Source organism: Streptomyces sp. NPDC050211, from assembly GCF_040656035.1.
Taxonomy (GTDB): Bacteria; Actinomycetota; Actinomycetes; order Streptomycetales; family Streptomycetaceae; genus Streptomyces.
The window spans coordinates 112,231-167,583 of the sequence record NZ_JBFALC010000009.1; the positions used below are offsets into that span (position 1 = coordinate 112,231).

Sequence of the window (55,353 nt, forward strand, 5' to 3'; positions counted from 1 at the left end):
GATGCGGGAAGCCGCGGCCGCGCACCGGGCTTCTCTCGCCGGGGCGGAGTCGTCCGGTTGAACCAGCTCGAGCACTATGTCCTCGACAGCCCTACCCTGCTGGCGATGGGAGGCAACAAGCAGGTCTCCGGCCTCATCCATGCCGCGGCGTCCAGCGATGACGTGCGCCTCTGGCTGCCTGTCCTGTGCCTCGTGGAGGCTGAGCGCGAGCGTGCGGGGATCGTGGCCCACGCGGGTGTACTGCTGGACGTCTTCCGCGTCATCGACGACGACTACGCGATGGCCATGACCGTCGCCGACCTGCTGCGCGACGGTGTCGCTGCCGGTGTCGCCGCAGCCGTACACGTGGCGCGGCCGAACCCGATGCTTCCCGACGGAGCACTGGTTGCCACGGTCGCACCGGAGGTCTACGCCGGGCTGGGAGTCGCGGTCATGGACCTGAACCGCTGACAGGCCCTACTCCGGTCGCGGGGGAGGAGCACTTCTGTTCCTCCTTGGATTGCGCACGCGTGAATCCGGTGAGCGTGACGGCGCATACCGCGAGCACCGCTGTCGCCGGATTGACGTACGAGGGGACGACCGCCGCTTCGACAACATGGCCGTCGCTGGTGCGGCATCCGAACTGCAGTGGAACGAACGACGTGTCGTATGCGGTGAGTTGTCGTGTGCCGACGGCCCTGATGCACGCACGGGACTGGTCGGTGTCGTCGAGGAAGAACAGGTGCAGAACGCCCCAGGAGTACATACCGATCAAGACGGCCCACGCCAGGGTGGCGAGCGCCTTGACTGTCGCTCTCGTCGCTCCGGCTCGCCGGGCACGGATCAGCAGCCTGGTCCCGCGGAAGGTGAGCCATGGCGTGGTGATGACGCCGATGAGAATCAGCAGGAGGACAACAACGGGATTGTGTCCTTCGTAGGGTGCGTCGCCTGACACCTGTGCTCCTGTCACATGTTCCGGGATACGGAGAGTTGTACTTCTCCATCACGTAGTACAGGCCGAGTCGCTTCTTCGCCTCCCAGAACCGAGTTCCGGCAACGCCGAGGAACTGGCGAACTTACGACCGTGCGGGTTGGTTTGCGATCAGAAGAGTGGTGTCGGCAGGGCGGAAGCCCAGGCGGGCATAGATGCGGGCGACGGCGTCCTCGGCGTAGGCGAGAAAGACGGTACGCACCCCGTGAGCGCGGGCGTGGGTGGCCAGGGCGGCCGTAACGGCGGCGGCCAGGCCCTGGCGCCGAGCGGTGGGGAGGGTGCCGACGCCGCCGATCTCGGTGGTGCCGCTCGCCGGGTGGTAGTGGCCGACAGCAATCGGAGTGCTGTCAGGGGCGAGGGCAGCGATGAGTACCTTGTGCCCGGCGCGGATGGCGGGCCGGGTCATCTCGACTGTCCCGTCTTCGGTCAGCTCCTCAGCCACCGCCGACAGTTCCGCGCGGCCCGCCGGGCCCACTGCGGTGCCCGCCTCGGCGAAGGCCAGGCGGGGAAGGGCAAGGGCTCCAGGCAGAGCCCGGTCGTCAGCTGTCAGCCTGCGGATCGTGACGCCATCCGGCAGGGGCGGCGGAGGCACCGGGTGGTGGGGGTCGAGGACCATCAGCGGGCGTTCTTCCATCGGCAGGCCGGCGGCCTCAATGCGGGAACGCAGCGTCGGCGCCGCCTCGGCCAGCCACTCGAAGGCCTCCGGCACGCCGAGTTCGCGCTGCCTGGCGCGCACCCGGGCGATGTCAGCGGCGGTGACTGCCGCAGCACCTTCGGCGGTGGGCTGAGCATGGCTCGGACCACCGTAGTACGGGGCTCCTGGCTCTCTCCGTACGAACAGCCGCAATGGGCCGAACTCTTCTGCGTCCGCGAACAGTCGGGGCACGACGGCGTAGTACTGCTCAATCCGGGCACGCAGCAAGTCATTCATGCGGCGCATCCCACCACGCAGCAGCGGCAGGCCGCACCGGAAATTACGGCTCGGAACGGCGAACCACGATGCCCTACAGCAGGTGGTCGGCCTTCCCGGCCTTGATCTCGAGGATGAGGTTACGGAGTGCTTCGCGGCTGTCGGTGAGGTGGTGGTCCTCCTGTCCGGCAACGGCGATGTAGGCGTTGCCGTCGGAGTCGGTGCCTATGCGGAAGCAGTTGTTGCCCTCGCCGCAGTACGGGTCTTCCCAGTTGATATCGGTCACGGTGGCGTCCTTACAGATCGCGGGCGACGTTGCGGATGAGGTCGCGCGAGGCCGTCGGCGGCAGTGCCGCGCTGTCCATCCAGTCCAAGTGGGCACGGTACTTGGTGAGCTGGGCATCAGCGCCGGTGAATTCCGGCCCGTGTGCGGAGTCCAACTGCACCGTGTCAAGTTGTGGCACAGCACCGTCCGCGTACAGCAGTGCGTGACCGGCTCCCGGAAAGTCACGTACGCCCATGGGGATCACCCGTACGTCGATCGACTCGCGCTCGGACTGCTCGGCCAGGTGCGCGAGTTGCCGCCGGGGCACGTCGCCATCGCCGTACGTCATGCGTAGCGCGGCCTCGTGGACGTAGGCGACGTACGGAAGCGGGGCGGGTCGTTCGAAGACCTGCTGCCGCTCCATGCGATGGGCCACGCGCAGCTCGACCTCCAGTCGGCTCAGCGCGGGCAGTACGGCGGCGAACACCGCACGGGCGTACGCCTCTGTCTGGAGCAGCCCGGGTACGTGCATGACCTGCGTGGTCCGCACGCGTGCGGCGTGCCACTCCAATTCGGCGATATCCAGCAGCCCGGCGGGCAGTGTGCCCCGGTGCCGCTCCCACCATCCTCGTTCCTTGGCCTCGGTCATGGCGACCAGGGCGTCGACGTAACTTCCTTCGGCGCAGGCGTAGTTGCAGGCGAGTGTGCGGACGCGTTCGGCGGAGAAGGGGCGGATGCCCGACTCCATGTTGGACAGGCGCGTCCGGTCGATACCGAGCAGTCCGGCGGCGTACTCCGTCGTGGCCCCGGCGGCGAGCCGCATCTTCCGCAACTCGGCACCCAGCCGTTTCTGCCGCTCCGTCGGCGTAGTTCTCGTGGCCATGCCGTCCCTTCTCGCACTGTGGTCGGCATCAGTTTGCCGGTACACCCTGCCCCGGTCCATCACTGGTAGGGGTAATTATCTCTGAACTGATGGACACAGTGACCCTGTCGCCCATACATTCAGTGACGGGTCGACTACAGAACGAGCCGACCTCTCCGTCGAACCGGAAGCGCATCGCGCGAGCCCGCCCGTAACCTCCTGCCCTGGGAGGGGTGGGCCCGCGCCAGGGAGACAGGCCACCGGCAGGAGTCGAACTCACCCCCTACCGAAGCGAGTTGCCATGCCCGATCACATGACGACGACGTGCTCGAGCCCCACTGACCTGCCCTCCACTCCACCGATCCCCGAAACCCTCACCTACAGCCTCACTCTCCCCGCCGCCCTCCAGAGCCCGGCGACCGCCCGCGCAGCAACCCGCACGATCCTGCAGGCCCACGGCCTGGACGACGTAGCCGAAGCAGCCGTACAGGCGGTGAGCGAACTCGCGGCCTGTGCCTGCCGTTTCACCTCGGCCACGGAGGTGTACATCTCCCTCCGCTACCGCGAGGGTGCCCTCCGCGTGATCCTCTACGACGCCCACCCCCGCCACGCCAACCCCCACCTCTCTGCAGCCTGCGACGCCCGCCGCCGCGCAGCCCTCCGCCTGCTGGCCTGCGTAGTCCGCACCTGCGACGGCGACTGGGGTTTCGGTGAGGCCTATGAACCGACCGGCGGCACGCGGATGTGGGCGGTCCTGCCGCGGCAGGGAGCCCGCACGTATCTGGGCGACGGTCGCACGAATGGGTGACGCGGCTCGCGAAACGGGAGGCATGCCTCGCGACAGCGCCTACGTTCGCGGAGTGACTGAGCCGTACGTGATCGAACTGGAGCCGGAAGTGAGGTGCTGGCTGGAGGGCCTGCCCCCTTCTGGGCGGGAATGCCACGCGGGTGGCTTACGGGCTGGCGCCTGGGCGGCGGATCGTACTGCTCACCGTCTTCCGAACGACCAGAATGCGAGAGGAAGCCAAGGACCCGCTCATGACGAGTTCACCCGCGAGGTCCGGGAGGAGCTGTGAACCACACACGCTGGAAGCTGTCGCGTGAACGAAGGGCCGCCAAGGGTTACGTCGAACCGCCCGAGGTGATCGCCGAGCGTGAGCAGATTCGGCTGGCTCATGAACTGGGACAGCTGGTGCACGACCGGCGTGCGGCTCTGAGGCTGACGCAGTCCGCTCTGGGGGAGCGACTGGGCGTGACCGCCGATGAGGTGGAGGCCATCGAGCTGGGCGGAATGCTTCCCATCACCGCAGACCTGCTGGTCAGGCTTGCGGTAGCGCTGGAGGTCGCGGTGGACCTGCATGTCGTCGCCGACGGGCGTAACACCGTGGTGTTCGAAGAGCGCGCTGCGTAGCAGCACGGTCCACGCTGGACGTGATCGATGGCCGCGGAGCCGACCCACCGGAAGGGCCGGTGAGGCGATTGCCCGCGCCGCAGACGGCCTCAAGCTCCCCGAGGGGGCCACGCTCGCCGAGCCCAAGGTGCTGGACATCAAGCAGGTCGTCGAGGACCAGAGCGGCGACGAACGCCGGGAGGACACCAACGCGGACGTGAAGTTCGCGCTCCAGGCGGAGGTCCTGTTCCCGAAGGACAGCGCGAGACTGACGGGCGAGGCGAGGTCACGCCTCTCGGCCATCGCGGACGAGATCAAGACCCAGAACGCGACACGGATCCGCGTCTTCGGCTTCACGGACAACCTCGGTTCCTCCGCCCACGGCGACGTCCTCTCCAAACAGCGCGCCAACGCCGTACAGGAAGTCCTGGACGACGAACTGAACGACCCGAACGTCACCTTCGAGGTCCGCGGCTACGGCGAGCAGTACCCGATCGCCTCGAACGCCACGGAGGAGAGCCGCGGGAAGAACCGAAGGGTGGAGGTGACCCTCCCGCGCTCGGAGGGCTGATTGCAGGGGCTGCCCTCCCTCTTTGGAGTGATGGCGCCAGGGCTGGTTTCGAAGTAGTTTCAAAGTCATGGGTACCGAGAATGCAGCCGTGAACTTCTCCGAGCTGGTGAACAAGAACAAGCAGACGCTTGCCCGGCTCCAGGAATCGCCGCGACTGCTCCTGCACCGCAGAGACGGCGAGGACCTGGTCCTCACCACCGCGGCGCGGGCCGAGCAGGACCAGACCGTGGTGTCGGCAGCCACCCGAATGCTCGCCGCGATCGCGCGCCGGGAACCAGGCAGCACGGAACTGCTCCTCGACATACTGCCGGACGCCTTCCCGTGGGTCCGTTTCCTGCCCGAGCCGGATCTCCACGCCTTCGCTGTCGAACTGGTCGACACCATGCGTGCCGCCGACTCGCTCGGCAACAGCGCGTCCGTCGCCCAACTGCTCATCGCCTGGCAGCACACCGCCGAGGTCCACTCCGACCCCGAACTGCTGGCCGCGTTGACCAGGGACCACGGCGAAGACTACGGCCCGGTTCCGGATCCGCGGGGTGCCGCATGACCGCGGGCCGCGGCGACCGCGCCGCACCACCGGCCCCAGACGGGCACTGGGAAGTCCGCTTCGCGGACGCGGCCTCGGCCAAGGGCTGGGAGAGCCTCGCCCAACAGGCCCGGGAGAACACCTACCGCGCCTGGGGCACCATGCGCACGAACCCCAGACCGACCACCGAGACGCCCCGGCATCACCGGCTCAAGGGCGGTCTGGCGCATGGCACCCACCGCGGGCAGACCTGCGAGCAGTGGCAGATCGAGGTGACCGGCGGCGGTCGCATCTGGTATCTCGTGGACACATCCCGCGAAACCTGCTGGATCACCTTCGCAGGCACCGGGCACCCGCGAGCCACAGACCGACGCTGAGCCAGTGCTGCCGGGCTGAGTGCCTTCCTGTTACCGCAGACCTGCTGGTCAGGCTGGCGGTAGCGCTGGAGGTCGCGGTGGACCTGCATGTCGTCGCCGATGGACGTAACACCGTGGTGTTCGAAGAGCGCGCTGCCTAGCAGCACGGTCACACCGGACTGCATCAGCATCATCCGTCACCGGATGTCGTGGCCAGGGTGGGTCTCGTCGTACTCGTGCCGTGCCTCGGCGATGACGGCGCGATGGTTGAGGGACCAGTCGGCGAGTGCCTTGACCAGGTGGGTCAGGCCGGTTCCGGTTTCGGTCAGGCGGTAGTCCACGTGGGCCGGGACGGTGGGGTAGACGGTGCGCAGGACGAGTCCGTCGCGTTCGAGCCTGCGCACGGTGAGGGTGAGCATGCGCTGGGAGATGCCGTCGATGGCGCGCTGCAGTTCTCGGAAGCGGCGCGGTCCGCCGGCGAGTTCGACGATCACGAGTACCGACCATTTGTCGCCGATCCGGTCCAGGACATCGCGGATCCCGCAGTCCGGGTGGTCTTCGCGCCCGCAGGGATCGAGGTCGGCGGGTGCGGTGGTTACCTCGGTGTGCGTGGGTGACATCAAACTGCCTTCTTGTGGCCGGTATGTGGGCGGTTCAGGATCAAGCGTAGTTACCGAAGAGAACCACCGACGGAAGACTACGGCTGACATGATTCTGGTGACCGGAGCGAACGGGAACCTCGGCTCTGCCACTCTCGCGGCGCTGCATGCCCGAGACGCGCCAGCGACAGGAGGCAGCCGCACTCCGAACGGCGAGTTGCGGCGGCTCGACTTCGACGATCCCTCCGGCATGAACCTCGCCGGTGTGTCCACCCTGGTGCTGATCTCCGCCGGGTACGCCGAAGACGACCAGGTCATCGGGCGGCACGCGGCCGTGCTGGACGCTGCCGTCCGCGACGGCGTCCGGCATGTCGTCTACACGAGCCTGACCGGTGCCGGTGAGCACCTCGGTTTCGCGCTGGCGCACCGCGCGACCGAACGGCTCGTGCGCGCTTGCGGCTTGCCATGGACGGTCCTTCGCAACGGCCTCTACGCCGAACTCTTCGGCGGCCTGCTGATGTGGGCCGACGGCGGGATGGAGTCCGCGTTCGGCGACGGCGCCCTGGCCGCGGTCGCCCGTGCCGACCTCGCCGAGGCCGCCGCGGTCATCGCGGCGGATCCGGCCCCGCACAGCGGACGCACCTACGACCTCGTCGGCACGCCCATCACGGCAGCGCACGTAGCCGACCGCCTCGGCGTCCCCCACCGCACCATCGGCCTGGCCGAGTACCGGCGCAGGCTCCTCAGCCAGGTGCCGGAACTCCTGCCGTTCCAGCCACCCATGCTCGCCTCGATCGCGACCGGCGTCCGGCACGGCTTTCTGGACAGCACCGGCCCCGACCTGGCCGACATCCTTGGCCGTCCAGCCTCCGACCCACTGGCCAGGGCTGTCTCGACCGCGGCGGCCACGAGACCGTCGGCAGGTGGATGACGCCGGTGTGTGGGTGTCGGTAGGTGCACCATCCGCCGGGTGGGCAGAGCCATGGTGGGGCGCAGAGCGCGTTCATAGCCTCTTAGCCATGGCTGACAAAGAGAGCAAAGAGAGCACTGAGAAGGCCGCGACCTCCCGGCGGCAGGCATTACGACGTCTCGCCGCAGGCGCCGGTGGGGCCGCGCTCGCCGTCGGTGTGGGTGCGGGAACCGCGCGGGCGAGCGACGCCGAACGGGCCACGGCACGGACCCGGCACGGCATCCGTACGTACGTCCTGGTCCATGGCACCCATAGCGCCGGCGTCTTCTGGACGGCGGTCGGCAGGGAGCTGGCGCTGCGCGGGCACCGCGTGGTCACGGTGGACCAACCGCTGCACGGGACCGAGAAGTTCATCCCGAAGGCGTATCAGACGCAGGACTTGAGCGCCCTCGCGACGGAGCCCTCGCCGGTCGCCGCGCTCACCCTGGACAACTTCGAGCGGCGGGTCACCGGTGTCGTACGACGCGCCGCGCGGCTCGGTGGGCCCGTGGTGCTGGTCGGGCACAGCATGGGCGGGCTCTCGGTGAGCAGGGTGGCGAACGCCGTGCCTGAGCTGCTGGCCCACATCTGCTACATGGCGGCGTTCTGCCCGAGCCGCAGCATGCCGTCACTGAACGACTGCGCGGGCTCGCCGGAAGGGCAGCTCGCCATCAGCCCGCTGGAGCAGATCGTCGGCGACCCGGGGAAGCTGGGTGTGCTGCGCCTCAACTGGCGTACCTCCAGCCGCCGTGACCTCGCCGTCTTCAAGGAGATGACCTGCGCGGAGTACACGGACGCCGAGTTCCTGCGGGTGCTGGAGGGATTGCAGGCGGACGAGTCGATGACGGCGTACGCGGGCCGGGCCGTCGGGCGCGCGGAGACATGGGGGCGGATTCCGCGGACGTATCTGCGGTTCGGCAAGGACAGGACCGTCGCCACGGAACTCCAAGACCGCATGATCGCCGAAGCCGATGAACTCACCCCGCACAACCGCTTCACGGTCCACAACTTCCCCGGCTCCGGCCACATGGGCCCGACGGACCCGGCCCGCGTGACGGATCTCCTGCACGGCCTGCCGACCGCGCGTCGCGCCGGTGGGTGACGCGGCCCGGCGACACCGACGTCAGCTCCCTGGCACGTCAGCCCTCGTCAGTCCTCGTCAGTCCTCGTCCGAGCCGGACAGCGCCTCGCTGATCAGGCGGGTCGCGAAGTCGGGGTCGTCGGTGATGCGGTTGATGTGCTCCGCGAGCAGAAAGGCGGTGACCTCGAGGGGATTCATCTCCTCCTCGGTCCAGTCTCCGTACTGTTTGCGCCACAGGTTGGGGCTCAGACCGGTGCCCGCGGCGATGACGAGACCGGCCATGGTGGGGACGGCCTCGGGACGGACACTCCTGGGCATCATGTGCATCGTGGCCACGAGGTTGGGCACCACGTACTCGATGACGTCCTTGTCCTGGCTCTCGTGGGCCTTCCGCAGCCACGTCATGAACATGAAGATGAGCGTGCACGTGCCGTCCAGCAGGGCATCGGCTCCCTCGGGGCCCAGCGACGCGGTGAACTGCTCGATCAACGCCTGCTGTTCGGGGTCGGTCTCGGTCCTGCCGTCGTGGACGCTCTTGAGGCGAGAGTCGATCATCATGAGCGCTGCACCCACATCACCGACGGGAGCGTGCTGAGGGTCGCAGGGCGATGACACCGAATTCCTCCTTCACGGCACCTACTTGGTACTGAACTTCAGCACGGCGCCGTCCTTGTTGACCGCCGTGGCATCGACGTGGGTCTTCTTGCCGCCCGCTGTGGAGAACGCGCCTCCCCCGCCGCCGCCGAACGACATCTTGCCCACGTATCCCGAGGGATCGCTGTTCGTGACGGTGACCGTGGAGTCCTCCACGCTCACGTGCAGATTCCAGTCGCCGACGACGAAGTCCACCGGCTTGGTGACGAGGATTTCACAGTTCCCGTCCTTGCAGGCGCCGGTGTCCCTGCCGTTCTCGGCCTTGGGCAGCGGGCCGGTCGAAGCCGGGCTCGGGGACGGGGACTTGGAGGCGCTGGGGGACGGCTTGGCGGGCGGGACGCAGCGGGGCGCGAGCCCGTGGGCGGCCTTGAGCCTCGGCTCCCCGGCAACCACGGCCGGCAGTCCGGGTTCCGGCATCTTCAGGGCCTCGACCAGCCCGGCCATGCGCTTGGCCCGGCCGACCTTCTCCTTCTCGGACAGGTTGAAGACGGCCATGACATCGGACAGCTTTTCGGCCTCCTTGGCGGCCTTGCCGACGTCCTCGGCCAGCCGGTCGTGCAGCCGGTCCGCGGCGGCGATGCCCGTCTTCCGTACGCTGTCGAGCTCCTCCGCGAACGTGTCGAGGTCCGTCGCGGTGCCCGACAGATAGCGTTCCGCCTCGAAGTCGACCGGCAGCATCGCGTCTTCGGCGGGATCGGTGACGTCCTTGATGTCCTCGGCGCTGTCCTTCTTCAACGTCTCGAATCCGTCGACGGACTCACACATCCCGTCGGCCCAGACGACGAGCGCCCGGCTCGGCACCGGGCTCGCCGACTCCTTGGCCCCCGAGCTGTCCGTGCCCTCCTGCGACGAACAGCCGCCGACGGCCAGTACGGCCCCGACCACCACCACCGCGACGCGCTTCACCGATACGGCCATGTCCATCCCCCTGCCTCTCACCAATTCACCTTCGTGCCAGGCGGCAGGCCGTACTTGTTGCGCCGCGGGTCGCCGGGTTCGCAGAGAAACCCGAGGAGCACGATGAGCCCGACCAGCGGGATCAAGGACCAGAACCAAGCCCAGCCGCTCCGGCCGCAGTCGTGCATCCTGCGTACGAAGACGCCCAGCGTCGGCACGACCAGGAACATCCACACGAAGGCGACGACCGGGAACTCGAATTCGACGGTCAGGGCGATGCTGGGTATGTAGCAGATGAAGCCGAAGAGGATGAACCACCAGTACTCGGACCGGGCGGCCCGGCCCTTCCAGGAGAAGGTCTGTGTCAGGCCGCTCCTGACCGCTTCCGAGAAACTCACCATGCCCCACCTCCGTCGTCGACGCCGACGAGCACGGTAGGCAGTCCCCGCGGGGACCCCTCCCGACATCGGGTGGGTCAACGGCCACGTGGCCTGCACCACACAGGGATTGCCCTGCCCACGGACCCGGGAAGAGATCACGGCGCTGTCTCCATGAGACTCTGCGAAGGGAACCCGCCCCGTGACCACCGCGTCTCCCCCCATGCCCAAGGCGCCCGGCTCATGGCCCCTGCTGGGCCACGCGATACCCCTCCTGCGCGACAACCTCGCCTTCATCGCCTCGCTCCGCGCCTACGGTCCGCTCGTAGAGATCCGCCTCCAGCCGCAGCAGCCCACCGTCGTCGTCAACGATCCCGCCCTGATCCGAACGATGCTGGTCGACGCCGCCCCCACCCTCGACAAGGGCCGCTTCTTCGAGAAGATGGGCCAGCTCCTCGGCGACAGCGTCGTCACCGCCGCGGGCACGGAACACGTCCGCAAACGCCGCCAACTCCAGCCCGCCTTCCGCCAGACCGAGATCACGCGTTACGTCGACCTGATGCGCGAGCAGGTCACCGCGGCCCTGGCCGACTGGCGCCCCGGGCAGGTCCTGGACGTCCGCGAGGCGATGGTCAAACTCTCCCTCGACATGCTCGCCTCGACCGTCTTCTCCGGCAGCATCGACGAACACGCCTTCCAGCAGTTGCGCCGCGACCTCAGCGTCGTCATGAACGGCGTGGGCACCCGCATCATGCTCCCCGACTGGGCGGAAAAACTCCCGCTCCCCGCCAACCGCCGCTTCACCGCGGCCCGGGACGCCGTGCGCGCCACGATCGACGCCGCGGTGGCCGAGCTGCGCGCCTCCGAACGCGACACGGGAGACATGCTCTCCCTGCTGCTCCGGGCCACCGACGAGGACACCGGCCGCCCCCTGACGTCGTACCAGATCTGCTCGGAGATCCTCACCCTCGCGGTCGCCGGTACGGAGACCACGGCCTCCGTCCTCTCCTGGATCCTGTACGAACTCGCCCGCGCCCCGGAGATCGACGCACGCCTCCAGACGGAACTCACCGACGTCCTCGGCGAACGCCCGGTCACCTTCGACGACTTGCCCCGCCTGCCCTACCTGAACCGCGTCATCCAGGAGGCCACCAGGCTGCACCACACCGGCTGGCTCGTCACACGCCGCACCCTGGAACCGCTCCGCCTCGGCGACTGGGACATCCCGGCCGGCACCGAACTGGCCTACTGCCAGCACGCCCTCCACCGCGACCCGTCCCTCTTCCCCGACCCGCTCACCTTCGACCCCGACCGCTGGCTGGACACCGCCCAGCCCCCACCGACCGGCGCGTTCCTCCCCTTCGGCGCCGGCAAGCACAAGTGCATCGGCGACCGCTTCGCCCTCACGGAACTGGCCACCGCCATCGCGACGATCACCCGAGAGGTCCGCCTCGAACTCCCCCCGGGCCGGACGGTGCAGCCGGTGGCCCGCGCGACGGTACGGCCGCGGACGCTGCTGATGACGGTCCGGCGGCGCGAGCGGGCAGGGGCGGCGGCGGGAGCGTAGGGACTACCCCCAGGGACTACTCCGCCCCCTCGATCTCCACCCGAACCCCGACCCGCAACCCCCACCCGCTCATAACCCCCGCCTCCGCCTCCACCACATGCCGGGCACGAAGCCGGGGCATCCCAAGTCGCCCCGGCTTCATGGTCGTCACGGCGATGACCTTGAGGTGGCGGTCGAGGTAGGCGACGTCGATGGGGATCCGCATCCGGAAGGTGTGCACGCTGTTGGCGGGGGAGAGCACCATCGCCCCGTCAATGGCGTCCCGCCCCAACAGCCCTTTGGTACGGGCGCGATACGAGGCGGCGATCTCCAGAGGTACGGAGACGGCATCCGCACGGCCGCCGCCTCCGGGCACGACCAACGTCCCCTGTCCGTCCCGCCAACCACGCCGCATCCCAGCAGGGTGACACAACGGTGTAGACGCGCGGGAAAAGATGTTGTCCATCGCGTCGCGGCCCGGGTAGGAAGGCCGTATGACGATTGGACTCGGTGCCGTGTTCCGCCCTCAGCTGCCGCCCGAGCGACTGCGGGAGGTGGCCCGGCTCGCGGACGAGACGGGACTTGAAGAGCTCTGGCTGTGGGAGGACTGCTTCCGGGAGGGCGGGTTGTCGACCGCGGCCGCCGCTCTCGCCTGGACGGAGCGGGTGCGCGTCGGGGTCGGGCTGCTGCCCGTGCCGCTGCGGAACGTGGCCATCACCGCGATGGAGGTCGCCTCGCTGCACCGGATGTTCCCGGGGCGCCCCATTGTCGGCGTCGGGCACGGCGTGCAGGACTGGATGGGGCAGGTGGGCGCCCGGGTCGAGTCACCCGTGACGCTGCTGCGCGAGCACCTGCTCGCCCTGCGAACCCTGCTGCGCGGCGAGCGGATCACGACCGACGGGCGGTACGTCAAGCTCGACGACGTCGCGCTCGACTGGCCCCCCGCCGATCCCGCGCCGCCCGTCCTCGCCGGTGCCACCGGGCCCCGCTCGCTGCGGCTGGCCGGTGAGGCGGCCGACGGGACCATCCTCACCGCGAGTACGCCCCCCGACGGCGTCCGGCGTGCCCGGCAACTCATCGACGAGGGACGGGAGTCGGCCGGTCGTACCGAACCGCACAAGGTCGTCGTCTATCTCCTCACCGCCACCGGTCCCGGCGCCGCCGCACGGCTCCGCGCCGAGCTCGACGCCGAAGGCGTGGCATCCGTCCCGGACCTCGGTGTCGCGGGAGACGCCGGAGCCGTCGCCAAGGCCGTCCAGCGCCTCGCCGACGCCGGCGCCGACACGGTCGTCCTGCAGCCGACCGGCGACGAACCCGACCCGGAGGGGTTCGTGCGGTTCGCGGCGGAAGACGTACGGCCCCTGGTCCCGTGAGCCGCCCGGCGCCCGGTGCCTCCCGCACCCACGAAGGCCGCACCTACGAAGACCTCGTCGAGGAAGCTGTGACCCACCCCACCGACGGCTGGGACTTCTCCTGGTTCGAGGGCAGGGCCACGGAGGCGCGGCCCTCGTGGCGTTACGCGGAGTCCATGGCCGCCCGCCTCCGCGGCACCACCGCCGTGCTCGACATCCAGACCGGCGGGGGAGAGGTCCTCGACTTCGCCCTGGAGCGCGCCCAGCCGGATCCACCGCTCCTCACCGTCGCCACCGAGGGCTGGCCCCCCAACGTCGCCAAGGCCACCGCCCTCCTCCGCCCCCGCGGCGTCGCCGTCGTCGCCTCGCCCGAGGACGCCGCGCTTCCCTTCGCGGACGCGACGTTCGACCTCGTCGTCAGCCGGCACCCCGTACGCCCCCACTGGCCGGAGATCGCCCGCGTTCTCCGCCCCGGCGGCACCTACTTCGCCCAGCACGTCGGCCCCAGCAGCGTCTTCGAACTCGTCGAGTACTTCCTCGGCCCGTTGTCCGACGAGCAGCGCAACGGCCGCCACCCCGACCGCGAGCGCGCCGACGCCCAGGCCGCCGGGCTCGAAGTCGTCGACGTACGGGCGGAACGCCTCCGTATGGAGTTCTACGACATCGGAGCCGTCGTCCATTTCCTGCGCAAGGTGATCTGGATGGTCCCCGACTTCACCGTCGAGGCCTACGAACCCCGACTCCGCGCCCTGCACGCCGAGATCGAGGCACACGGCCCCTTCGTCGCCCACAGCACCCGCCACCTCTTCGAACTGCGCAGGCCGCCGGGCTGAGTCCCTACGCGTGCGGCCCCGCCGTCACCGTCCCGATCACCAACTCCGGCCGCGCCTGCAGCACTTCCCCGACCCGCTCCACCTGTCGCCCCAACTCCCGTTCCTGCCGCGCCGTCAGCCGCCCTAGCGGCTCCACCGTGACGGTCGTACGACGTCCCTGGCGCCGTTGGTGCCACACGCCCGCCGCCACGCCGTCGACCAGCAGCACCGGGTAATTGCCGGCCTGACCACCCGCCAGCGCCCTCTCGTACGCCGGACCCCGGAAGAGTCGCTCACGCGGCTGGGCGGCGATGCCATACGCGTCGAAGTACGGCAGCAGCCGGACACCACGGGCCCCGCGGCCAGCCTCCGGAAACTCGGTGTCCCCCGCCACCACCCAAGCCGGCACGCCCTCGAAGTCGACCTCCTCGATCTCCCCGGCCTCCGCAAGCGTGCCGAACAGCCCGCCCGCCCAACTACCTGGCGCCGCAAGCCATTTCGCGAAGTGCCGCGGCGTCGCGGGACCGTACGCCCGCAGATACCGGCGCACGAGCATCCCCAGCGCCTGCTCCGGCGGCAGCGGATCGAAGGCAGGCGGACGGGTGTACGTCACCTTGCGACCGCGGTTCGGGCCGAAGCACAGGGCACCCGACTGCCCTGCCCGGTGCATCACCTGACGCCAGCGCGGCCACATGTCCTGGAACGCCGGCATCACCCGGTCCCCGGCCCACGGCCCCGTCCGCGCCACGACCTCCTCGCTCAGCTCGTCCACCGTCAGGCATACGCCGTCCAGCGCGTCGCCGATCGCGGCCACGACCTGCGCCACCTGCTCGTCCGTCATACGGGCGGCGGGGGCGAAAGGGCTCGGCCCCGACGGGACCGCCGTCAACGCGGCGCTCCACAGGGGGAGTTCGTCAGCCGGGAGGAGATGCACCGTTCCGCGCGGGCCGTGCGTCTTCACGAGCGAGCGGTCCTCCCAGAGCGCGGCCCGCACGTCCGTCCGGGTCACGCCGACCGTCCGCACCCCCACCGACAGCTCCGCCGCGGACAGCACCTGCGCATGCGCGCCGAGCATGGCGGAGACCACGGCGGCCACGTTCCCGCCCGCCTCCGCAGGGTTGGCCAGGAATTGCCGTTCCAGCCGACGTGCGCTCGCCGCGTCCCAACTGATCCTCAGGGTCATGGGACGACGGTAGGACGGAAGTAGGCCGGAAGCTGTCCGCTATGCCGAGGAGGCAGGGCGCGCATGTATGTGCAAATCGGGCTATTGGTGCTTTGCCGGTGATTCGCCCTTCGTATTCATCGATCATGCACGGTTTCCACATTGTTATCGCAGGTGGCTCGCACCCGGCCAATGCTTCACGTAAGTTCGGACCAAGGTAATTCGCGCCAGCAAAGCTGCGCGGCCGGTACCGCGCAGAGGAGGGGGCTGCGCGGTACCTCTCACCGTCAAGCGGACGTTCGCTGACGGGGTCACCCGCCCGGGGGATGCGCACCGACTCGCCGAGCCGTCCACATCGCTGCAATCCGGCCACGACCCCGCCCGGAACGAGGCTATTTGCGGCCATCGTGCCGTCGCCACCCGACTCCGGAGAGTAGTTGTGGCACGCCGATGCACCCAGCATCACTTACAAAGGGTTATGGTGGAAACCCCCCCTCGGGCCGGTCCGTCTCCCCCCCACGGACCGGCCCGTTTTTTTGCCCGAGAGTGGGGCGCCTTCCAAACGTGAGTCACAGCAACGCCGGTAAGGGGCGCGGGGAACTGCGCGACCAGCCCCCACAACCCGCACCCGGAATACGCGCCTCACCCCCACGGCGGTACCCTCGCTCCGCGGGGACCGCATCCGCACGGAGGGGCTGACAATCACGTGAACCTGCGCGACAAGCTGCGCAGCCTGCTCGTCAGGCTGTACGCACGCCGGGTGGAAGGCCACCTGGACCACGCTCAGGTGCCCAAGCACATCGGCGTCATCATGGACGGCAACCGACGCTGGGCAAAGGCAGCTGGCTCCACCACCGTGCACGGTCACCGCGCCGGCGCGGAGAAGATCGAGGAGTTCCTCGGCTGGTGCTCCGAGACGGACGTCGAGGTCGTCACCCTCTGGCTGCTGTCGACGGACAACTTCGACCGCCCGCAGGAGGAACTCGTCCCGCTCCTCGGCATCATCGAGGACGTCGTACGGACCCTCGCCACCGACGGCCGCTGGCGCGTCCACCACGTCGGCACGCTCGACCTGCTGCCGCAGCAGATGCAGACCACCCTCAAGGAAGCCGAGGAGACCACGGCCGGCGTCGACGGCATAGTCGTCAACGTCGCCATCGGCTACGGCGGTCGCCAGGAGATCGCCGACGCGGTGCGCTCGATGCTGCTGGAGGCCTCCGACAAGGGCACCTCGCTGGAGAAGCTGGCCGACACCGTCGACGTCGAGACCATCGGCCGGCATCTCTACACCGGCGCCCAGCCCGACCCGGACCTCGTCATCCGCACCAGCGGCGAGCAGCGGTTGTCCGGATTCATGCTCTGGCAGACGGCCCACTCCGAGTACTACTTCTGTGAGGTCTTCTGGCCGGCCTTCCGCAAGGTCGACTTCCTGCGTGCCCTGCGCGACTACGCCGCGCGCCACCGCCGTTACGGCGGCTGAACCGCCGTACCCCATGCAGTAAAAGTCACCCTCTCTGGGGCGGAAGTAACAAAGAGTTCACCAGCGCGCCGTCATATGCCGTGGCATGGCATCGCACGTTCGAGGGCATAAGCCAGACAGGTCGACACCCGAACCACGGGTGTCGGATCTCAGCGGACGGCACGGGGCCGTCCGCCCGGGAGGCCCTTTGCACCAGCCCGATCGTGCGTTCACCGCGCGGACGAAGCAGCGGAGGGCCGGTTCTCGGCCCGTGCAATGCGGCCGTCGACCGGTCCAGCTCCTCTCCGTCGCTCCCCGACCTCTTCCGAGGGGGTACGTCCTTCCGTGGTGACCAGCACAAAGCGCCGCAAGCCCGACCGGCGCACTTATGTTCTCGACACCAGCGTCCTGCTGGCCGACCCGAACGCCCTGAACCGCTTCGACGAGCACGAAGTCGTGCTGCCGATCGTCGTGGTGACGGAGTTGGAGGCCAAGCGGCACCATCCCGAACTCGGGTACTTCGCCCGGCAGGCGCTGCGCCTGCTGGACGACTTCCGGGTGCGGCACGGCCGTCTTGATGCTCCCATCCCGATCGGGGACCTCGGCGGCACCGTCCGTGTCGAGCTCAACCACTCGGACCCCAGCGTTCTGCCGACCGGCTACCGCCTGGGGGACAACGACTCCCGCATCCTCGCGGTCGCCCGCAATCTGCAGGCCGAGGGGTTCGACGTCACCGTCGTGTCCAAGGACCTCCCGCTCAGGATCAAGGCGTCCTCGGTCGGTCTCCTCGCCGAGGAGTACCGCGCCGAGCTCGCCATCACGGACGCCTCCGGCTGGACCGGAATGTCCGAACTGACCCTGCCCGGCGAGCAGGTGGACATCCTCTTCGAGGAGGGGACGGTCTATGTCCCCGAGGCGTCCGAGCTTCCCGTCCACACCGGTCTGACCATCCAGTCCGAGCGCGGCAAGGCGCTGGGGCGGATGACGCCCGAGGGCAACATCCGGCTGGTGCGCGGGGATCGTGAGGCGTTCGGCATCAAGGGCAGGAGCGCGGAGCAGCGGATCGCGCTGGATCTGCTCCTCGACCCGGACGTCGGGATCGTCTCGATGGGCGGCCGGGCCGGCACCGGTAAGTCGGCGCTGGCGCTGTGCGCGGGCCTGGAAGCGGTGCTGGAGCGCCGTCAGCACGAGAAGATCATGGTCTTCCGTCCGCTGTACGCGGTGGGCGGGCAGGAGCTCGGCTATCTGCCGGGCTCCGAGTCCGAGAAGATGAGCCCCTGGGCTCAGGCGGTCTTCGACACGCTGTCCGCGGTCACCAGCCGCGAGGTCATCGAGGAGGTCAGCGCGCGCGGGATGCTGGAGATCCTGCCGCTCACCCACATCCGCGGACGCTCGCTGCACGACGTGTTCGTGATCGTGGACGAGGCGCAGTCCCTCGAGCGGAACGTACTGCTGACCGTTCTGTCCCGGATCGGCGCCAATTCGCGGGTGATTCTCACTCATGACGTGGCCCAGCGGGACAATCTGCGCGTCGGCCGGTACGACGGTGTCGTCGCCGTCGTCGAGAAGCTGAAGGGGCATCCGCTCTTCGCGCATGTCACGCTGACGCGGTCCGAGAGGTCCCAGATCGCTGCGCTTGTGACCGAAATGCTCGAAGACGGGGCGATCTGAGAGGTCTGCCGACCGATGCCCAATTAGGGCCGGTTACCTGGCAGTTGGCGCCGTCCAACAAAGGCTCAGAGCCTAGTTGGGCGGCGCCTTCGCGTGTTGCGGTTTCTCAGAATCCCCTGGGTCAAACGGGATGTGAGCTTTCACACGCAACTCAGAATTGCCACCCGGCGTCCGGTTACGGCAGAGTCTCAGTCCTGTCAGGCCCCGCATACGACACACCTGTACCCCCAGCGGTACGGCACCACAGCTACACCAGGTCAACTCCATAGTCGACGTCGTATGCCGCCCGCGCACCACGCGGCGCTCCCCTCGCGGGAGTTGCCCACCGGGCCCGTGCCTCCCGTGACCCCGCAGTTGGGAGGCCAGCGTTCAGGGGCACGATTGCGTCCGCCAGGGTCACCGAAGCGGGCGATGCTGGAAGGAAACCGTGTGAGCCGGATTTCGGTCCGGGGATTCGCAGTGGCCTCGGCCACCGCGGTCACCGCTGTCGGAAGTGTCGTCGGCGTTGCCTCGGGCAGCACCGCGCAGAACAACGACGCCGAAGCGGCGGCAGCCGACCTGACGCTGCTCGCGGACATACCCGCGGGCCAGCAGGCCCAGGTCCAGACCGCATCCCTGACTCAGCAGGCCGAGACCCAGGCCATCGCCGCGGACGCGACCGCCAAGAAGGACGCCGAGGAGGCTGCCCGCAAGGCCGCCGCCCAGTCCGCGGTCGAGAAGAAGGAAGCCGCCGAGAAGGCGGCGCAGGAGGCCAAGGAGCGCGAAGAGGCGGAAAAGGCCGCGAGCCGCAGCGCTTCGCGTGACGCCTCCGACTTCGCCCCCCAGAGCTCGTACTCCATCGCGGAGATCCAGTCGATGGCGCAGTCGATGGTGTCGAGCGACCAGTTCCAGTGCTTCAGCAACATCGTGGACCACGAGTCCGACTGGAACTACCAGGCCGTCAACCCCTCCTCCGGTGCCTACGGCCTCTTCCAGGCGCTGCCCGGTACGAAGATGGCGTCCGTCGGCTCCGACTGGCAGACCAACCCGGCCACCCAGATCAAGTGGGGCCTCAGCTACATGAACGACCGCTACGGCAGCCCGTGCGGCGCCTGGGACTTCTGGCAGGCCAACAACTGGTACTGAGCCCTTCTGTGCGCTCAACCTTTCCGAGCCCCTCACCGTCCTTCGGTGAGGGGCTTTCGGCTCTCTGCAACAGGCCATGTACGGTCGGACCGGACGACTCCGGGGGGAGTGGTGGGGACAGACGGGGCCAAGGGACGGATCATGTCGCGAGTACCAGGGTGGCTCAGTCGGCTGGGTGCCGGACTGACCGACATCGGAGAGCGGCTGGACGAGCGCCGCGCCGAGGTGGAGCGGGCCGACGTCGGGCCGATCGCCGCCGACAACCCGCCCAGGAAGACCCCGGAGAAGGTCCCGCCACCGCCCGACTACGCCCCTGAGGTCGCCACCCGCCCCGACCGTCCCGATCCCGCGCTCGCCGTGCCCTGGGGGGTACGGGTCGCCGCCGAGGCCGGCTGGCGGCTGCTGGTCCTCGCGGGCACGCTCTGGGTGCTGATGCGGGTCATCAGCGCCGTCCAGCTCGTCGTGCTGTCCTTCGTGGCCGCGCTGCTGATCACCGCGCTGCTGGAGCCCGCGGTGACCCGGCTGCGGCGGTACGGCGTACCACGCGGCATCGCCACCGCGCTCACCGCGATCCTCGGCTTCGTCGTGATCGGGCTCATCGGCTGGTTCGTGACCTGGCAGGTCATGGAGAACATCGACAACCTCTCCGACCAGATCCAGGACGGCATCGACGAGCTGCGCAACTGGCTGCTCAACAGCCCGTTCCACGTCACCGACAAGCAGATCAACGACATCGCCGAGAACCTGCGCGAGGCGATCGGCGCCAACACCGACGAGATCACCTCCGCTGGCCTGGAGGGCGTGACGGTCATCGTCGAGGCGCTCACCGGCATACTGCTGGCGGCCTTCTCGACGCTGTTCCTCCTCTACGACGGCAAGCGCATCTGGGAGTGGACGCTGAAGCTCGTTCCGGCTGCCGCCCGTCCCGGTGTCGCCGGGGCCGGCCCGCGCGCATGGCGGACGCTCACGGCGTACGTCCGCGGCACGGTGCTGGTGGCCCTGATCGACGCCGTCTTCATCGGCATCGGCATATATTTCCTGGACGTGCCGATGGCCGTGCCCCTGGCCGTCTTCATCTTCCTGTTCTCCTTCATCCCGCTGGTGGGCGCGGTGGCCTCGGGCGCTCTGGCGGTCGTGGTGGCCCTGGTGACCCAGGGCGTCTTCACCGCGGTGATGACCCTGGTGGTCGTGCTCGCGGTCCAGCAGATCGAGGGCCACATCCTGCAGCCGTTCATCCTCGGGCGGGCGGTCCGCGTCCATCCGCTGGCCGTGGTGCTGTCGGTGGCGGCGGGTGGCCTGGTCGCGGGCATCGGCGGTGCGATCGTCGCGGTGCCGCTGGTGGCGGTGACGAACACGGTGGGCAGCTATCTGAAGGCGTACTCCCAGGAGGCCGCGCTACGGCACTCTCCGCGTCCCCGGGGGGCCACCGCGGTGGATGTGGCGCCGGTGCAGCCCACGGACACGCCGCCGCAGCAGTCGTAGAACCGAAAGGGCCCCGCTCACCACTGAGGTGAACGGGGCCCCGGCAGCCGGGTGTTACTCGGCGAGCACCGCTTCCGCGTCCAGCGTCACGCCGACCGCCTGGACCACCGAGGCGATCTTGAAGGCCTCCTGGATCACCTCGCGGTCCACGCCAGCCTTGCGCAGGACCTGCTCGTGGGAGTCGAGGCACATGCCGCAGCCGTTGATGGCGGAGACGGCGAAGGACCACAGCTCGAAGTCGACCTTGTCGACACCGGGGTTGCCGATGACGTTCATCCGGAGGCCGGCCCGCAGGGTGCCGTACTCGTGGTCGGAGAGCAGATGGCGGGTGCGGTAGAAGACGTTGTTCATCGCCATGACCGCGGCGGCGGACTTGGCCGCCGTGTACGCCTCCGGCGAGAGGTTCGCCTTCGCCTCGGGGGCCAGCTCGCGCAGGACGATCGGGGAGCGCGAGGCGATGGCGGTCGCCAGGACGGTGCCCCAGAGCTGCTGAGCGGGGAGGTCGGAGTTGCCGATGACCGAACTCAGGTTGAGCTTCAGGTCCTTGGCGTAGTCCGGGAGCGCGGACTTCAGAGTGTCATGTGACATATTACTCACTCACCGGCCAGCAGCTTGACCGGGTCCAGCGTCTCGTCGCCCTTGCTCCAGTTGCACGGGCACAGCTCGTCGGTCTGCAGGGCGTCCAGGACCCGCAGGACCTCCTTGGGGTTACGGCCGACGGAGCCGGCGGTCACCATGGAGAACTGGATCTCGTTGTTGTGGTCGACGATGAAGACCGCGCGCTTGGCGAAGCCGTCCTCGCCCTCGATGCCGAGGTCGCGCATCAGCTCGTGCTTGGAGTCGGCCATCATCGGGAACGGCAGGTCACGCAGGTCGTCGTGGTCCTTGCGCCAGGCGTGGTGGACGAACTCCGAGTCACCGGAGAAGCCGAGGACCTGCGCGTCGCGGTCGGCGAACTCCTCGTTCAGCTTGCCGAAGGCCGCGATCTCGGTCGGGCAGACGAAGGTGAAGTCCTTCGGCCAGGCGAACACGATCTTCCACTTGCCCTCGTAGGTCTTGTGGTTGATCGTCTCGAACTCCTTGCCCTTCTCCAGCGAGACACAGGCGGTCAGTTCGAACTCGGGGAACTTGTCACCGACAGTGAGCACTAGCTCTCCTTGCAGCGAGGAAACGCCCATTGTGTAGGCGTTTCCCATGGGTTGGACGTGCTCGATGCTTACACAGGCTGCATTGATTACGGAAATAGCTACACTGGGTCGAGTTGATCGGAGGCAGTTATCAGTGACCGTGAGTAAGAGGAGGCAGCCCAGCCTCGCCCAGCTGCGTGCCTTCGCCGCCGTCGCCGACCACCTCCACTTCCGGGACGCCGCCGCCGCGATCGGCATGAGCCAGCCCGCCCTGTCCGGCGCGGTCTCCGCGCTGGAGGAGACCCTCGGCGTGACGCTGCTGGAGCGGACGACCCGCAAGGTGCTGCTGTCGCCCGCCGGTGAGCGTCTCGCCGTACGCGCGCGGGCGGTGCTTGAGGAGGTGTCGGCGCTGCTGGAGGAGGCGGAGGCGGTGCGGGCACCGTTCACCGGGGTGCTGCGCCTCGGCGTCATCCCGACCGTCGCGCCGTACGTCCTGCCGACCGTGCTGCGGCTCATCCACGACCGGTATCCGGACCTCGACCTCCAGGTGCACGAGGAGCAGACCGCGAACCTGATCGAGGGCCTCACCGGCGGACGGCTCGATCTGCTGCTGCTCGCCGTGCCGCTCGGGGTGCCGGGCGTCGCCGAACTCCCGCTGTTCGACGAGGACTTCGTGCTCGTCACGCCGCTCGATCACGCGCTCGGCGGCCGGGAGGGCATCGCGCGCGAGGTGCTGCGCGAACTCAACCTCCTGCTGCTCGACGAGGGGCACTGCCTGCGCGACCAGGCGCTCGACATCTGCCGGGAGGCCGGGCGGGCGGACGCGCCGGTGACCACCACGGCCGCCGGGCTGTCCACCCTCGTCCAACTCGTCGCGGGCGGACTCGGCGTGACCCTCCTGCCGCGCACCGCCGTCAAGGTCGAGACAACCCGCAGCAACCAACTCCTCACCGGCTACTTCGCCGACCCCGCCCCCACCCGCCGAATCGCCCTCGCCATGCGCACGGGCGCGGCACGCGGAGCCGAATACGAGGAACTGGCCGCAGCGCTCCGTGAGGCGCTGCGGCCGCTTCCTGTACGGGTGTTGAACTAGCAGGGCTGAGCTACTCCGTGCGCAGGCCGTCCGGTCGCATCAGCCGTAGCAGCGGTGGCAGGCTGAGGAGGGTGACGGCGACGACGACTGCCGCGCCGGCGCCGATCATGACCAGGACGCTCGGCCAGTCCACGGTGATCGAGGCCTGCGCCATTTTGAGCAGCACCGCGCCCAGCGTGAGACCGACCACCGACGCCAGCACCAGACCGAGGGCGATCGGGATCGCCGTCTGCCACAGCACCGACAGGCTCAGCGTGCGCCGGCGGGTGCCGAAGGCGACCAGCGCCGACAGCAGCTTCTTGCGCTCCCGCAACTGCTCCAGCTGGGACACCAGCAGGCTCGCGCCGATCAGTGCCAGGACACAGGCGGCGCCGACGAACAGGCCGGTGCGGATGGAGTCGTAGCGGTCGGAGCGCTCGGTGGAGGACCACATCATCGGCTCGTTGATCGGGTCGAACGTGGCCGTCGTGTTCCGGACCAGGTCGTAGACGTCCGGCACGGACTCGTCGAGGTTGAGGTAGATCTGACCGCTCATGCTGGGCACGGCCCCCGCGGGCAGCGCCTTGGGGGTGACCATGAGGCCGGCCCGCTGCGATCCGGTCATGTCGAGGCGCGCCTGAGCCTTCTTCATCGTCGACGGCAGGGTCCAGGGGATCGGTGTGGACTTGGGCCCGTCCGTGTACCCCGGGTCGAAGTACACCGTGCGGCCGGGCTTCACCAGCTCCTCCGTGTTCACGCCGCCGTTGTCGACGCTGTTCGCGCTGTCCTCCTTGACGCCCTGCACGGCGAAGACATCCCCGTCACGGCACGACGACAGGCTCGCCACCTCGCGCAGCGAGGCGCAGTCGCCCACGGTCACCGCGGAGCTGAGCTCGGCGTCCATCGGCTTCTCGCCGACGTATCCCTCGTCGTACGCATAGACCTTCCGTACCCCCTCGGTGTCCCGGAACTTCGCCGCGGACTGCGCGAGGGACACCCCCTCCGGCAGGCTCACCTGCATCTGCGCCCGGGTGACGTCCTTGCCCGTCGGCTTGGTGTAGTCGCCCTCGACCCCGGCGAACAGCATCTGCAGCGCGATCGCCCCGGCCACCGCGACCGCGATGCCGTTGACCATGCGGGCCGCCGTGCCGCTGCTCAACTGGAGCCTGCGCACGGCGAGTTGCCAGGCGATGCCGCCCGAGCCGAGCTTGCCGACGACCGTCTCGACGATCCACGGCAGCAGCGCCGTCACACCGACGAGCAGCAGCATCACACCGCCGATGACGAGGTACTGGTTGAAGTCCCCTTCGTCGCGACCCTGGCCGATCATCGGGTAGAGCATCCCCAGCCCGGCCAGCGGCAGCAGCAGCCGCCACCACAGCCGGCGCCGCGCGGGCTTCGCCGTACGGACCACTCCGAGCGGCTCGATCACCACTCCCCGCAGTGCGAGCAGCGTGACCAGCACCGCGGCCGCCGGCACGAGGATCGCGACCAGCAGGGCCAGCGCGGGCGAGGGGTTGAGGTAGCTCGGGAAGACGCTGACGTCGAACACCTCCATGGTGCCCGCGATCTCACGGCCGATCAGGAAGAAGCCCGTGCCGAGGACCAGCCCGAGGGCGGCCCCCGCGAGCGCCTCGCCCGCCGCCACCCGCTTGGTCATCCGGCTGTCGGAGCCGACCAGCCGCAGTGCCGCGAGCCGACGGTCCCGCCGCTCGCCGCCGAACCGCACGGCCGCGGCGATGAACACACCGACCGGCATCAGCAGCACCACGAAGACGACGAGGATCAGCAGGAGCAGGACGGGGTCCAGCGGCTCCGAGCCCTGGCTCTGTCGCCCGTACTCGTCGATCCGCACCACCCCGCCGTTGGTCAGCTGCGCCGCGAGGCCCTCGCCGCCCCGGTAGAAGGTGAGGTCGGTGGGGCCGATCAGCCCGCTGTCCCCGATGGTCCCGACGATCTTCTGCGGCAGCCGCTCCCGCAGCAGCTTCCCCTCGTCGGAGCCGAGCAGCTTCTTCAGCGCGGGGGAGACCACCATCTCGCCGACCGCCGGGAGCTTCTCGACGCCGGGCGGCAGCGGTGCCTTCGGGCCCTCGGGCTGCACGTCCCGCCCGCGGATGCTCTTGTCGCGGAAGGTCGTACCGCTGGCCGCGACCAGCATGGTGTTGTCCGCCTTCGGTATTTCCTCCCCGCCGTAGTTGATGTCCGACCGGGCGGCCTCCCGGTCGCTCCGGGCGTCCAGCGCGTTCGGCAGCGCCGTCGTCAGCAGCAACAGCGCCACCCCGAGCCCGACGCCGACCCCCGTCAGCAGGACCCGGACCCAGCCCTCGCGTCCCCCGGCGAACGCGAACCGGACCCCCATGCCCAGGTCCCTCGTCCACTTGGAATAAGAAGGGGCGGCGCGATGGGGGTCCCCCCAGGCTTTCGGCTCTGGGGGAGCCTCGGTTGGGGTGGTGGTGGGAGACGGGCGGGCGTTCATACGACGCGCTCCATGTCCCGGGACTTGCCGTCCCGTACGACGATCTCGCGGTCCGAGTACGCGGCCACCCGGGCCTCGTGCGTGACCAGCACGACGGCGGCGTTGGTGGACCGGGCGGCATCCGTGAGCAGATCCATCACCCGCTCGCCGTTGAGCGAGTCCAGCGCGCCGGTCGGCTCGTCGGCGAACAGCACGCGCGGGTTGGTCACCAGCGCGCGGGCGACGGCGACCCGCTGCCCCTGACCACCGGAGACCTCGCCGGGCCGCTTCTTGCGCAGCTCGTCGACCTCCAGCCGCTCCATCCAGGACAGGGCGGCCTTCTCGGCCTCCTTGCGGCTCGTCCCGTTGAGCCGCAGCGGCAGGGCGACGTTCTCGACGCAGGTGAGTTCGGGCACCAACTGGCCGAACTGGAACACGAACCCGAACTCGCTCCGCCGCAGCGCACTGCGCTCGGCATCGCCCATGGTGGCCATCTCGCGGCCGTTGTAGGTGATCGACCCGGAATCCGGCGGCACGATGCCCGCGAGGCAGTGCAGCAGGGTCGACTTCCCGGAGCCCGAGGGGCCCATGACGGCGACGACCTCGCCGGGGTGGATGGAGAACTCGGCGCCGTCGAGCGCCGTGGTCGGACCGTACGCCTTGCGCAGATCGGTCGCGACGAGCAGGGAGCCTGCGGGGGTCATCGGGTCACCGCCTCAGCGAGCTTGTCCAGACGCGCGGCCGTCAGCTCCAGCCAGCGCAGATCTGCTTCGAGATGGAACAGGGCGTGGTCGCAGATCAGCTGGTCCGCGAGATCGCCCTTGCGCTTGCGGTCGGTGAGGATGCGCATCATCCGCAGATGCTCCGAACGCTGGGTGTCGAGGGTGTCGGCGGCGTTCCGGTGCGTCAGCAGCGCGAGAACGACCTTGGTGTACAGGGTCGACTGCAGATACGGTTCCGGCTTCTCCGGCGTCGCCAGCCACTGCTGTACGTCGGTGATGCCGGCTTCGGTGATCGCGTACCGCTTGCGTTCCGGACCGCCGCCGGGCTCGATCCCGTCGACTTCGACGAGCCCGTTCTTCAGCAGTCGGGACATCGTCGAGTAGACCTGGCCGTAGTGCAGCGGCCGGTCGTGACCGAACTTCTCGTCGAAGGCCCGCTTCAGGTCGTAACCGTGACGCGGGCCGGACTCCAGGAGCCCCAGGAGGGTGTGACCGATGGACATGAGGAGGACTGTACACAGTGCGTATACCCCGGGTGTATACGCCGAGTGTGTAGGGCGGCACGGGGCGTACGACGGTGCAGGTGAGGCGCGATTGTCACGGTTCCGCTACTGCTGCGAGGGCGGGCGTCCGCGACGCGGAATCGGCCCTGCCTCGCCCGGCAGCCGGCCCGCCTCCGCCAGCGCCTTGCGCAGCAGGAACTCGATCTGCGCATTGGCCGACCGCAGCTCGTCCCCGGCCCACCGCGCCAGCGCCTCGTACACCGACGGGTCCAGCCGCAGCAGCACCTGCTTGCGCTGCTGCGGCCGCCGCTTCTCCGAGGAGGCCTCATCCCTCGAGGAGGCCTCAGACGAATCCGTCACTGGTAAAGAGTCCCTGTGTTGAGCACCGGCTGCACCGAGCGGTCCCCGCACAGCACCACCATCAGGTTGGACACCATCGCCGCCTTCCGCTCCGAGTCGAGCTCCACGATGTCCTGCTCGGTGATCCGGGCGAGCGCCGCCTCGACCATGCCGACCGCCCCGTCCACGATCTGCCGCCGCGCGGCGACGACCGCGCCCGCCTGCTGCCGCTGGAGCATCGCCGAGGCGATCTCCGGCGCGTAGGCGAGGTGCGTGAAGCGGGACTCGATGATCTGGACGCCGGCCGCCTCCACGCGCGCGTGCAGCTCGACCGCGAGCTTCTCGGTGATCTCCTCGGCGTTGCCGCGCAGCGACAGCCCTTCCTCGTCATGGGCGTCGTACGGGTACTCGATGGCGATGTGCCGGACGGCCGCCTCGGTCTGTGTGGAGACGAACTCGAAGTAGTCGTCGACCTCGAAGGTGGCCTGGGCGGTGTCCTGCACCTTCCATACGACGACCGCGGCGAGCTCGATCGGGTTGCCGTAGGCGTCGTTGACCTTCAGGACCGCGGTCTCGTGATTGCGTACCCGGGTCGAGATCTTGGTGCGTGAGGTCAGCGGGTTCACCCAGCGCAGCCCGTCCTGCCGGATCGTCCCCCGGTACCGCCCGAAGAGCTGGACCACCCGGGCCTCGCCAGGCGCCACCATGTTCAGCCCGCACATCGCGAGGAACGCGGCGATGGCGACGACGATGCCGCCGACGATCAGCGCGGTCTTGCCGCCGGCCCCGGAGACCGCCGTCGCGGCCACGATCATCCCGATTCCGCCCAGCAGCCCGACCAGACCGAGCAGCAGCGCGAGCCCGCCGCCGATGCTGTGCGCGGTGAATTCACGAACGCGCGGTTCGGGCATGTCGGGGAGGTCGGGTGCGGTGTCGTGCGTGGTCATGGGTGTTCCCCCGGTTCTCGATGGAGCTGTTGCTCGCCTAGCTTCGTTCTAGCTAAGTGATATCAGATTACCCCACGGCAGCAACCCTAACCCCCTCTCAGCCGTCGGTTCTGTTGGGGCAGGTGCTGATTGTCACGTCCGTAAAAGACCGGATCGCACGCCCTTTGTCACATACAGCGGTGTTAGCTTTCTGAGCTGACCTGAGCGCGCAACCTGTGTGACAGCCGACGACGGAAGCGGAGCAGACGGAGCCATGGGACGAGCGGAAGAGAGACGAGCGCGGCAGCGCGGTGGCCACCGCGCCGCGCCCAGGCGCCGCTCGCGACGAGCGCCGGGGAAGAACGACGGCAAGAGCTTCATACGCCGGCTGTTCACCTGGAAGAAGCTCCTCGGCACGTTCCTCGGCGTCTGCCTGCTCGGCATCGGCGGCTTCATCGTGCTGTACCTGGTCGTCGACGTCCCCGACGGCAACGCGGCGGCGCAGGCCGCGAAGATGCAGAGCAACGTCTACAAGTACAGCGACGGCTCGGTCCTGGCACGCGACGGCAAGGTCAACCGCGAGATCGTGGACCTGTCCAAGGTGCCCAAGGACGTCCGGAACACCTTCGTCGCCGCCGAGAACAAGACCTTCTACAAGGACGCCGGCATCGACCTCAAGGGCACGGCCCGCGGTGTGTTCAACACGCTGTCCGGCAAGGGCGCCCAGGGTGGTTCGACGATCACCCAGCAGTACGTCAAGAACTACTACCTCAGCCAGGAGCAGACGGTCTCCCGCAAGCTGCAGGAGATCGTCATCTCCTTGAAGGTGGACCGCCAGATGTCCAAGGACGACATCCTCGCGGGCTACCTCAACACCAGCTACTTCGGCCGCAACGCCTACGGCATCCAGGCCGCCGCGCAGGCCTACTACCGCGTCGACGCCGACAAGCTCTCGGTCCAGCAGGGCGCCTACCTCGCCGCCCTCCTGCAGGCGCCCAGCTCGTATGACTGGGCGGTCGCTTCCGAAACCGGCAAGGAACTGGTGCAGGAGCGCTGGAACTACGTCCTGGACAACATGGTCGAGATGGGCTGGCTGGACTCCGGCAAGCGCCAGGCCATGAAGTTCGAGGTGCCCAAGGAGCCGAAGGCCGCCGCCGGTCTGGAAGGCCAGAAGGGCTATCTGGTCGAACTCGCCAACACCCAGCTGGAGAACCAGCTGATGAAGCAGGAGGGCCTCTCCCGCTCCGAGGCGGAGGCCCAGGTCAAGGGTCAGGGCTGGACCATCACCCTGAACATCGACAAGAAGAAGCAGGCGCAACTGGAGAAGGCCGCCAAGACCCAGCTGACCAGCAAGCTGGACCCCAAAAAGCGGCCCGTCGACGGGGACATCCAGGCGGGCGCCGTCTCCGTCGACCCCAAGACGGGCAAGATCGTCGCCCTCTACGGCGGTGCGGACTACTTCAAGCACTACCGCTCCAACGCGACGAGGACCGACTACCAGCCCGCGTCGACGTTCAAGCCGGTGATCCTCGCCGCCGCCCTGGAGAACAAGGCCAAGACGCAGGACGGCACGACGATCGGCGCGCGCACGGTCTACGACGGCACGAGCAAGCGGCCCGTCGTGGAAGACGGCAAGAAGATCGGCTTCGCCCCGCCGAACGAGGACGACGTCGACTACGGCGACGTCACCGTTCAGACGGCGACGAACAAGTCCATCAACTCGGTGTTCGCGCAGATGGGCATCGACGTCGGCTTGGACAAGATGATGGAGACGGCCACCAAGCTCGGCATGGACACCGCGGATCTGACACCGCGGGCCGCACACACCCTCGGCACCATGGGCGCCAGCCCGCTGCAGATGGCCGGGGTCTATGCCACCCTCGACAACCACGGCAAGAAGGTCACCCCGACCCTCATCGCATCGGCCGAGCAGAACGACCGGACGATCAAGATGCCGGACCCGATCGGCGAGCAGGTGATCAGCCGTGAGGCGGCGGACACGGTGACCTCGGTGCTGACCGGCGTGGTCGACGACGGTACGGCCCGCACATCGGTGCGCGACAACCCGGCCCGCGACGGCCAGGAGGTCGCCGGCAAGACGGGTACCTCCGACTTCGGCAGGTCGGCCTGGTTCACCGGGTACACGCCGGACATGGTGACCTCGGTCGGCATGTTCGGCGAGGACCTCAAGACCGGCAAGCAGGTCGACATGAAGGGCGCGACCGGCACCCTGCCGGGCAAGGGCAGGGTCAACGGCGGCGGCCTCCCGGCCCAGATCTGGGCGGCGTACATGTTCGGCGTGACAAAGACGGACGCCAAGTTCGACCTGGACACCACCCAGGGCGCGGGCGTCGAGCCGAGTTGGACACCGACGCCCACCCAGCAGCCCACCGAGACCCCGAGCAACGAGCCGACATCCGAGGAGCCGACCAGCGAGGCCCCGACGACATCGCGGCCGCCGAGCCAAACGCCCTCTCAGACTCCGAGCCAGACGCCCTCTCAAACTCCGAGCCAGACGCCTACGACGTCACCACCACCGGCGGACGGCAATCCGGAGGATCCGATAGATCCGGATCCGGGACTGTAGAAAAGGGGCGCCCGGCCAACGCTGGGCGCCCTGAGTGACTTAGGGGCGCGGGGAACTGCGCGACCAGCCCCCACCGCCGCGCAGCCGCACAACGACACTGAGCTCCCCGAACGGAGCGCCTACCGTCCATTCACCTCGTGGGCGATCCGATCCCCGATCTCCTTGTCGATATTGCGCCAGTACTGCAGAGCGCGGTCCACGACCGGCCGCGTAACCCCCTGCTTCAGATGCCCGCTGACATTGGAGACCAGCCGCGCGCGAGCGGCGTCATCAAGCACCTGCCGAACCATCGTCCCCGGCTGGCCAAAATCGTCGTCCTCACGGTGCAGCTTGTACGCCTCCCGCACCATCTCCCCCGCCGCCTGCCAGCCGGCGACATCACCGAACTGCTGAACCGCCGCGGCCGGACCCCCGTACGAGTTGGGCGCGTACGGCGCACCGGTGCGGGCGGCCTCGTACCGCATCGGCCCGTCCTTGGCGTACGAGTTGACCGCCGACCGGGGCCGGTTCGGCGGCAGCTGCGCATAGTTCGGACCGATGCGATAACGGTGCGTGTCCGGGTACGAGAAGAGCCGGCCGAGCAGCATCTTGTCCGGGGACGGGCCGATGCCCGGCACCAGGTTGGACGGCTCGAACGCGGCCTGCTCGATGTGGATGAAGTAGTCCTCGGGGTTCTGGTTGAGGGTCATCCGGCCGACCTCGATCAGCGGATAGTCGCCGTGCGGCCACACCTTGGTCAGGTCGAACGGGTTGAACCGGTAGTCGGGGGCGTCCTCGAACGGCATCACCTGCACATGGACCGTCCAGGACGGGTGCTCGCCGCGCTGGATCGCCTCGAACAGATCGCGGCGGTGGCAGTCGGCGTCCTCACCCGCGAGCCGGTCGGCGTCCGCCTGGGTGAGGAAGTCGATGCCCTGGTCGGTCTTGATGTGGTACTTGACCCAGAACTTCTCGCCGCCGCCGTTGACCCACATATAGGTGTGGGAGGAGTACCCGTTCATGTTGCGGTACGTCTTCGGGATGCCCCGGTCGCCCATCAGCCACGTCACCATGTGCGCGCTTTCGGGGGAGAGGGTCCAGAAGTCCCACTGCATGTTGTTGTCGCGCAGCCCGTTGTCCGGGCGGCGCTTCTGGGAGCGGATGAAGTCCTGGAACTTCTGTGGATCACGGACGAAGAAGACCGGCGTGTTGTTGCCGACCAGGTCGTAGTTGCCGTGCTCCGTGTAGAACTTCAGCGCGAAGCCGCGGGGGTCGCGCCAGGTGTCGGGGGAGCCGAGCTCACCCGCGACGGTCGAGAAGCGCGCCAGCATCTCGGTGCGCTTGCCGGGCTGGAACAGGTCGGCCTTGGTGAACTGGCTGACGTCGTTGGTTACTTCGAAGGTGCCGTATGCGCCACTTCCCTTGGCGTGCACCACACGCTCCGGGACCCGCTCCCGGTTGAACTGGGCCATCTTCTCGATGAGGTAGTGGTCCTGGAGCAGGATGGGGCCGTTGGACCCGATGGTCAGCGAGTGCTCGTCGCTCTCCACCGGGATCCCGTGGATGTTCGTGGTGTACGGAACCTGCTGAGGTGTCTGCGTCACGAGCGTCCTCCCGTCGTGCATGGGGGATCGGTCAGGTCGCTTCGCTCACGCCAGCCAGTCAACTCCGTCGTCGGGACATCGGCAACATTTGGATCCGGTCTAAGTCCGGTTCAGCTCGAACCAGACCACCTTGCCCGTGCTCAGCCGCGTCGCTCCCCAGCGCCGGGCCAGCCGGTTCACCAGATACAGCCCGCGTCCGCCCTCGTCCGTGTGCCGCGCCTGCCGCAGCCGCGGCAGCTGCGGCACATCGTCACCGACCTCGCAGCGCAGTACGTCGGTGCGCAGCAGCCGGAGCGTGATCGGCCGGGTCGCATAGCGCACGGCATTGGTCACGACCTCGCTGACCAGCAGCTCCACCGAGTCGGTCAGCTCCTCCATGTCCCAGCGGGCGAGCGCGCGCCGGGCCAGCCGCCGGGCCTTGCCGGGCGCCATCTCCTCCGGCTCCAGGAACCAGTACGCCACATCGTTGGGCGCGATCCCGTCGAAGCGGGCGGCGAGCAGCGCGATGTCGTCGTCCCGGTCGCCCGGGCCGAGCATGTCGAGCACCTCGTCGCAGAGCGCCTCCAGCGGCGGCGGATGATCGGGCCCGGTCAGCTGCGCGGTCGCGGCGAGCTTCTCGCGCAGCTGCTCTATGCCGGTCCACACGTCCCGCAGCCGGGACTCGACCAGCCCGTCCGTATAGAGGAGCAGGGTCCCTCCGGCGGGCGCGTCCAGCTCTACGGCTTCGAAGTCGACGCCGCCGACACCGATGGGGGCGCCGGGCGGCACCCGCAGCACCTCCGCCCGACCGCCGAGATGCAGCAGCACGGGCGGCGGATGGCCGGCGTTGGCGATGGTGATGCGGTGCGACACCGGGTCGTAGACGGCGTACAGGCAGGTCGCCATGCGGTCGGTGCCGAGGCGCTGGGCCTGTTCGTCGAGGTGGTGCAGGACCTCCTGCGGCGGCAGGTCGAGCCCGGCGAGGGTCTGCGCCGTGGTGCGCAGCTGGCCCATGATCGCGGCGGAGGTCATGGAGTGCCCCATGACGTCGCCCACCACCAGCGCCACGCGGCTGCCCGGTAGCGGGATGGCGTCGTACCAGTCGCCGCCGACGCGTGCGGTCTCGGCGGCGGGGAGGTAGCGGGACGCCAGCCGTACGCCGGTGGCCCGGGGCAGGTTCTCGGGCAGCATCGTGCGCTGCAGCTCGTCGGCGATGTACGCCTCACGGCCGTACAGCACCGCCTTGTCGATGCCGAGTGCGCTGTGCGTGGCCAGCTGGGCGGCGACGAGGAGGTCGTCGGGCTCGAAGGCCATGCGTTCCGGGCGACGCAGGAAGAGCGCGGCGCCGATGACCCGGCGCCGGCCGCGCAGCGGGGCGAGGATGGCACGCTGGCCGCCGGGTACGGCCACGTCGTCGCCGAGGAGCTCGGGCAGCGCGGCGCGGGCGGCCGGGGCGTCGGCGAAGACCGGGCGCACTCCGCGCAGCACCTCGTTCAGCGCGCCGCCGGGCCGTACCTCGCACAGCTCAGCGCTGGCCGGCGTCAGATCCGTCGGCTCGGGCTGCGGCACGGGCGCGAAACCGCCCTCGGTGTCCCGCTCCTCCGGGATCCGGTCGGTACGGCGCAGCCGCAGCACCACCGGGCCGGTGGGCCGCTCGTCGCCGACCGGCAGCGGGTCGCGCAGATAGACCAGGATCGCGTCCGAGAACGTCGGTACGGTCGCCCGGCACAGCCCCATCACGATCTCGTCGAGGTCGATGCCGCGGGCGATCCGCCGGGTCGCGGCGCCGACGAAGCGCAGCCGGTCGCCGTCCCGCCGCATCGGCGTGGGCCGGCCGGGCGCCACGCCCTGGCCGGTACGGCGGTCCTCGCGGGACTTGTCGTCTTCGGTGCCGTGCTGAACAGCGACCCCCTCGGGAACGGGCCGCGGACGGTGGTGGTCCGGCTCGACGGCGGCGGGCTGGGAGTGCTCCGTGTCACCGGCAGGCGTGCCCGCGGGCGGCGTCTCGCCGGTGCGGGCCTGTGCCGGTAAGGCGGAGGCGCGCGCCCCCGCGCCGGGGGTACGCAGGAGCGCCCCGCGGGGGTCCGTGGGGTCGGCGCCGGTCTCAGGGCGCTCGAAGGAGGTCGGCTGCTCCGTCACGCGTGTCGAATCCGTCCGTCCGGGGCCATGACTGCGCGCCTGGCGCGCAATGCGTCCCGCCGAAATGCCGATACCCGGAATACGTGCCCCAGGAACGGAATTCCCGCGTGGTGAAAGGCTGTTCCTGTGCCACCGGCGAACGGATCGTGGTCCGTACCGGTGTTGCCCTCGTACCCCTCGCTCACGTCCTGCCGCCCCTCGGTGACGTATGGTCAGGCCCGGCACACGTGCCGGGAGTTACTGCTGTAATCACTTGTGGAGGACGATCCTACGGTTGTGGCCCGGGGGCGCATCAAGGGTCTCATGTGGACACGTGCGCGGGCGTGCAGTGCCAGTCCTCCGGCAGTGACGGTACAGCCCAGGACGGATCCGGGCGCCAGTGCTGCCAGCCGTCCGAGAACGGAGGCCCCCAGGCGCGGATCGTCTCCACCGCGGACCGGCCCGCCGCCCGTACCCGCTCGGCGACTTCGGCGTCCATCAGCCCGTCCCGCTGGGCCTGCGCGAACTCGTCCTCGTCGCGCCAGTGCCAACTGCGGTCCGGGTGGACGGAGATGTCCAGAAAGTGGTCCTCGGAGTCCACGCCGCCGTCCCAACGCGCCAGGGGCTCTTCGAGGTTGACGTACCAGTTCTTGAACCGCCAGCCCGGCTCCCAGAACAGCCACACCGACCAGGGCTCGCCCGGCCGCGCCAGCTTCAGCACACCGGTGCCGAACCAGCGGTCGCGCTGTACGGTCCGCGGCTTGGTGTAACGCGACCGCAGCGGCTCCTCGTGGACGGGAGTCCCGTCGGCGAGCACCGGCCTGACGCACTCGGTGCCGGGCGCCAGCCAGACGGCGAGGATGTCCGCGTCGTCCCGGACGACGGTCACGGGGCGGGCGATGTGGAAGCGGTCGCCGGCATTCTCCCGGTAGCGCCACAGGATCCGGCTCCCGGGCGCCCAGAAGGCCGTCGTACCGTCCGCTTCCACTCGTCTCACCGCTCCGTCGTCTGGCATGCACAGATATTAGGTGTCACAGGCATACGACGCTGCGGTGCGCGTCACGGTTCACGCGGGCGGAACCTTTGGTTACGGGTGCGTCATGCGCAGCACATCCAGCGCCTCGTCCAGCTGCTCCACGGTCAGGTCGCCCCGCTCCACATACCCGCTTTCCAGCACGACTTGACGGATCGTCTTCCGTTCCGCGAGCGCCTTCTTGGCGACCTTGGCGGCTTCCTCGTACCCGATGTACTTGTTCAGCGGGGTGACCACGGAGGGTGACGACTCGGCGTACTCGCGGGCCCGCTCCCGGTGCGCGACGATCCCGTCCACGGTCCGGTCGGCGAGCAGCCGGGAGGCGTTGGCGAGCAGCCGGATCGACTCCAGCACGTTCTTGGCGATGACCGGCAGCATGACGTTCAGCTCGAAGTTCCCGGCGGCCCCGGCGGTGGCGACGGTGGCGTCATTGCCGATGACCTGGGCGCTGACCATGAGGACGGCTTCCGGAATGACCGGGTTGACCTTGCCCGGCATGATCGAGGACCCGGGCTGCAGGTCGGGCAGGCTGATCTCCGCGAGCCCGGTCCGGGGCCCGGACGCCATCCACCGCAGATCGTTGGCGATCTTGGTGAGCCCCACGGCGATGGTCCGCAGCTGCCCGCTCGTCTCCACGATCCCGTCCCGCGCGCCCTGCGCCTCGAAGTGGTCGCGGGCCTCGGTGAGCGGAAGCCCGGTCGCGCTCGCCACTTCCTCGATGACGGCGGCGGAGAAACCGGGCGGGGTGTTGATGCCGGTGCCGACGGCGGTGCCGCCGAGGGGCAGTTCGGCGAGGCGGGGGAGGGAGGCGTACAGCCGCTCGACGCCGTACCGGATCTGGGCGGCGTACCCGCCGAACTCCTGCCCCAGGGTCACGGGCGTGGCATCCATGAGATGCGTCCGGCCCGACTTCACGACGTCGGCGAACTCCTCCGACTTGCGGGTGAGGGAGGCCGCGAGGTGTTCGAGGGCGGGGATGAGGTCACGGGTGACGGCGGCGGTGGCGGCGATGTGGATGGAGGACGGGAAGACGTCGTTGGACGACTGCGAGGCGTTGACGTGGTCGTTGGGATGCACGGCCTTGCCCAGCCGCTCACTCGCCAGCGTGGCGATGACCTCGTTGGTGTTCATGTTGGACGAGGTCCCCGAGCCGGTCTGGAACACGTCGACCGGGAAGTGCTCGTCCCACCGCCCCTCGGCGACCTCACGCGCCGCCTCCTGGACCGCCTCGGCGACGTCCTCGTCGAGCACCCCCAGCCGTGCGTTGACCTTCGCAGCGGCCCCCTTGATCCGCGCCAGCGCCTCGATGTGCGCGCGCTCGATGCGCTGCCCGGAGATGGGGAAGTTCTCGACGGCGCGCTGGGTCTGGGCCCGCCACTTGGCGTCCGCCGGGACGCGGACCTCTCCCATGGAGTCGTGCTCGATGCGGTAGTCGCTCATACCGGCTATAGCGATCGAGAGCGCCGCGATGTTCCGGGACTTGGGCCGGACGGAGACCCGGCTCACCGGGCGGGCACGGGGTGACGGTCGGACAATGAAAGGTCGAGGGGGGAGATCCACCACCCCACAGGAGGCAGGACATGCGCCCCAACCTCAGGCGACTCGCCACGCTCGGGACCTGCCTGGCCGCAGCTGTCGCCCTCGGTGCCTCACACCCCGTCTCCGCCACCGACGGTGACGAGGACTTCACGCTCTTCTCCAGGGAGGTCCCCGGCGACGAGGAAGGGGAGGGCGGACCGCCCGCCCTCGGAGACTCCTTCGCCTTCGCCGACGACCTCTATCGCACCAAGGGCGGCGAGAAGGTCGGCCGGGACGGCGTGACCTGCACCGTCGTCCGCCTCGGCAATCCGGGCGACCTGCAGTGCATCGGCACCTTCGCGCTGTCCGGCGGGTACATCACCGGTCAGACACTCATGCAGTTCGACCCGGCGGACGAGTCGGCGGAACTGCCCCCGTTCGACATCGCCATCACCGGCGGAACCGGCGACTACGAAGAGGCGCGCGGTTCCATCCGCTCGACCGACGACGGCGAGTACTCGAAGCTGGACTTCCGCGTCAGGGGCTGAACCGGAGTGCCGCGGGGGCGAAGGCGCTACGCCAGCCCCGGCCCCCGCACCGGAATCGACGTGAACGTAGGCGCCGGCGCCGGGTCCTGGAAGAAGTCGTTGCCCTTGTCGTCGACCACGATGAACGCCGGGAAGTCCTCGACCTCGATCTTCCAGACGGCCTCCATGCCGAGCTCCTCGTACTCGACGACCTCGACCTTCTTGATGCAGTCCTGGGCGAGCCGCGCGGCGGGCCCGCCGATCGACCCCAGGTAGAACCCGCCGTGGGTGCCGCACGCGTCCGTGACCTGCTTGCTCCGGTTGCCCTTCGCCAGCATCACCTTGGAGCCCCCCGCCGCCTGGAACTGCTCGACGTAGGAGTCCATGCGCCCGGCGGTCGTAGGCCCGAAGGACCCGGACGCGTACCCCTCGGGCGTCTTCGCCGGCCCCGCGTAGTACACCGGGTGGTCCTTCAGGTACTGCGGCATCTCCTCGCCCGCATCGAGCCGCTCCTTGATCTTGGCGTGCGCGATGTCACGGGCCACGACCAGGGGACCGGTGAGCGAAAGCCGGGTCTTCACCGGGTACTTGGTCAGCTCGGCGAGGATGTCGTCCATCGGCTGGTTGAGGTCGATGCGCACCACGTCGGAGGCCTCGTCGAGGTGCTCGTCCGTCGTCTCGGGCAGGAACCGCGCCGGATCCGTCTCCAGCTGCTCCAGGAAGACGCCCTCCGCGGTGATCTTCGCGACGGCCTGCCGGTCGGCCGAGCAGGACACGGCGATGGCGACCGGGCAGGACGCACCGTGCCGCGGCAGCCGCACCACGCGCACGTCGTGGCAGAAGTACTTGCCCCCGAACTGCGCCCCGATCCCGATCTTCTGCGTCAGCTCGAAGACCTTCTCCTCCAGCTCCTTGTCCCGGAACCCGTGCCCGAGCGGCGAGCCCTCGGCCGGGATCTCGTCCAGGTAGTGCGCGGAGGCGTACTTGGCGGTCTTGAGGGCGTACTCCGCGCTCGTACCGCCCACCACGATCGCCAGGTGGTACGGCGGACAGGCGGCCGTACCCAGCGAACGGATCTTCTCCTCCAGGAACTTCATCATGGAGGCCTCGTTCAGGACGGCCTTGGTCTCCTGGTAGAGGAACGACTTGTTGGCGGAGCCGCCGCCCTTCGCCATGAACAGGAACTTGTAGGCGCCGCCGTCGGTGGCGTACAGCTCGATCTGGGCGGGGAGGTTGGAGCCGGTGTTCTTCTCGTCCCACATGGTGAGCGGGGCCATCTGGGAGTACCGGAGGTTGAGGTTCAGGTACGCGTCGTAGATGCCGCGGCTCAGCGCCTCCTCGTCCCCGCCCTCGGTCAGCACGTTCTGCCCGCGCTTGCCCATCACGATCGCCGTGCCGGTGTCCTGGCACATCGGCAGCACACCCGCCGCCGCGATGTTCGCGTTCTTCAGCAGGTCCAGGGCCACGAACTTGTCGTTGCCCGACGCCTCGGGGTCGTCGATGATGCGCCGCAGCTGAGCGAGGTGCGCGGGCCGCAGATAGTGCTGGATGTCGTGGATGGCCTCCTCGGCGAGCTTGCGCAGCGCCTCCGGCTCGACCTTGAGGAAGGTGCGCCCGTCGGCCTCGAAGGTGGAGACACCCTCTGAGGTCACCAGCCGGTACGGGGTGGTGTCCTCTCCCATGGGGAGCAGATCGGTGTACGCGAACTCAGGCATGTCGCCCATTCCTCACTCGACAGACGCGACGGCTGACCTCCATCGGCAGCGCCCACCAGCGTAGGACCTGCGTCGGCGGCGGAGCTTGTGAGGTAATCCTCAGTTGGGGGTAGTCGCGATCTATCGCGTTTCGGTACGCTGCTGTCGTGGACCTTCAGAAGCACACCGCGCCCGCGCAGAACGCGCCGGCCGCCACCGAGCTCCGTGCCTCCGACGCCGACCGCGACCGGGTCGCGGACATCCTGCGCGAGGCACTCGCCGAGGGCCGCCTCACCGCCGACGAGCACGCCGAGCGGGTCGAGGGCGTGCTGGCCGCCAAGACCGTGGGCGCGCTGGACGTCTTCATCCAGGACCTGCCCGCCGCCCACCAGCGCCGGGGGACCCCGGCCGCCGCCCCGAACCGCCCCACCGCAGGCGCCATCCCGGTCGACCCCGATGACAATGTGGTCGCGGTGTTCAGCAGCGCCGTCCGCAAGGGCCGCTGGCGCGCGGGCCGCCGTATCCACGCGTACGCGATCTTCGGCTGCGTGGAGATAGACCTCAGCGAGGCCCTCTTCGAGTACCAGCAGGTCGTGATCAAGGCCATCTCGGTCTTCGGCACCGTCGAGGTCCGCGTCCCGGAGAACGTGTCGCTGCGCGGCACCGGCGGCGGTGTCCTCGGCAACTTCGAGGTGGACACGCTGGATTCGACGGAACCGCAGGCGCCGGTCGTCTACGTCGACGGCTGGGCCGTCCTCGGCAACATCGAGGCAAGGCCCAAGCGGGGCAAGCTGGTTGCCGACATCCTCGATCGGGTCCAGCACAAGGTCGACAAGAGTTTGCGCAAACATCTGGATCATTGACGGTCGTGAACCGGGGCCTGATCCAAGGGGATTCGATCAGTCTCCGGTGCCGCACGGCACCGCGCACGAAGCGCCGTATTCCAGCGGTTCGGAACACAGTGCATAGGCGTGCGCACAGCGGGTATCCCTTGCTGCATCGTCTCTCGCTCGCGAAGCCGTCGTCAGGAGTAGACCGTGCTGCAACCGCCGCATTCGTCCCTGCAGGTAGCTGCCGCTCCGGCGCCGCGGGTGCCAGTGCGAGACAGGGACCAAGACGCGCCTTGGCACACCGAGGCGGTGTGCCGGCGCGACGAGGCCGGCCTGTTCTTCGCTCCCTCCAAGGAACCCACCGCCGCACGCCTCTCCCGCGAGGAGGCCGCCAAGCGCGTCTGCGCCCGCTGCCCCGTCATGGTCGAGTGCCGCGAGCACGCACTGCTGCAACCCGAGCCCTACGGCGTCTGGGGCGGCCTCACCGCCGCCGAACGCCGCGTGGTCCTGGCAAGGCGCCGCCGCCGCGACATGGAACTCAAGAAGGCAGCAAGGACAACGACGGACCGCATAGCCCAGGCAGGCTGAGCAACAAAAAGAGAGGGGCGCCCCCACCGCACCGGGGGCGCCCTCTTGCTGCCGGTTTCGCTGACCGACCTCAGGGGCGCGGGGCTGTATCGATTTGCGGCTCCGCCGCGTGGGCGCGATCAACCACAACGCACCCGCAGCCGCGAACGCTCCAAAGTCCCCGAGCTACTAGGCGTTACTTGGCCCGATCAAAGTCAATCGCGCTATAAGCCCGCAACTTGCTCAACCGATGCTCAGAATCAATCCTCCGCACCGTCCCCGACTTGGACCGCATCACGATGGAATCAGTCGTCGCGTTCTCCGACCGATACCGCACCCCCCGCAGCAACTCCCCATCCGTGATCCCCGTCGCCACAAAGAACACGTTCTCCCCGGACACCAGGTCGTCCGTCATCAGCACCCGGTCCAGGTCATGCCCCGCATCCACCGCCCGCTGCCGCTCCTCCTCATCCTTGGGCCACAGCTTGCCCTGAATGGTCCCCCCGAGGCACTTCACCGCACAGGCCGAGATGATCCCCTCCGGCGTCCCGCCGATACCGAGCAGCATGTCGACCCCGGTGCCCTCACGCAGCGCGTAGATCGACCCCGCGACATCCCCGTCCGAGATCAGCTTGATCCGCGCACCGGCGTCCCGGATCTCCTTGATGATCCCCTCGTGCCGCGGCCGGTCCAGGATGACCACGGTCACATCCTCCGGCGTGGACCGCTTCGCCTTGGCGACCCGGCGGATGTTCACCGAGACGGGCGCGTCGATGTCCACGAAGTCGGCCGCCTCGGGCCCGGTGACCAGCTTGTCCATGTAGAAGACGGCGGAGGGGTCGAACATCGACCCGCGATCCGCGGCGGCGAGCACGGCGATCGCGTTCGGCATGCCCTTGGCGGTCAGCGTGGTCCCGTCGATCGGGTCGACGGCGATGTCGCACTCCGGTCCGGTCCCGTCGCCCACGCGCTCCCCGTTGAAGAGCATCGGGGCCTCGTCCTTCTCACCCTCGCCGATGACGACGACGCCGTTCATCGACACGGTGGAGACGAGGGCCCGCATGGCGCGCACGGCCGCACCGTCGGCGCCGTTCTTGTCGCCGCGCCCGACCCAGCGGCCGGCGGCCATCGCCGCGGCTTCGGTGACCCTGACCAGCTCCAGGGCGAGGTTGCGGTCGGGGGCCTCGGAGGGAACTTCGAGTTCGGACGGCAGATGATGATGATTCTCGGTCATCGACACGCACCTTTCTGATACGACGACGGCCGGATGAGGGTGATGGCGACGACTCTATCGCCAGACCGCCAGAATGAGCAGGGGACCCCACGGATGAGCAGGCCAGGGCACCTGCGACGATAGGGGGCGTGGCAGGTTCCAACGGTAAGCAGAAGACGGTCCGGGACATGGTTCTCTCCCTGGGCCTGATCGGGATCATGGCGGGGGTCATCTACCTCTTCATCCCGCACGACGACTCGGAGCCCGACCTTCAGCGGGTGGACTACCGCGTCGAGCTGCTCACGGCACGTCGTGCGGCGGCGTACCCGGTGGTCGCGCCGGAGGGCCTGCCGAAGACGTGGAAGGCGACCTCCGTCCGCTTCCAGGGGGACGAGTTCGACACCTGGCATCTCGGCTTCCACACTCCCGATGGTGAGTACGTGCAGGTCGAGCAGTCGACTCAGAAGCCGTCGGAGTTCATCGACGACGCCACGCAGGGCTCGGAGGCCGCGAACCAGAAGCAGGAAATCGGCGGCCGGACCTGGACGCGGTACACCGGCGGCCGGTACGACGCGCTCGTGCACCAGGCCGACGGGGCGATGACCGTGGTGGCGGGCACGGGCTCGTTCGAGCTGCTGACGGAGATGGCGCAGGCGCTCAGGACGAAGTGAACGTACCAAGGCCCCCGGCGGTGATGCCGGGGGCCTTCGTCACGTCTGCCTGTCCGCCGTGCCGTCCGTCAGACGGTGGTGACGACCTGCTCGTACGGCAGTCGCGGGGAGCGCGGGAACCAGGCGTCGTCGCCCGGCCGGCCGATGTTGATGACCATCAGCGGGGTGTGGTCGTCGTCCAGGAACTCCTTGCGGACGCCCTCGAAGTCCAGGCCGGTCATGGGGCCTGCGGCCAGACCGGCGGCGCGGACGCCGATGATGAAGTACGCGGCCTGGAGGGCGGCGTTGAGACCGGCGGCACCCTCACGGGCGGCGCGCTCGGCGAAGAAGACGTCCTTGGCCTGCGGGAAGTGCGGGAAGAGCTCGGGCAGCTCCTCGTGGAACTCGTTGTCCGCGGCCAGGATCGCGACCAGCGGGGCGGTGGCCGTCTTCGGCTGGTTGCCTTCGGCCATGTGCTGCACCAGGCGCTCGCGGGCCTCGGCGGAGCGGACCAGGGTGACGCGCAGCGGGCTCTGGTTGAAGGCGGTCGGGCCGTACTTGACCAGGTCGTAGATCGCCTGGACCTGCTCGTCGGTCACCGGCTCGTCGGTGAAGGTGTTCGCGGTGCGGGCCTCGCGGAACAGCAGGTCCTGGGCGGCGGGGTCAAGAACGAGAGTCATACGTGAACCTTCTCGGTGTGTGCGTCGGCCCCGGAAGCGGACCGTGGACCGGTTGACGTCCTCGACGCTACGCGAGTGAAGTTCAACCTTCAACAAAAACCGGGGCGTGGTGATCCGCTTCACAGTTCACCCAGGCTTTTTACTCGGAGTCGCCCTCGGTCCCGGCCGCTTCCTCCTCGGCCAGCGCCGCGTCCAGCCGGGCCCGCGCACCGTCCAGCCAGCGCCGGCAGACCTTCGCCAGCTCCTCGCCCCGCTCCCAGAGCGCGAGGGACTCCTCCAGCGTCGTACCGCCCGCCTCCAGCCGCCGTACGACCTCGATCAGCTCGTCCCGAGCCTGCTCGTACCCCAGCGCCTCGCCCGCGGCCACGCTCTCCTCCACCTTGCTGGTCATGCGCCCACCCTATGCATCGCTTCGTGCGTCGACTCGTACGGAGAACTCACCCTCGGCGACCCGCGCGCGCAGTGCCTCGTCCGCCGTCACCTCACCGGGATCCCGGACCACATGCCCGTCGGCCTTCTGCAGCACCGCATAGCCTCGCTTCAGGGTCGCCGCGGGGGAGAGGCCCACCACGCGCGCGTGGGTGTGCGTCAGCTCCGAGTCGGCGCGGTCGAGGAGGTGGCCGAGGGTGCGCCGGCCACGGTCGGTCAGGGACGCCACATGGTCGGCCCGCTCGTCGATCATGCGGTGCGGATCCTCTATCGAGGGCCGGGCCAGCGCATGCGCGAGCCCCCGTTCCTCCCGCTCGATGAACGCCTCGACACACCGCCGAGCACGATCACGCAGCAGCCGCACCCGCTCATATTCCTCGCCCACGTCCGGTACGACCTTCTTGGCGGCGTCGGTGGGAGTGGAGGCACGCACATCGGCGACGTGGTCGAGCAGCGGGTTGTCGGGCTCGTGTCCGATGGCGGACACCACGGGCGTACGACAGGCCGCGACCGCCCGTACGAGCTGCTCGTCGGAGAACGGCAGCAGATCCTCCACGCTGCCGCCGCCCCGCGCGACGATGATCACGTCCACGTCGTCGATCGCGTCCAGGTCCTTCACCGCCTGCACGACCTGCGGCACGGCGTGCACGCCCTGCACGGCGACGTTGCGCACCTCGAAGCGGACGGCCGGCCAGCGGTGCCGGGCGTTCTCCAGCACATCCCGTTCCGCGGCGGAGGCCCGCCCGCAGACCAGCCCGATGAGCTGCGGCAGAAACGGCAACGGCTTCTTCCGCTCGGCGGCGAACAGCCCTTCCGCGCCCAGCGCCTTCTTCAACTGCTCCAGCCGCGCGAGCAGTTCTCCCACCCCCACGGGCTTTATCTCGGCGGCCCGCAGCGACAACTGCCCCCGCGGCGCGTACCACTCCGGTTTCGCCAGTACGACGACCCGGGCGCCCTCACTCACCACATCGGCGACGGCATCGAACACCTGGCGATAACAAGTGACGCTCACGGAGATGTCGTACGACGGATCCCGCAACGTCAAGAACACGACCCCCGCCCCCGGCCGCCGCGACAACTGCGTGATCTGCCCCTCGACCCACACCGCCCCGAGCCGATCGATCCAACCCCCGATGAGCCGCGACACCTCACCGACGGGCAGCGGCGTTTCCGCGGACGTGTTCAAGGCCATGCCGCGAGCGTAACGGCCACCGCCGACATCGCAGCCGACGTGTGCTTCCCCACGCCTCCCAGTCCGCGATCGGTCTCCCCATGGAGGCGATCTTTGACCCGGCGAGCGCGGCCTTACGATGGGACGCATGACTGCTTCGCCTGGCCGCCGTGTCCTGCTCGCCGCCCCCCGGGGCTACTGCGCGGGCGTGGACCGCGCCGTGATCGCCGTCGAGAAAGCCCTCGAGCAGTACGGGGCTCCCGTCTATGTCCGGCACGAGATCGTCCACAACAAGTACGTCGTGCAGACCCTGGAGAAGAAGGGCGCCATCTTCGTCGAACGGACGGAAGAGGTCCCCCCGGGGAACATCGTGATGTTCTCCGCGCACGGCGTCGCCCCCGTCGTCCACGAAGAGGCGGAGCGCGGCAGGCTCGCCACCATCGACGCCACCTGCCCGCTCGTCACCAAGGTCCACAAGGAAGCCGTCCGCTTCGCCAAGGAGGACTACGACATCCTCCTGATCGGGCACGAGGGCCACGAGGAAGTCATCGGCACGTCCGGCGAGGCCCCCGAGCACATCCAGCTGGTCGACGGCCCCGAGGACGTCGCCAAGGTCGAGGTCCGCGATGAGTCGAAGGTGGTCTGGCTCTCCCAGACCACGCTCTCCGTCGACGAGACGATGGAGACCGTCGACGCCCTCAAGGAGAAGTTCCCGCAGCTCATCTCCCCGCCCAGCGACGACATCTGCTACGCCACGCAGAACCGCCAGCTCGCCGTGAAGGAGATGGGCGCGCAGGCAGAGCTGGTCATCGTGGTCGGCTCCCGGAACTCCTCCAACTCCAAGCGGCTCGTCGAGGTCGCCAAGCTCGCCGGCTCCCGCGAGGCCTACCTCGTGGACTACGCCGACGAGATCGACGAGGCGTGGCTCGAGGGCGTGTCCACGGTGGGTGTCACCTCCGGCGCCTCGGTGCCCGAGATCCTCGTCGAGCAGGTGCTGGAGTGGCTGTCCCAGCGCGGCTTCGAGGACGTCGAACTGGTGAAGGCGGCCGAGGAGTCCATCACCTTCTCGCTGCCGAAGGAGCTCCGCCGTGACCTGCGCGAGGAGGCGGCGACGCTGGTCGCCGAGCGAGGCGGGGCGGGCACGGAAACGGGCGCCGTCACGGGCACCGGTTCCGGTTCCGGCACCTCCGGGGAGTGACTGTCAGTCCACCGTCGTAACGTAGGGCCATGCAGATCTTCGGCGTGGACATCGGTGGATCCGGGATCAAGGGCGCCCCTGTGGACCTGGACAGGGGCGACCTGGCTCAGGAGCGCCTCAAAGTGCTCACTCCCCATCCGGCGACGCCCGACACGGTGGCCGACGGGGTGAAGGAGGTCGTCGACCACTTCGGCTGGACCGGCCCGGTCGGCATCACCTTCCCGGGCGTGGTCACCGGTGGGGCGACGATCCGCACCGCGGCCAACGTGGACAAGAGCTGGATCGACACCGACGCGCGCGCACTGCTGGGCGAGCGGCTCGGCGGCCTCCAGGTGACCGTGATCAACGACGCGGACGCGGCGGGCGTCGCCGAGATGCAGTTCGGCGCCGGCCGCGACCGCCGGGGCACGGTGATCATGCTCACCTTCGGCACCGGCATCGGCAGCGCCCTCTTCATCGACGGCGTCCTCGTCCCGAACACCGAGCTGGGCCACCTGGAGCTGCACGGGCACGACGCGGAGAAGCGCGCCTCCAGCAAGGCCAAGGAAGACCACGACCTGTCCTGGGAGCACTGGGCCCACCGGGTGCAGGCGTATCTCGCCCATGTGGAGATGCTGTTCTCCCCGGAGCTGTTCATCGTCGGCGGCGGCGTCAGCCGTAAGGCGGGCAAGTTCCTGCACTTCATCGAGGGCATCAAGGCCGAGATAGTCCCGGCGCAGCTGCAGAACAACGCGGGGATCGTGGGAGCGGCGATGCGGGCGGCGAAGGAGGGCTAGGCCGGCGGGAGGGGCTACACCCGTCGGCGGCGGCGCACCATGCGGACCCTTCGCACCGTCACGATCACACCGGCGATCAGCGTCCCCCCGTACAGCCACCCCGCCTCTGTGGCGAGCGCCGTGACGAAGCCCATCAGCCGCCCGTCGGCCCCGTCGCTCCCGTCGGCGACGGGCAGCAGCCCCACGGCGAAGGCGATCGGCACCACGACCGGCGCCGTCACCAGGTCGGCCTTGCGGATCCACACCGCCGTCAGCACACAGACCGGCAGGAACAGCACGCCGTACACCGTCGTCGACGACCCGAACAGCAACGAGTCGAGACAGCCCGACGCGAGCATCAGCACCCCGCAGAACAGCCCGCCGCCGAGCCCGGTGAGCCGGGGGTTCGGCATCCGGCGCACGGCCCGGGCGATCCGCCGCACGGCCAGCACCACCGGCGGAGCGGGCCGCCGTACGCCCGCCCCCGGTGGCCGCCCCTCAGGCCGGCCGCCCGGGCCGCGGCCCTGCGGGGGCAGCCGGGGTGTGCCGCGTGGCGTTCCGTACCGGGGGGACCGCGTCCTGTGTTGCTCCACCGGACCAACCTAGGTCGGTTTATGTGCCGAATAGCCCGTCAGACACGCCGTTGGACAGACGTTGGCCAAGCGTTCGATACGACGCCGATACGGGGTTCGGCAGCCCGTAGACTGGTGGATCGGCCCAGGTCTCCACGCCTCAGTCCCCTCAGATCCCTCAGGTCCTCTCACGTACGGGAAGTCGCAACGTGTCGCTCACGATCGGAATCGTCGGTCTGCCGAATGTCGGCAAGTCGACCCTGTTCAACGCCCTGACCAAGAACGACGTGCTGGCGGCCAACTACCCGTTCGCCACGATCGAGCCGAACGTGGGCGTGGTCGGCGTCCCCGACGCCCGGCTCACCAAATTGGCCGAGATCTTCTCCTCCCAGCGCATCCTCCCGGCGACCGTCGACTTCGTCGACATCGCGGGCATCGTGCGCGGCGCGAGCGAGGGCGAGGGCCTGGGCAACAAGTTCCTCGCGAACATCCGTGAGTCGGACGCGATCTGCCAGGTCATCCGCGCCTTCAAGGACGAGAACGTCGTCCACGTCGACGGCAAGGTCTCGCCCAAGGACGACATCGAGACCATCAACACCGAGCTGATCCTGGCGGACCTCCAGACCATCGAGAAGGTCCTTCCCCGGCTCCAGAAGGAGTCGCGGATCAAGAAGGACGTAGCGCCGAAGGTCGCCGCGATCGAGGCCGCCAAGGAGATCCTGGACAAGGGCGACACCCTCTTCTCCCAGGGCATCGTCCAGGGCAGCGAGCGCGCGGAGCTCCTGCACGACCTGCACCTCCTGACCACCAAGCCCTTCCTCTACGTCTTCAACGTCGACGAGGACGAGCTGACGGACGAGGACTTCAAGAACGAGCAGCGCGCCCTGGTCGCCCCCGCCGAGGCGATCTTCCTCAACGCCAAGCTCGAGGCGGACCTCGCCGAGCTGGACGAGGAGGACGCGATGGAACTGCTGGAGTCGGTCGGCGCCGAGGAGCCCGGCCTCGCCACCCTCGCCCGCGTCGGCTTCAACACCCTCGGCCTGCAGACCTACCTCACCGCCGGCCCCAAGGAATCCCGCGCCTGGACCATCAAGAAGGGCGCCACCGCCCCCGAGGCCGCCGGCGTCATCCACACCGACTTCCAAAAGGGCTTCATCAAGGCCGAGGTCATCTCCTTCGCCGACCTGGTGGAGATGGGTTCGGTCGCTGAGGCCCGTGCCAAGGGGAAGGCCCGCATGGAGGGCAAGGACTACGTCATGCAGGAGGGGGACGTGGTGGAGTTCCGCTTCAACGTGTAGCGGCTGACATATCACCACGTAGCTGATCTGGCAAACATGCAGGTCAGAGAGGGTCCGGCTCTTCGGGGTCGGGCCCTTAGTTTTTTCCCGTGCTGGGATGGTGCTGGGATAGCTGACCCCTCGTCACCTGTCATCACCCCTGCTCATCCCTACCGTGCTGGGATCGTGCTGGGATGGGACGAGAACGCCCGTGCTGGATTTCGGACAGTGATCTGCCAGGTGCGCGGGGCGGGTGCTTAGAGGCTCCGTCTGCACGCTTTCTTCACGGCTTCGTGGCCCTCTGCGGAAACAAATCTGCGCCCGCCCGACGTTGGCAGTACCGCGCCTACCAGCGGCTGCGGAACTTCGCCTGCCTCAAAACTGTCATAGGCGTCAGCTGTGGCCGAAGGCCGCCGCGGGGGCGACGCACAAGAGCGATGTGCTCGACGAGGTCACCGAACGCAGGCCGACCAGGAACCTGCGGACCGTCAAGGCCCTGACGGACCCGACGGTCCTCGAGCCAGTGATCGCCGGTGTGACCGCGGGCTCAAAGAGGCGGGCACAGTGTCGCCGGTCGGGCGCCTGTCCATGGGTGAGTGGGGTTGCCGCATGGACAGGCGTGACTGTGGGCCTCAGGCCGCTTCGAGGAAGGGGTAGTCGGTGTAGCCCTCGGCGCCCGGCCCGTAGAACAGTTCCGGCCGCGGCTCGTTCTCCGGGTGGCCACCCTGCCAGCGCTCGACCAGGTCAGGGTTGGCGATGAGGGACCGGCCCACGGCCACGGCTTCGGCGTGGCCGGCCTCGATCTGCTGGAGCGCCTGCTCGCGGGTCGTCTGCCCGCCGAGGGGGCCGTTGTTGACGATCAGCTTGCCGTCGAAGCGCCGCCGCAGCTCCTGTACCAGGTCTCCGCCCGGCTCGACGTGCAGTACGGAGAGGTAGGCCAGGCCCAGCGGGCGCAGCTGGTCCAGCAGGGTGCCGTAGGTGGCCAGGACGTCGTCCCGGTCGGTCTCGAAGACGTCCCCGAGGTCGACCTCGGGCGAGATCCGCAGCCCGACCCGCTCGGCACCGACGGCCTGGGCGACCGCCGTGACGACCTCGACGACGAAGCGGGCGCGGTTGTGCGGCGAGCCGCCGTATCCATCGGTGCGCTGGTTGGCCGCCGGGGAGAGGAACTCCTGGAGCAGGTAGCCGTTGGCGCCGTGGATTTCCACGCCGTCCGCTCCCGCGTCGATGGCCCGGCGGGCCGCGGCGGCGAAGTCGTCCACGGCGGTCCGGATCTCTGCGGTGGTCATCGCTTCCGGTACGGGGTAGGGCTGCTCGCCCTTCTCGGTGAACGTCTTGTTGTCGATGGCGATCGCGCTGGGGGCGAGGATGCGGCGGCCGCCGTTGATGTCGGGGTGGGTGCCGCGGCCGGCGTGCATGATCTGCAGGACGATGCGGCCGCCCTCGGCGTGCACCGCCTCGAACACCCGCTGCCAGCCGGCCGCCTGCTCGTCGGTGGCGATGCCCGGCTCACCGACGTACCCCTGCGAGGCGTGGTCGGGGTAGGTGCCCTCGGTGATGATCATTCCGACGCTCGCCCGCTGCCGGTAGTACTCGACCATCAGGTCCCCGGGGATGCCGGAGGAACCGGCCCGGACCCGGGTCAGCGGTGCCATGACGATGCGGTTGGCGAGCTCGATCTTCCCGAGAGAGACGGGGGAGAAAAGTGATGGGACGGGCGAAACTTCTGAAGTGTTGACAGGCATGGGTTGCTTTCTTTCTGCACTACGGAGGAAAACGGGATGAAGGTCTGCGACGCAGGGGGTCCACGCTGTCCCGGTGGATCGGGGCGTGGGTGGTGTCGGCAGAAGGCGCACGGCTAGCCGAGCGGTACGTCCGCGACACCCTTGAGGTGGCTGAACGTCTCGAGGGAGTACCGGCCGTGGTATCGGCCCATGCCGCTTTCGCCGACGCCGCCGAAAGGCAGGCCGGGCATGAGCAGTTGCATCACCGGCTGGCCCCAGGCGACGCCGCCGGAGGACGTCTCGTTCAAGAGGCGCGACTTGGTGGCCTCGGACGTGGTGAAGGCGTAGAGCGCGAGGGGCTTGTCGCGTTCGTTGATGAAGGCGATGGCGGCATCGAGGTCTTCGACTTCGACGACGGCGAGGATCGGACCGAAGATCTCCTCCTGCATGACCGGCGATGCGGGGTCGACATCGGTGAGCACGGTCGGTGCGATGAACAGGTCGTCGCGGTCGTGCTGGCCTCCCACCGCCGCCCTGCCGGAGTCCAGCAGACGGGTGAGCCGGTCGAAGTGCCGCTCGTTGATGATCCGGCCGAAGCCGGCTGAGGTCTGCGGGCTGGTGCCGAACTGGGCTTCGACCGCCGTGCGCAGGGCGGGGACCAGTGCGGCTGCGGTGGCAGGATCGGCCAGAACGTAGTCGGGGGCTATGCACTGCTGCCCCGCGTTGCCGAACTTGGCCCCGACCAGCCGCTTCGCGGTCTCGTCCACGTCGGCGTCAGGTGCCACGAAGACGGGTGACTTGCCCCCGAGTTCAAGCGTGACCGGGGTGAGGTGCTTGGCGGCTGCGGCCATGACGATCCGGCCGACGGTGCCATTGCCGGTGTAGAAGATGTGGTCGAAACGCTGTGCCAGGAGGGCCGTGGTCTCCTCGGCGCCCCCCTCGACGACGGTGAGCACGTCAGGGTCGAAGTACTGCCGCAGGAGGCGTGAAGCGACCGCCGATGTGTGCACCGAGATCTCGCTCGGCTTGGCCACGACGGTGTTCCCGGCGGCCAGTGCGCCGATGATGGGGTCGATGAGAAGGTGCAGCGGGAAATTCCACGGGGCGATCACCAGGACGACCCCGAGCGGGTCGTACGTGGTGTAGGCCGTGGTCGTGGGACCGAAGTGGGCGGGAACCTCCACTGGGCGAGGCTGAAGCCAGCTCTCGAGATTCGCCAGCGTCTCGTCGATGTCAGCAACGGTGAAGTCGATCTCCTGCGTCTTCGCCTCGGCGGGGTTCTTCCTCAGATCCGCCCAGAGCGCTTCGATCAGCTCTTGCTCGTTCTCGACCAGCAGTGCCCGCAGCCGTTGCAGCTGGTTGACGCGCCAGTCCAGTCCGCGGGTGACGCCGGTGTTGAACGTCGCACGAAGGCGGCCGACCACCTCCGCGGCCGTTTCGCTCTGACGCGTCCTCGACTCGGTCCCCTGTGTTGCGGTCATGGGGTGTACTCCGTTCCTGATGCAAGCCACGCCCCGGCTGCCTTCCAGCCAGGCACAGTGGCCAGCGTGCTGGACGATCCGGTATTCACCCAGGTCACGGCTTTGTGTACATCCGCTGTGCCTACCACTGACTGGTGCAGGCTCGTGTGCGTCCGACCGGGGATACTCGAGGCATGGACGAATACCCCGAACCGGTGCGCGAGCCCGCCGACGGCGCTCTGGACCCGCGTGCCGAGCTCAGTGAGTTCTTGCGCACCCGGAGGGCCCGGCTGAAGCCGGAGGACGTGGGCCTGCCGGACTTCGGGCGGCACCGGCGGGTGCCGGGGCTGCGCCGCGAGGAGCTGGCGCAGCTGGCCGGGGTGTCGGTGGGGTACTACACGCGCCTGGAGCAGGGCAACGGGCGGCACGTGTCGGCGGAGGTCCTCGACGCCATCGCCCGCGCGCTCAGGCTGAGCGACGCAGAGCACGCCCACCTCACACACCTGGCGAAGCCGAAACAGCAGAAGAAGAAGCCGGCCGGCCGCACCCAGCGGGTGCGGGGCCCCCTGCGGACGCTGCTGGACACCATGGAAGGCGGCCCGGCGATCCTCGTGGGGCGGCGCGGGGACATCCTCGCCTGGAACCGGATGGCCGCGGCGGTCTTCGGCGACTGGGCCGAGCTGCCCGCGCAGGAGCGGAACTGGGCGCGGCTGGTGTTCCTCAGGCCCGAGTACCGCGACCTGTTCGTGGACTGGGAGCACAAAGCGAACGACGTCGTCTCTCAGCTGCGTATGGACGCCGGCTCCCATCCCAACGACCGCCGGCTGTCCGCGCTGGTGGGCGAACTCTCCGTGAAGAGCGAGGAGTTCCGGCGGCTGTGGGCCGCCCACGACGTCAAGGACAAGTGCCACGGCATCCAGCGCCTGCACCACCCGCTCGTCGGCGAACTCGATCTGCGCCTCGAGTCGTTCCACCTGGCCGACGACCACGAACAGACGCTGGCGACGTACCACGCCGAACCCGGTTCCCCGTCCGCGGAAGCACTGCGACTGCTGGCCAGCTGGGGCACCGACGCGACAAGGGCGGGAGCCGGGATGCCGCCGGCACGCACGGCTTGATGAACAGTTGATCATCGGTAGTGGCTGCGCGCCTCGGCCCCGGCACAGGCTGTCTCGCCAGCCCCCGTCGCAGCGTCGGCATCCCGCGCCCCCTCGGAACCGCCCGCTACCGCCGCACCCGCAGCTCCTCCGCCCGTCACGCCGGCCTCGCGCGAACCACGGAAAACCGAAGTACGTGCGCAGATCCCGGGCTGACTGACTGACTACGGCTTTGGCCAGCTGCCCAACGCGAGGTTCGCGACTTGCAGCAGCTCAGGGCGGGAACTACCACTCGCGGCCTGGACGGCAATCCCATTGGCGACTGTTCTCAGGTAGAGCGCGAGAAGATGAGGATCTGTGGAAGGCGGAAGGTCACCGGCGTCCACCGCCTGTTGAAACCGGCGCGTCAAGTGGGCTATCCCATCCTCACGCCATGCGATGAGTGCGTCTCGGACTGGGCGGCTCTCATCCCCGGTGGCCAACGCACCGTGCACGCCAAGACAGCCCGTGGGCAGTCCCGGCATGGTTGCCGCCTCGACCGTCCCGTGGAGCACGGCAGTAGCCACTGCTGCACTTGTGGGCTCTGCCAGAGCTCGGCCGAAGTAGGCGGTCAAGCCCTCGGTGTACCGCTCCAGCGCCTTGTAGAAGAGGTCTTCTTTGCTGCCGAACGCCCTGTACAGGCCGGGGCGGCTGATACCCATCGCCTCGGTGAGGTCGTCAAGGCTGGCGCCCTCGAAACCCTTTGACCAGAACACCAGGACTGCACGATCGAGTGCCTCGTCGATGTCGAACGCGCGAGGCCTGCCGGGAGGGACCGGTGTCGTCGAGGTCATTTCTTCATCCTACTCCTTTGGTACCGATCGGTACGGGTGTGCTAACGTGTTTCGTACCAATCGGTACGCTAAACAGAGAGGTGGCGTCGTGTCACAGACCGTACTCATCACTGGCGGAACCTCAGGCATCGGCCTGAGCCTCGCGCAGTCCTTCATGGAGGCCGGGGTGTCCGTCGTCGTCTGCGGGCGTTCGCAGGCTGCGCTCGACCGATTCGCGCAGGCACACCCGCAGGCGCTGGCCGTGCGGGCCGATGTGACGGACGCAGCTGATCGGGCAGCGTTGCTGCAAGCAGTCGCTGATCGCTTCGGGCGTCTGGACGTGTTGGTCAACAACGCCGGTACGTTCGAGGAACGAGGCTATGCAGCCGGCAAGAACCCCAATGCGACTCTCGATGCCGAGGTGGCGCTGAACCTCACCGCCCCCATCCACTTGACGGGTGAAGTGCTGGAGCGATGGCCAGAGCCCGACGCGCTCGTATTCATCACCTCGGGGTTCGCTCTGGTCTCGCCCACTCGCGCGCCTACCCACGGCGCGGTGAAGGCCGGCCTACACGGCTTTGCGGATGGCTTGCGCCGTCAACTCGCCCCGCAGGGCACCCATGTCCTTGAGGTCCTCCCACCGTCCACGGACACGCCCATGAACGCCGAAGCCACCGGGAAGAAGCTGACTCCCGAGCAGGTGGCGGCGGTCACGATGAAGGCTCTTCGGCGGGGGCGGAACATGGCGTTCCCCGGTCAGACGAAAGTCATGCCCGCCATGCTGCGCATCGCGCCGGGCATACTACGACGCGTCGTCGCCGCGCTCTGAACCCCATAGAAAACCCTTCCCCAGCAACACCTCACCGAGCGGGCCGAGTGGGCTCCCGTCTCCCGCGAAGCCGAAGGCAAGTAGCCGTTTCGACCTAGGGCCAATGCCGTGACTCTGTTGGTGATCTTGCCGGGGTCAGCTGGGGGCGGTGCAGAGGGCGGGGAAGTGGCTTGGTGCCCGCCGGGGGGCGGGTCGGTTCGGCGATCCAGTCGGCGATGCGGGTGACGTTGCAGACCAGTGCGGTCAGGACGTGCCCGATATGCGTTTTCGGCGGGCCTCGGTAGCGGGTTCGGCGCAGGCCGCAGGCGCGGACGTGCTGGGAGGGGGTGGCTTCGATCCCGGCGCGGACCGCGTACCGGCGTCATTGTTGATCAACGTACTTGAACTACCTGGGGGAGCCGTTCGACGCCGTGTTTGCGGACCAGGTCGAATTCCCTTCCCGCCACCTCCTGAACAACTGACCGGCCCGTTCCGGATTGAAAGGATTCTCCATGTCCAAATTCCCCCTCCACCTGGTTCCTTCCCGCAGAGCGCTGACGACCGGGCGCTTCATCGTCGCGGCCACCCACTTGTTCACCCCGCGGCTGGCCGCGCGGGTTTTCCAGCTCACCGCTAGCGGTACCCCCGCGATCCCCTATTCGCGGATGTTCGCGATCCGCAACGCTGCTCTCGGGCTTGGACTGCAACGGATGGACGGTCTCACCCGGCCCCAGCAGCAGCAGTTTCTTGCGGTGAACATCGTCATGGACTCGGTCGATGCCGCCGCTTTCCTGGCCGCGGGCCTGCGGGGCGACGTCAGCCGTAAGTCGACCATGCTGTCCGCCGCCGTGGCTCTTTCGGCAGTTGTGGCCGGTACCACGGCCCTCATCGAGCACAAGCAAGCGGCCGCC

The 55,353-nt window shown here is 68.9% G+C and carries 57 protein-coding genes and 3 pseudogenes (2 of these 60 cut by a window edge); 29 read left to right on the forward strand and 31 right to left on the reverse strand.

Features of this window, described 5'->3' with window-relative positions; all coding sequences use genetic code 11:
* Together AB0I98_RS12220 and AB0I98_RS12225 are read left to right on the forward strand one after the other, a co-directional pair.
* Positions 1-61 carry the final stretch of an Arc family DNA-binding protein gene (locus AB0I98_RS12220; RefSeq protein WP_362939184.1) on the forward strand. Its footprint begins 221 nt before the window's first position, so the window shows 61 of its 282 coding nt (coding positions 222-282); its start codon lies beyond the left edge, outside the window; its stop codon occupies positions 59-61.
* Positions 58-450: a hypothetical protein gene (locus AB0I98_RS12225; protein ID WP_362939187.1), complete on the forward strand. Its 393-nt coding sequence runs from the start codon at positions 58-60 to the stop codon at positions 448-450. Before AB0I98_RS12220 ends, AB0I98_RS12225 begins: the two co-directional genes overlap by 4 nt.
* On the opposite strand, the gene AB0I98_RS12230 is transcribed toward AB0I98_RS12225, so the two are convergent.
* From AB0I98_RS12230 to AB0I98_RS12245, 4 genes are all read right to left on the reverse strand, one after another.
* Positions 431-934, reverse strand: coding sequence for a hypothetical protein (locus AB0I98_RS12230; protein WP_362939190.1), 504 nt, complete (start codon positions 932-934; stop codon positions 431-433). The two genes, AB0I98_RS12225 and AB0I98_RS12230, sit on opposite strands and share 20 nt — an antisense overlap.
* Before the next feature lie 121 nt (positions 935-1,055).
* Positions 1,056-1,901, reverse strand: coding sequence for a GNAT family N-acetyltransferase (locus AB0I98_RS12235; protein WP_362939193.1), 846 nt, complete (start codon positions 1,899-1,901; stop codon positions 1,056-1,058).
* Positions 1,902-1,974: 73 nt separating this feature from the next.
* Positions 1,975-2,166 carry a hypothetical protein gene (locus AB0I98_RS12240; RefSeq protein ID WP_362939196.1) on the reverse strand — a complete coding sequence of 64 codons (192 nt, stop codon included), beginning with the start codon at positions 2,164-2,166 and terminating at the stop codon, positions 1,975-1,977.
* A gap of 10 nt (positions 2,167-2,176) precedes the next feature.
* Positions 2,177-3,028: a helix-turn-helix transcriptional regulator gene (locus AB0I98_RS12245; RefSeq protein ID WP_362939199.1), complete on the reverse strand. Its 852-nt coding sequence runs from the start codon at positions 3,026-3,028 to the stop codon at positions 2,177-2,179.
* 292 nt (positions 3,029-3,320) lie between these two features.
* On the opposite strand from AB0I98_RS12245, the gene AB0I98_RS12250 reads away from it, so the two are divergent.
* From AB0I98_RS12250 to AB0I98_RS12275, 6 genes and pseudogenes are all read left to right on the forward strand, one after another.
* A complete protein-coding gene (locus AB0I98_RS12250; RefSeq protein WP_362939202.1) occupies positions 3,321-3,815 on the forward strand; it encodes an ATP-binding protein in 495 nt (164 codons plus the stop codon).
* Positions 3,816-3,867: 52 nt separating this feature from the next.
* A pseudogene (locus AB0I98_RS12255) lies at positions 3,868-4,036 on the forward strand (type II toxin-antitoxin system RelE/ParE family toxin); the annotation flags it as partial.
* A 43-nt stretch (positions 4,037-4,079) separates the two neighbouring features.
* Positions 4,080-4,418, forward strand: a complete 339-nt coding sequence (locus AB0I98_RS12260; RefSeq protein WP_362939204.1) for a helix-turn-helix transcriptional regulator — start codon at positions 4,080-4,082, stop codon at positions 4,416-4,418.
* Positions 4,419-4,506: 88 nt separating this feature from the next.
* Positions 4,507-4,968: pseudogene (locus tag AB0I98_RS12265) on the forward strand (OmpA family protein); the annotation flags it as partial.
* 67 nt (positions 4,969-5,035) lie between these two features.
* Positions 5,036-5,515, forward strand: coding sequence for a hypothetical protein (locus AB0I98_RS12270; RefSeq protein ID WP_362939207.1), 480 nt, complete (start codon positions 5,036-5,038; stop codon positions 5,513-5,515).
* Positions 5,512-5,871 (forward strand): hypothetical protein, encoded by a 360-nt coding sequence (locus tag AB0I98_RS12275; protein WP_362939211.1) that lies wholly within the window; start codon positions 5,512-5,514, stop codon positions 5,869-5,871. Before AB0I98_RS12270 ends, AB0I98_RS12275 begins: the two co-directional genes overlap by 4 nt.
* Before the next feature lie 176 nt (positions 5,872-6,047).
* On the opposite strand, the gene AB0I98_RS12280 is transcribed toward AB0I98_RS12275, so the two are convergent.
* The gene (locus AB0I98_RS12280) at positions 6,048-6,470 is read right to left on the reverse strand and encodes a helix-turn-helix domain-containing protein (protein ID WP_362939214.1); all 423 of its coding nucleotides are present in this window, start codon (positions 6,468-6,470) and stop codon (positions 6,048-6,050) included.
* A gap of 88 nt (positions 6,471-6,558) precedes the next feature.
* Between AB0I98_RS12280 and AB0I98_RS12285 the strand changes: the two genes are divergently transcribed.
* Both AB0I98_RS12285 and AB0I98_RS12290 read left to right on the forward strand, forming a co-directional pair.
* Positions 6,559-7,380, forward strand: coding sequence for an NAD(P)H-binding protein (locus tag AB0I98_RS12285; RefSeq protein WP_362939218.1), 822 nt, complete (start codon positions 6,559-6,561; stop codon positions 7,378-7,380).
* An 88-nt stretch (positions 7,381-7,468) separates the two neighbouring features.
* Positions 7,469-8,500, forward strand: a complete 1,032-nt coding sequence (locus AB0I98_RS12290) for an alpha/beta fold hydrolase (protein ID WP_362939221.1) — start codon at positions 7,469-7,471, stop codon at positions 8,498-8,500.
* A gap of 57 nt (positions 8,501-8,557) precedes the next feature.
* On the opposite strand, the gene AB0I98_RS12295 is transcribed toward AB0I98_RS12290, so the two are convergent.
* Genes AB0I98_RS12295 through AB0I98_RS12305 form a run of 3 tightly spaced genes read right to left on the reverse strand, consistent with a single transcriptional unit; the run spans position 8,558 to position 10,431 of the window.
* Complete coding sequence (locus AB0I98_RS12295) at positions 8,558-9,094, reverse strand: hypothetical protein (RefSeq protein WP_362939223.1); 537 nt, start codon at positions 9,092-9,094, stop codon at positions 8,558-8,560.
* A 21-nt stretch (positions 9,095-9,115) separates the two neighbouring features.
* Positions 9,116-10,051, reverse strand: coding sequence for a hypothetical protein (locus AB0I98_RS12300; RefSeq protein ID WP_362939226.1), 936 nt, complete (start codon positions 10,049-10,051; stop codon positions 9,116-9,118).
* 17 nt (positions 10,052-10,068) lie between these two features.
* The gene (locus AB0I98_RS12305) at positions 10,069-10,431 is read right to left on the reverse strand and encodes a DUF805 domain-containing protein (protein WP_362939229.1); all 363 of its coding nucleotides are present in this window, start codon (positions 10,429-10,431) and stop codon (positions 10,069-10,071) included.
* Between the two features lie 178 nt (positions 10,432-10,609).
* Between AB0I98_RS12305 and AB0I98_RS12310 the strand changes: the two genes are divergently transcribed.
* Positions 10,610-11,974 carry a cytochrome P450 gene (locus AB0I98_RS12310; RefSeq protein ID WP_362939233.1) on the forward strand — a complete coding sequence of 455 codons (1,365 nt, stop codon included), beginning with the start codon at positions 10,610-10,612 and terminating at the stop codon, positions 11,972-11,974.
* A 16-nt stretch (positions 11,975-11,990) separates the two neighbouring features.
* On the opposite strand, the gene AB0I98_RS12315 is transcribed toward AB0I98_RS12310, so the two are convergent.
* Positions 11,991-12,368 carry a DUF192 domain-containing protein gene (locus AB0I98_RS12315; protein WP_362939236.1) on the reverse strand — a complete coding sequence of 126 codons (378 nt, stop codon included), beginning with the start codon at positions 12,366-12,368 and terminating at the stop codon, positions 11,991-11,993.
* Between the two features lie 79 nt (positions 12,369-12,447).
* Here AB0I98_RS12315 and AB0I98_RS12320 point away from each other — a divergent pair, with 79 nt between their 5' ends.
* Positions 12,448-13,326: an LLM class flavin-dependent oxidoreductase gene (locus AB0I98_RS12320; RefSeq protein ID WP_362939239.1), complete on the forward strand. Its 879-nt coding sequence runs from the start codon at positions 12,448-12,450 to the stop codon at positions 13,324-13,326.
* Positions 13,323-14,138, forward strand: a complete 816-nt coding sequence (locus tag AB0I98_RS12325; protein ID WP_362939242.1) for a class I SAM-dependent methyltransferase — start codon at positions 13,323-13,325, stop codon at positions 14,136-14,138. The genes AB0I98_RS12320 and AB0I98_RS12325 overlap by 4 nt, the downstream gene beginning before the upstream one ends.
* A 4-nt stretch (positions 14,139-14,142) precedes the next feature.
* On the opposite strand, the gene AB0I98_RS12330 is transcribed toward AB0I98_RS12325, so the two are convergent.
* Positions 14,143-15,300, reverse strand: a complete 1,158-nt coding sequence (locus tag AB0I98_RS12330; RefSeq protein ID WP_362939245.1) for a winged helix DNA-binding domain-containing protein — start codon at positions 15,298-15,300, stop codon at positions 14,143-14,145.
* A gap of 685 nt (positions 15,301-15,985) precedes the next feature.
* Here AB0I98_RS12330 and AB0I98_RS12335 point away from each other — a divergent pair.
* The 4 genes from AB0I98_RS12335 (at position 15,986) to AB0I98_RS12350 (ending at position 21,016) form a co-directional block, all read left to right on the forward strand.
* On the forward strand, positions 15,986-16,759 hold the full coding sequence (locus tag AB0I98_RS12335; RefSeq protein ID WP_362939248.1) for an isoprenyl transferase: 774 nt from the start codon (positions 15,986-15,988) through the stop codon (positions 16,757-16,759).
* 324 nt (positions 16,760-17,083) lie between these two features.
* Complete coding sequence (locus AB0I98_RS12340; RefSeq protein WP_362939252.1) at positions 17,084-18,409, forward strand: PhoH family protein; 1,326 nt, start codon at positions 17,084-17,086, stop codon at positions 18,407-18,409.
* A 429-nt stretch (positions 18,410-18,838) separates the two neighbouring features.
* The gene (locus tag AB0I98_RS12345; RefSeq protein ID WP_362939255.1) at positions 18,839-19,534 is read left to right on the forward strand and encodes a transglycosylase SLT domain-containing protein; all 696 of its coding nucleotides are present in this window, start codon (positions 18,839-18,841) and stop codon (positions 19,532-19,534) included.
* 141 nt (positions 19,535-19,675) lie between these two features.
* Positions 19,676-21,016, forward strand: a complete 1,341-nt coding sequence (locus tag AB0I98_RS12350) for an AI-2E family transporter (protein WP_362939258.1) — start codon at positions 19,676-19,678, stop codon at positions 21,014-21,016.
* Between the two features lie 54 nt (positions 21,017-21,070).
* Here AB0I98_RS12350 and AB0I98_RS12355 read toward each other — a convergent pair whose 3' ends face one another.
* Together AB0I98_RS12355 and AB0I98_RS12360 are read right to left on the reverse strand one after the other, a co-directional pair.
* Positions 21,071-21,604, reverse strand: a complete 534-nt coding sequence (locus AB0I98_RS12355) for an alkyl hydroperoxide reductase (protein ID WP_362939261.1) — start codon at positions 21,602-21,604, stop codon at positions 21,071-21,073.
* 5 nt (positions 21,605-21,609) lie between these two features.
* Positions 21,610-22,164, reverse strand: coding sequence for a peroxiredoxin (locus AB0I98_RS12360; RefSeq protein ID WP_362939264.1), 555 nt, complete (start codon positions 22,162-22,164; stop codon positions 21,610-21,612).
* A 133-nt stretch (positions 22,165-22,297) separates the two neighbouring features.
* On the opposite strand from AB0I98_RS12360, the gene AB0I98_RS12365 reads away from it, so the two are divergent.
* Entirely contained in the window at positions 22,298-23,236 is a 939-nt protein-coding gene (locus AB0I98_RS12365) for a LysR substrate-binding domain-containing protein (protein WP_362939267.1), read from the forward strand.
* A 10-nt stretch (positions 23,237-23,246) separates the two neighbouring features.
* Here the strand turns inward: AB0I98_RS12365 and AB0I98_RS12370 are convergent, their stop codons facing one another.
* The 5 genes from AB0I98_RS12370 to AB0I98_RS12390 form a co-directional block, all read right to left on the reverse strand.
* Positions 23,247-25,574 carry an ABC transporter permease gene (locus AB0I98_RS12370; RefSeq protein WP_362939270.1) on the reverse strand — a complete coding sequence of 776 codons (2,328 nt, stop codon included), beginning with the start codon at positions 25,572-25,574 and terminating at the stop codon, positions 23,247-23,249.
* 113 nt (positions 25,575-25,687) lie between these two features.
* Positions 25,688-26,374, reverse strand: a complete 687-nt coding sequence (locus tag AB0I98_RS12375) for an ABC transporter ATP-binding protein (RefSeq protein WP_362939273.1) — start codon at positions 26,372-26,374, stop codon at positions 25,688-25,690.
* Positions 26,371-26,895, reverse strand: a complete 525-nt coding sequence (locus tag AB0I98_RS12380; RefSeq protein ID WP_362939276.1) for a PadR family transcriptional regulator — start codon at positions 26,893-26,895, stop codon at positions 26,371-26,373. Before AB0I98_RS12380 ends, AB0I98_RS12375 begins: the two co-directional genes overlap by 4 nt.
* 105 nt (positions 26,896-27,000) lie before the next feature.
* Positions 27,001-27,255 (reverse strand): hypothetical protein, encoded by a 255-nt coding sequence (locus AB0I98_RS12385; protein ID WP_362939279.1) that lies wholly within the window; start codon positions 27,253-27,255, stop codon positions 27,001-27,003.
* Positions 27,252-28,181 carry an SPFH domain-containing protein gene (locus tag AB0I98_RS12390; RefSeq protein ID WP_362939282.1) on the reverse strand — a complete coding sequence of 310 codons (930 nt, stop codon included), beginning with the start codon at positions 28,179-28,181 and terminating at the stop codon, positions 27,252-27,254. The genes AB0I98_RS12385 and AB0I98_RS12390 overlap by 4 nt, the downstream gene beginning before the upstream one ends.
* A gap of 253 nt (positions 28,182-28,434) precedes the next feature.
* On the opposite strand from AB0I98_RS12390, the gene AB0I98_RS12395 reads away from it, so the two are divergent.
* Positions 28,435-30,747 carry a transglycosylase domain-containing protein gene (locus tag AB0I98_RS12395; protein WP_362939285.1) on the forward strand — a complete coding sequence of 771 codons (2,313 nt, stop codon included), beginning with the start codon at positions 28,435-28,437 and terminating at the stop codon, positions 30,745-30,747.
* Positions 30,748-30,866: 119 nt separating this feature from the next.
* On the opposite strand, the gene AB0I98_RS12400 is transcribed toward AB0I98_RS12395, so the two are convergent.
* From AB0I98_RS12400 to AB0I98_RS12415, 4 genes are all read right to left on the reverse strand, one after another.
* The gene (locus AB0I98_RS12400; RefSeq protein ID WP_362939288.1) at positions 30,867-32,330 is read right to left on the reverse strand and encodes a catalase; all 1,464 of its coding nucleotides are present in this window, start codon (positions 32,328-32,330) and stop codon (positions 30,867-30,869) included.
* A 99-nt stretch (positions 32,331-32,429) separates the two neighbouring features.
* Entirely contained in the window at positions 32,430-34,448 is a 2,019-nt protein-coding gene (locus AB0I98_RS12405; RefSeq protein WP_362939291.1) for a SpoIIE family protein phosphatase, read from the reverse strand.
* A gap of 301 nt (positions 34,449-34,749) precedes the next feature.
* Complete coding sequence (locus AB0I98_RS12410; RefSeq protein WP_362939294.1) at positions 34,750-35,442, reverse strand: DUF402 domain-containing protein; 693 nt, start codon at positions 35,440-35,442, stop codon at positions 34,750-34,752.
* 72 nt (positions 35,443-35,514) lie between these two features.
* Positions 35,515-36,900: a class II fumarate hydratase gene (locus AB0I98_RS12415; protein WP_362939297.1), complete on the reverse strand. Its 1,386-nt coding sequence runs from the start codon at positions 36,898-36,900 to the stop codon at positions 35,515-35,517.
* Between the two features lie 140 nt (positions 36,901-37,040).
* Between AB0I98_RS12415 and AB0I98_RS12420 the strand changes: the two genes are divergently transcribed.
* A complete protein-coding gene (locus AB0I98_RS12420) occupies positions 37,041-37,526 on the forward strand; it encodes a hypothetical protein (protein WP_362939300.1) in 486 nt (161 codons plus the stop codon).
* A 26-nt stretch (positions 37,527-37,552) separates the two neighbouring features.
* On the opposite strand, the gene AB0I98_RS12425 is transcribed toward AB0I98_RS12420, so the two are convergent.
* Entirely contained in the window at positions 37,553-39,220 is a 1,668-nt protein-coding gene (locus tag AB0I98_RS12425; protein ID WP_362939303.1) for a fumarate hydratase, read from the reverse strand.
* A 146-nt stretch (positions 39,221-39,366) separates the two neighbouring features.
* Here AB0I98_RS12425 and AB0I98_RS12430 point away from each other — a divergent pair, with 146 nt between their 5' ends.
* Positions 39,367-40,062, forward strand: a complete 696-nt coding sequence (locus AB0I98_RS12430) for a DUF1707 domain-containing protein (protein WP_362939306.1) — start codon at positions 39,367-39,369, stop codon at positions 40,060-40,062.
* Positions 40,063-40,236: 174 nt separating this feature from the next.
* Positions 40,237-40,617, forward strand: coding sequence for a WhiB family transcriptional regulator (locus AB0I98_RS12435; RefSeq protein WP_210577116.1), 381 nt, complete (start codon positions 40,237-40,239; stop codon positions 40,615-40,617).
* Positions 40,618-40,792: 175 nt separating this feature from the next.
* On the opposite strand, the gene glpX is transcribed toward AB0I98_RS12435, so the two are convergent.
* On the reverse strand, positions 40,793-41,830 hold the full coding sequence (gene glpX / locus AB0I98_RS12440) for a class II fructose-bisphosphatase (protein WP_362939309.1): 1,038 nt from the start codon (positions 41,828-41,830) through the stop codon (positions 40,793-40,795).
* Positions 41,831-41,958: 128 nt separating this feature from the next.
* Here glpX and AB0I98_RS12445 point away from each other — a divergent pair, with 128 nt between their 5' ends.
* The gene (locus tag AB0I98_RS12445) at positions 41,959-42,480 is read left to right on the forward strand and encodes a DUF4245 domain-containing protein (RefSeq protein ID WP_362939312.1); all 522 of its coding nucleotides are present in this window, start codon (positions 41,959-41,961) and stop codon (positions 42,478-42,480) included.
* Between the two features lie 68 nt (positions 42,481-42,548).
* On the opposite strand, the gene AB0I98_RS12450 is transcribed toward AB0I98_RS12445, so the two are convergent.
* The 3 genes from AB0I98_RS12450 to xseA form a co-directional block, all read right to left on the reverse strand.
* Entirely contained in the window at positions 42,549-43,139 is a 591-nt protein-coding gene (locus AB0I98_RS12450; protein ID WP_362939315.1) for a malonic semialdehyde reductase, read from the reverse strand.
* A gap of 139 nt (positions 43,140-43,278) precedes the next feature.
* On the reverse strand, positions 43,279-43,530 hold the full coding sequence (locus AB0I98_RS12455; protein ID WP_210577120.1) for an exodeoxyribonuclease VII small subunit: 252 nt from the start codon (positions 43,528-43,530) through the stop codon (positions 43,279-43,281).
* A 9-nt stretch (positions 43,531-43,539) separates the two neighbouring features.
* Positions 43,540-44,760 carry an exodeoxyribonuclease VII large subunit gene (xseA, locus tag AB0I98_RS12460; RefSeq protein WP_362939318.1) on the reverse strand — a complete coding sequence of 407 codons (1,221 nt, stop codon included), beginning with the start codon at positions 44,758-44,760 and terminating at the stop codon, positions 43,540-43,542.
* 118 nt (positions 44,761-44,878) lie between these two features.
* On the opposite strand from xseA, the gene AB0I98_RS12465 reads away from it, so the two are divergent.
* Positions 44,879-45,937 (forward strand): 4-hydroxy-3-methylbut-2-enyl diphosphate reductase, encoded by a 1,059-nt coding sequence (locus AB0I98_RS12465; RefSeq protein WP_362939321.1) that lies wholly within the window; start codon positions 44,879-44,881, stop codon positions 45,935-45,937.
* A gap of 29 nt (positions 45,938-45,966) precedes the next feature.
* A complete protein-coding gene (gene ppgK / locus AB0I98_RS12470; RefSeq protein ID WP_362939324.1) occupies positions 45,967-46,713 on the forward strand; it encodes a polyphosphate--glucose phosphotransferase in 747 nt (248 codons plus the stop codon).
* A 14-nt stretch (positions 46,714-46,727) separates the two neighbouring features.
* Here ppgK and AB0I98_RS12475 read toward each other — a convergent pair whose 3' ends face one another.
* Positions 46,728-47,285, reverse strand: a complete 558-nt coding sequence (locus AB0I98_RS12475; RefSeq protein WP_362939327.1) for a DUF6542 domain-containing protein — start codon at positions 47,283-47,285, stop codon at positions 46,728-46,730.
* A 188-nt stretch (positions 47,286-47,473) separates the two neighbouring features.
* Between AB0I98_RS12475 and ychF the strand changes: the two genes are divergently transcribed.
* On the forward strand, positions 47,474-48,562 hold the full coding sequence (gene ychF / locus AB0I98_RS12480) for a redox-regulated ATPase YchF (RefSeq protein WP_362939330.1): 1,089 nt from the start codon (positions 47,474-47,476) through the stop codon (positions 48,560-48,562).
* 611 nt (positions 48,563-49,173) lie between these two features.
* Here ychF and AB0I98_RS12485 read toward each other — a convergent pair.
* Positions 49,174-50,286 carry an alkene reductase gene (locus AB0I98_RS12485; protein WP_362939333.1) on the reverse strand — a complete coding sequence of 371 codons (1,113 nt, stop codon included), beginning with the start codon at positions 50,284-50,286 and terminating at the stop codon, positions 49,174-49,176.
* A 113-nt stretch (positions 50,287-50,399) separates the two neighbouring features.
* Positions 50,400-51,746, reverse strand: coding sequence for an aldehyde dehydrogenase family protein (locus AB0I98_RS12490; RefSeq protein WP_362939336.1), 1,347 nt, complete (start codon positions 51,744-51,746; stop codon positions 50,400-50,402).
* Positions 51,747-51,919: 173 nt separating this feature from the next.
* Here AB0I98_RS12490 and AB0I98_RS12495 point away from each other — a divergent pair, with 173 nt between their 5' ends.
* Positions 51,920-52,843, forward strand: a complete 924-nt coding sequence (locus AB0I98_RS12495) for a helix-turn-helix transcriptional regulator (RefSeq protein WP_362939339.1) — start codon at positions 51,920-51,922, stop codon at positions 52,841-52,843.
* A gap of 203 nt (positions 52,844-53,046) precedes the next feature.
* Here the strand turns inward: AB0I98_RS12495 and AB0I98_RS12500 are convergent, their stop codons facing one another.
* The gene (locus tag AB0I98_RS12500) at positions 53,047-53,655 is read right to left on the reverse strand and encodes a TetR/AcrR family transcriptional regulator (RefSeq protein WP_362939342.1); all 609 of its coding nucleotides are present in this window, start codon (positions 53,653-53,655) and stop codon (positions 53,047-53,049) included.
* Between the two features lie 88 nt (positions 53,656-53,743).
* Here AB0I98_RS12500 and AB0I98_RS12505 point away from each other — a divergent pair, with 88 nt between their 5' ends.
* Positions 53,744-54,463 (forward strand): SDR family NAD(P)-dependent oxidoreductase, encoded by a 720-nt coding sequence (locus tag AB0I98_RS12505; protein WP_362939345.1) that lies wholly within the window; start codon positions 53,744-53,746, stop codon positions 54,461-54,463.
* Positions 54,464-54,557: 94 nt separating this feature from the next.
* Here AB0I98_RS12505 and AB0I98_RS12510 read toward each other — a convergent pair.
* Positions 54,558-54,818 (reverse strand): annotated as a pseudogene (locus AB0I98_RS12510) (transposase); the annotation flags it as partial.
* A 136-nt stretch (positions 54,819-54,954) separates the two neighbouring features.
* On the opposite strand from AB0I98_RS12510, the gene AB0I98_RS12515 reads away from it, so the two are divergent.
* Positions 54,955-55,353: the 5' portion of a hypothetical protein gene (locus tag AB0I98_RS12515; RefSeq protein ID WP_362939348.1), read on the forward strand. Its footprint extends 51 nt past the window's final position; only the first 399 of its 450 coding nucleotides appear in the window; its start codon is at positions 54,955-54,957; the stop codon falls past the right edge of the window.

What these genes read in the sequence shown, in the direction of transcription:
- AB0I98_RS12420 (WP_362939300.1), top strand. Translation starts at nt 37,041, where the DNA reads ATGCGCCCCAACCTCAGGCGACTCGCCACGCTCGGGACCTGCCTGGCC.
- AB0I98_RS12315 (WP_362939236.1), bottom strand. Translation starts at nt 12,368, where the DNA reads ATGCGGCGTGGTTGGCGGGACGGACAGGGGACGTTGGTCGTGCCCGGA.
- AB0I98_RS12235 (WP_362939193.1), bottom strand. Translation starts at nt 1,901, where the DNA reads ATGAATGACTTGCTGCGTGCCCGGATTGAGCAGTACTACGCCGTCGTG.
- AB0I98_RS12485 (WP_362939333.1), bottom strand. Translation starts at nt 50,286, where the DNA reads ATGCCTGTCAACACTTCAGAAGTTTCGCCCGTCCCATCACTTTTCTCC.
- AB0I98_RS12390 (WP_362939282.1), bottom strand. Translation starts at nt 28,181, where the DNA reads ATGACCACGCACGACACCGCACCCGACCTCCCCGACATGCCCGAACCG.
- AB0I98_RS12495 (WP_362939339.1), top strand. Translation starts at nt 51,920, where the DNA reads ATGGACGAATACCCCGAACCGGTGCGCGAGCCCGCCGACGGCGCTCTG.
- AB0I98_RS12415 (WP_362939297.1), bottom strand. Translation starts at nt 36,900, where the DNA reads ATGAGCGACTACCGCATCGAGCACGACTCCATGGGAGAGGTCCGCGTC.
- glpX (WP_362939309.1), bottom strand. Translation starts at nt 41,830, where the DNA reads ATGACCGAGAATCATCATCATCTGCCGTCCGAACTCGAAGTTCCCTCC.
- AB0I98_RS12300 (WP_362939226.1), bottom strand. Translation starts at nt 10,051, where the DNA reads ATGGCCGTATCGGTGAAGCGCGTCGCGGTGGTGGTGGTCGGGGCCGTA.
- AB0I98_RS12285 (WP_362939218.1), top strand. Translation starts at nt 6,559, where the DNA reads ATGATTCTGGTGACCGGAGCGAACGGGAACCTCGGCTCTGCCACTCTC.
- AB0I98_RS12330 (WP_362939245.1), bottom strand. Translation starts at nt 15,300, where the DNA reads ATGACCCTGAGGATCAGTTGGGACGCGGCGAGCGCACGTCGGCTGGAA.
- AB0I98_RS12290 (WP_362939221.1), top strand. Translation starts at nt 7,469, where the DNA reads ATGGCTGACAAAGAGAGCAAAGAGAGCACTGAGAAGGCCGCGACCTCC.
- AB0I98_RS12305 (WP_362939229.1), bottom strand. Translation starts at nt 10,431, where the DNA reads ATGGTGAGTTTCTCGGAAGCGGTCAGGAGCGGCCTGACACAGACCTTC.
- ppgK (WP_362939324.1), top strand. Translation starts at nt 45,967, where the DNA reads ATGCAGATCTTCGGCGTGGACATCGGTGGATCCGGGATCAAGGGCGCC.
- AB0I98_RS12465 (WP_362939321.1), top strand. Translation starts at nt 44,879, where the DNA reads ATGGGACGCATGACTGCTTCGCCTGGCCGCCGTGTCCTGCTCGCCGCC.
- AB0I98_RS12270 (WP_362939207.1), top strand. Translation starts at nt 5,036, where the DNA reads ATGGGTACCGAGAATGCAGCCGTGAACTTCTCCGAGCTGGTGAACAAG.
- AB0I98_RS12375 (WP_362939273.1), bottom strand. Translation starts at nt 26,374, where the DNA reads ATGACCCCCGCAGGCTCCCTGCTCGTCGCGACCGATCTGCGCAAGGCG.
- AB0I98_RS12455 (WP_210577120.1), bottom strand. Translation starts at nt 43,530, where the DNA reads ATGACCAGCAAGGTGGAGGAGAGCGTGGCCGCGGGCGAGGCGCTGGGG.
- AB0I98_RS12355 (WP_362939261.1), bottom strand. Translation starts at nt 21,604, where the DNA reads ATGTCACATGACACTCTGAAGTCCGCGCTCCCGGACTACGCCAAGGAC.
- AB0I98_RS12275 (WP_362939211.1), top strand. Translation starts at nt 5,512, where the DNA reads ATGACCGCGGGCCGCGGCGACCGCGCCGCACCACCGGCCCCAGACGGG.
- AB0I98_RS12450 (WP_362939315.1), bottom strand. Translation starts at nt 43,139, where the DNA reads ATGACTCTCGTTCTTGACCCCGCCGCCCAGGACCTGCTGTTCCGCGAG.
- AB0I98_RS12425 (WP_362939303.1), bottom strand. Translation starts at nt 39,220, where the DNA reads ATGCCTGAGTTCGCGTACACCGATCTGCTCCCCATGGGAGAGGACACC.
- AB0I98_RS12395 (WP_362939285.1), top strand. Translation starts at nt 28,435, where the DNA reads ATGGGACGAGCGGAAGAGAGACGAGCGCGGCAGCGCGGTGGCCACCGC.
- AB0I98_RS12490 (WP_362939336.1), bottom strand. Translation starts at nt 51,746, where the DNA reads ATGACCGCAACACAGGGGACCGAGTCGAGGACGCGTCAGAGCGAAACG.
- AB0I98_RS12500 (WP_362939342.1), bottom strand. Translation starts at nt 53,655, where the DNA reads ATGACCTCGACGACACCGGTCCCTCCCGGCAGGCCTCGCGCGTTCGAC.
- AB0I98_RS12380 (WP_362939276.1), bottom strand. Translation starts at nt 26,895, where the DNA reads ATGTCCATCGGTCACACCCTCCTGGGGCTCCTGGAGTCCGGCCCGCGT.
- AB0I98_RS12370 (WP_362939270.1), bottom strand. Translation starts at nt 25,574, where the DNA reads ATGGGGGTCCGGTTCGCGTTCGCCGGGGGACGCGAGGGCTGGGTCCGG.
- AB0I98_RS12250 (WP_362939202.1), top strand. Translation starts at nt 3,321, where the DNA reads ATGACGACGACGTGCTCGAGCCCCACTGACCTGCCCTCCACTCCACCG.
- AB0I98_RS12350 (WP_362939258.1), top strand. Translation starts at nt 19,676, where the DNA reads ATGTCGCGAGTACCAGGGTGGCTCAGTCGGCTGGGTGCCGGACTGACC.
- AB0I98_RS12410 (WP_362939294.1), bottom strand. Translation starts at nt 35,442, where the DNA reads ATGCCAGACGACGGAGCGGTGAGACGAGTGGAAGCGGACGGTACGACG.
- AB0I98_RS12320 (WP_362939239.1), top strand. Translation starts at nt 12,448, where the DNA reads ATGACGATTGGACTCGGTGCCGTGTTCCGCCCTCAGCTGCCGCCCGAG.
- xseA (WP_362939318.1), bottom strand. Translation starts at nt 44,760, where the DNA reads ATGGCCTTGAACACGTCCGCGGAAACGCCGCTGCCCGTCGGTGAGGTG.
- AB0I98_RS12245 (WP_362939199.1), bottom strand. Translation starts at nt 3,028, where the DNA reads ATGGCCACGAGAACTACGCCGACGGAGCGGCAGAAACGGCTGGGTGCC.
- AB0I98_RS12280 (WP_362939214.1), bottom strand. Translation starts at nt 6,470, where the DNA reads ATGTCACCCACGCACACCGAGGTAACCACCGCACCCGCCGACCTCGAT.